This window comes from Actinocorallia sp. B10E7, assembly GCF_039871655.1.
Taxonomy (GTDB): Bacteria; Actinomycetota; Actinomycetes; order Streptosporangiales; family Streptosporangiaceae; genus Actinocorallia.
Genome location: NZ_JBDPLZ010000004.1, coordinates 732,219 through 786,860, shown reverse-complemented (window position 1 = coordinate 786,860; position 54,642 = coordinate 732,219). Strand labels below are relative to the sequence as shown.

Sequence of the window (54,642 nt, the reverse complement as noted above, 5' to 3'; positions counted from 1 at the left end):
ACCGGTCGCTCCATACAGAACCGCGTCGTACTCGCGTTCCATGCGATTTCCTTCCCATTGCCCCCAAGTTCTATTGACACAATATCCATCAAGGCAGCTCGAGGAACATCTCCCTCACCCTCTCCCTCAGCGCAGGACCAGCGGTCGCCACGGGGATGCCGAGGCGTCAGGTTCCGGCCAGGAGCGTGTCGGGTGACGAAAGCGCGGTTACCCTGGAGACGCGGCGGACACCCTCTCGTGCCGTCCTGGTGTGGGGAGACGACAGATGCCGGAGCCTCGGCTGGAGTTCGCGCAGAAGGCCTTCATCGTGGACCACGACCGGGTGCTGCTGGTCCGCAAGTCCTCCTCGGACCCGCACCATCCGGGCTGCTGGGAGGTGCCGGGCGGGCGCCTCAAGGTCTCCCAGGACGACGACCTCGACGACCACATCCGCCGCGAGGTCTACGAGGAGGTCGGGCTGCGGGTCGACCCCGGTCCCCCCTTCCACCTGTGGGACTGGTGGATGCCCGACGGGCCCGGAGAGGACGTGCGGGTGGTCGCCGTGGCCCGCACCTGCCAGCCGGTCGGGGGGCTCTCCGTCACCGACGAGCACCGGGCCCCGGACGACCACCTCGGCGAGGCCGCCTGGGTGCCGGTCCGCGAACTGGGGGACTACGACGTCATCCCCAGTCTCAAACCCGTACTGGAACACTTCCGCGCCGATCTGGCATGACCCCGGCCCGCTGGCTCGGCTCCCCGCCGGAGCCGAGGTTCACGCTGACCGTCCTGGGCGACGTGCGGATCGAGCTGCGCGCCCGGATCCCCGCCCGGTTCACCGGCATGGACACCGACCGGCTGGTGTACGCGCCCCTGCGGCCCCTCGTCGCCGGCACGGCCGTCAACTTCGCCAGGAACGCCCGCGAGCACTTCAAGCACATCGGGATCCTCGGCCGGGTCGGGGACGACTCCTTCACCCCCGTCATCCGCGCGGCCCTGCGCGACCTGGGGGTCACCGACCTGCTGTACGCCGACCCCGAGCAGGAGAACGGCTGCGCGGTCATGCTCCGCGACCCCGGCGCCCGCCTTCTCGTCGCCGGAGAGCGGGCCCCGCGCCTCACCTCCGACGACGTCCGCGCCGGGCGGGCCGCCATCGCCGCCTCGGACCTGCTGGTCGCCGACGGCTACGCGCTCCTGGAGGAACGGTCCCGCGCCGCCCTGCTGGAGGCCATGGCACTGGCCCGCTCCCACGGCACCCCCGTCGCCTTCGACCTGGTCCCGCACGACCTCCCCGACCGGCTCTCCCTCTCCGGCGTCCTGCCCGCCCTGGAGCTCGCCGACGTCGTCATCACCGAGGTGCCCACCCTCGCCGGCCTGCTGGAGGAGGACGCGCCCCTGCCCGGGCGGCTCGACGGCCTCACCGGCCACGACCCCCTGTGGCTGCTGCGCGACGGCCCCACCGCGTTGGAGCACGTGCTGGCCTACCGGCGCGGGCGGCTGCGCCTGGACTACCCCACCGGTTTCCGCTCGGGAGTCACCGAACGCACCGGTTTCGGCGACCGGCTGACCGCCAGCGAGCTCTACTGGTGGCTGTCGAACCGTTAGCGCGGCGCGAGGGCCTCGACCGTGGCCTGGAACCGCTCGCGGCTGTCGGGCAGGCCGAACAGCTCCTGCCAGCGCCAGACGGGCGAGCCGTCGAGCACCGCGCCGCGCAGGAACTGGCCGGGCAGCACGTCGGCCGGATACACCCGCTCGCCGACCAGCACGTAGGAGCGCCCCCGTCCGTGGAGCGCGCTCAGGGTCTCGTGGCTCGCCGTGCTCCCGGTGAGGCCCGCGGCCTCTGCCGCCGCGCGCACCCGGCCGTCCAGCTCCCCGGAGTCGGGCAGCAGATGCAGATGGAAGTGGTCGACGCACGCGCCCCCGCCGCCCGGGACCGCCGGGCCGTGCTCCAGCGCCAGGACGCCGGGATGCCCGTAGGCGCGGGAGTACCAGTCCGAGACCTCGGCCCGCCACCGCGCCACCCGCTCCCACAGTGCGGGCGGCAGCTGCCCGCCGCACTGCCAGTGCCGTTCGCTGACCAGCAGCAGATGCCCCTCGACGAGCGGCGCCAGGTCGGGCGTCAGATAGAAGTCGGAATCGCACGCCAGCACCGCCGGAGGGAGCTCCGCCATGTGGTTGAGCCGGAAGCGCAGCGGCGGGCAGAGCACGCAGTCACGCAAGGTCTTCTCCTCGCACGCCGTTTTTTCCCACTCTTTGAAGCCGTCATGTCACCATGTGCATCCTCATCGTAGGGCGAGACAGCGAAGAGTCATGGATATTTGACCAAACGGCACCGGGGGGAAAGATAATCACTACCCGAGACGATCGACCATCGAGGGCGGTACCGGCCGCCGGAGCGGAGCGCGATGATCCTCGACATTCGCGACCTCCAGCATCATCTGTCCCTCTCCGTCGAGACGCTGCGCGACCACTACCGCCCCCTCGCCGACTCCTCCGGAGGCTGGTACCACGAGCTCGGCGGGGAGCCCGGCGCCACGGCGACCGCGCTGGCGCTCGCCTGCTTCGCCGCCTGCGGGGAACCGCCCGACCACCTGGACCAGGCGCTGCGCTTCCTGCGCGAGCACCAGCAGGAGGACGGCGGATGGCCCACCCGCACCAGCGGGAGCCAGGCGGTCGTGGAGGCGACCGGATGGATCACCTGGGCCCTCGCCCGCGTGCGCTGCGACCTGCGCGAGAGCTCACCCGACCTGTACCGCGCCACCCGCTGGCTGATCGCCCAGCAGAACCCCGACGGCGGCTGGGGCTCGATGCGCGGCGCGCCTTCCCGGGTCTGGCTGACCTGCCTGGCCCTGCGCGCCCTCGGCGAACTCGACCCGCACGCGGAGGCCGTCACGGACGGGGTGCGCTGGCTGCTGGACCGGCGCGTCACCGAGCCGGTGAGCCAGGCCCGGGTGTGGGGCCAGAACAGCGGTGAGCGAGGCCCCACCGTCACCCACACCGCCTTCGCCCTCATCACCCTGGCCGAGCTGCGCCCGAACGATCTGCCCCGGCACCTGCCGGCCTTCGCGTGGCTCACCCGGCGGCTGGCGATGGACCCCGGCAACCAGCACAAATGGATCGAGACCTACACCGTCGTCCCCGAGAACGGCGGCGCGTGGCGGCTCAACCTGTGGCACTACGGCCTGCCGCTGGCGCTGACCGCGCTGCTGCACCACCCCGACGGCCCGCCGGTGGCGCAGGTCGGCCCCGCCCTGGAACGCATCCTGGAAGTCAGCCCCGGCAGCCACATCTGGGGCGACCACACCCAGCCGGGCGGGCTTCCATCCCTGTGGAGCCTGTGGTGGTCGCTCCAGGCCGTCACGCACGTGTACCGTCAGCCGCTCTTCCGCCCCGACGACCTCGTCGTCTGGCTGCGGGACGCCGTCGTCATCCGCCGGGGCCCGGCCCGCCGCAAGCCGCTCTTCTCCCTGGCTCCGGCGCTGTGGACGGCCGGGATCTCCCGCCTCCTGCGGCGCTACTGGGCGTACGCCGCCCTGGTGCTCCTGTGCGCCCTGATCGGCGGAGGCGTCCTGGCCGGCTGGTGGGACGGCGAGGTCTTCTGGGTGGGGCTGGTCATCCCCCTGGCGCTGATCCCCCTTCAGGAGGCCTTCAAGTCCCGGACCTGATCCCCCGGTCGGCGAAGGACCCGGCCGGGAGGCCTCAGGCGGAGTCCGCTTCGCGCAGGCGGCGGGCCAGTTCCGCCTCCCCGGCGGCGCGCATGGCCTCCACCGGGACGTCCGTGCGGCCGGTCATCAGCGTCACCTGGCGGACCGCCTGGTGCAGCAGCATGGCGTAGCCGCTGACGACCGTGCCCCCGCGGGCCAGGACGGCGCGGGCCAGCGAGGTCGGCCACGGCGAGTAGACCACGTCGAAGACGGGGACGCCGGCCTCCGCGACCGGACCGGTGAACGGCAGGGCGCCGTCACCGGGGAGGGTCGAGACCACCAGGTCGGTGTCGAGCAGGCCGGGGAGTTCCTCGAGGGTCGCGATCCGCGTCTTCAGCCCGAAGCGCTCGCCGACCTCGGCCGTCTGGGCCGCCCGCGCGGGCGTCCGGACGGCCAGCGTCGCCCTCGTGGCGCCCAGCTGCGCCGCCGCGGCGAGCATCGACGCGGCCGTGGCTCCGCCGCCGAGCACGACGAGTTCGTCCAGCCCGGTCACGCCGCCCTCCGCGAGAGCGGTGACGATGCCGTAGACGTCGGTGTTGTCGCCCACCCAGCGGCCGTCACGCGGGATGAGCGTGTTCGCTCCCCCGACCTTCACCGCCAGCTCGCTGCACTCGTCCGCCAGCTTCAGCGCCGTGCGCTTCAGCGGCATCGTCAGGGACAGGCCCGCCCACGGCTCGGCGAGGAACCCGGCGAGCCCGTCCTCCCCGCACTCGTGGATCTCGTACGTCCAGTCGTCCAGCCCCAGGGCCGCGTAGGCGGCCCGGTGCAGGACGGGAGAGAGGGAGTGCCGGATCGGCGAGCCGAGGACGGCCGCGCGGCGGGTCACTCGCGATTCTTCTCGAGCCGCTTGTCGAACTTCTTCTGTCTCACTCACTCTTTCCCCTTGACCGGCGTGCCCGGCGGGTTGCCGGTCAGCCGCTCGGAGTCCAACGCCGCCTGCAGCAGGACCGTCGCCGCGGCCTGGTCGATGACGCCGCGTTGGTTCTTGGCCTTGGTACCGCCGGCCCGCAGACCGCTGGCGGCGGTCACGGTCGTGAGACGCTCGTCATAGAGACGCACCGTGCCGAAGGGGAGTTTGAGTGCCAATCTCCTGGCGAAGGCCCGAGCCGCGGAGGCCGCCTGGCCCTCCTTGCCGGACAGGTTCGTCGGCAGGCCGACGATGATCTCCAAGACTTCGTGTTCGGCGGCCAGGGCGAGGATCCGGGCGGCATCGCCCCGGCCCGCACGAACGGTCTCCAAGGGGGTGGCCAGGATGCCGGCCGGATCGCTGCGGGCCACGCCTATCCGGACGCTGCCCACATCGACGGCCAGCCGCACACCCTGTCTCACTCGGCTCCCACCGCGTGTTCCACCACGTTCAACGCTTCGGCGATCTTACCGGCGTCGGCACCGCCGCCCTGGGCGAGATCGTCCTTTCCGCCGCCACCACCGCCGAGCGTCCTGGCGGCCAGCGACACCAGCTTTCCGGCCTTGCGGCCGAGTTCCCTGGCCCTCTCGTCGACCGCGATGACGACGACCGGACGGTCCTTCGGCACACCCGCGATCATGACCACGGAGGGCCGGCCCTGGATCCGGGAGCGCACATCCACGGCGAGCTTGCGCAGGTCGTCCGCGCCGGTGCCGTCGGGCGCGCGATGGCCCACGAAGGCGATGCCGTTCACGTCCCTGGCGCCTTCGGCCAGCCCCGCCGAGGCGGCCAGCACCTGCTCGGCCCGCAGCCGCTCCAGGTCCTTCTCCGCCTCCCGCAGCCGGGTCACCAGGCCCGAGATCCGCTCGGGCAGCTCCTCGCGGCGCGCCTTCATCTGGTCGGACAGCTGGGCCACCAGCACGCTCTCGCGGGCCAGGAAGCGGAAGGCGTCCATGCCCACCAGCGCCTCGATACGGCGCACCCCGGCGCCGATGGAGGACTCGCCCAGCAGCTTGATCAGGCCGAGCTGGCCCGAACGGCCCACGTGGGTGCCGCCGCACAGCTCGCGGGAGTAGTCGCCGACCTCGACGACCCGCACCTCGTCGCCGTACTTCTCGCCGAACAGCGCCATCGCGCCCATCGCCACCGCCTCGGTCTGGCTGGTGGTGAACGCCCTGACCTCGAGGTCGTTGATCAGGACCTCGTTGACCTCGGCCTCGACGTCGCGCAGCACCGACGGCGGGACCGCGCCGGAGGCGGTGAAGTCGAACCGGAAGCGGCCCGGAGAGTTCTCCGAGCCGGCCTGCGCGGCCGACTCGCCCAGCGCCGCCCGGAAGCCCTTGTGGACCATGTGGGTGGCGGTGTGCGAACGGGAGATCGCCCTGCGGCGGTTCACGTCGATCTCGGCCAGCACGGTGTCGCCGGAGCGGGCCAGGCCTGAGCGCACCCTGCCGCGGTGCACGGTGAGCCCGGTCAGCGGCGACTGCACGTCAGTGACCTCGACCTCGGCCCCGCCCAGGAACCTGATCACGCCGTGGTCGGCGAGCTGGCCGCCGCCCTCGGCGTAGAACGGGGTGCGGTCGAGCACGACCTCGACGTCGGTGCCCTGCGCGGCCTCGGCGACGTTCGCGCCGTTGACCAGGATGCCGACGGCCCGCGCCTCGGCGGTGAAGTCCTGGTAGCCCAGGAAGTCGATCGCGCCGCCGACCTGCTCGAGCAGGTCGCCCAGCACCGAGACGTCGGCGTTGCCGGTCTTCTTCTCCTGGGCGTCGCGCTTGGCCCGCTCCCGCTGCTCGGTCATGAGCCGGCGGAAGCCCTCCTCGTCGACGCTCAGGCCCTGCTCGGCCGCCATCTCCAGGGTGAGCTCGATCGGGAAGCCGTAGGTGTCGTGCAGCTTGAAGGCGTCCGCGCCGCCGACGACCTTGCGGCCGGAGCTCCTGGACTCCTGCACGGCCACGTCGAAGATCGACTCGCCGGTGCGCAGGGTCCGGGAGAAGCTCTCCTCCTCGGCGTCGATGACGGTGTGGATGTTGGCGGCGGTGCGGACCAGCTCGGGGTACTGATCGCCCATCGCCGCGATCGCGGTGGCCGTCAGCTCGTGCATCAGCCCGCGCTCCTGGCCGCCCAGCAGCCGCAGCTTGCGGACCGCCCGGCGCAGGATGCGGCGCAGCACGTAGCCGCGGCCCTCGTTGGAGGGCAGGATGCCGTCGGCGACCATCATCATGCCCGAGCGCACGTGGTCGGCCACGACGCGCAGCGACACGTCGTCGCCCGCGTCCGCGCCGTAGCGCGAGTTCGTGAGCTGCGCCGCGCGGTCGAGGACCTTCCACATGGTGTCGGTCTCGTAGATGTTGTCGACGCCCTGCAGCAGCGCGGCCATGCGCTCCAGGCCCATGCCGGTGTCGATGTTCTTGGCCGGGAGGTCGCCCACGATGTCGAAGTCGGTCTTGCTGCGCACCTTGCCGAGCTGGTACTGCATGAAGACCAGGTTCCAGACCTCGAGGTAGCGGTCCTCGTCGGCCTCGGGGCCGCCCTCGCGGCCGTGCTCGGGGCCGCGGTCGTAGTAGATCTCCGAGCAGGGGCCGCCCGGTCCGGGGACGCCCATGTGCCAGAAGTTGTCGGCCAGGCCGCGGCGCTGGATGCGCTCCAGCGGGACGCCGACGTTCTTGTGCCAGATCTCGGCGGACTCGTCGTCGTCGTGCAGGACGGTGACCCAGAGCTTCTCCTCGGGGAAGCCGAAGCCGCCGTCGGCCTGCGAGCGCGTGAGCAGCTCCCAGGCGTAGGGGATCGCCTGCTCCTTGAAGTAGTCGCCGATGGAGAAGTTGCCCAGCATCTGGAAGAAGGTGGCGTGCCGGGTGGTCTTGCCGACCTCCTCGATGTCCGGGGTCCGCACGCACTTCTGGCAGCTGGTCATGCGCTTGGCCGGCGGGGTGCGCTGGGCCAGGAAGTAGGGCTTGAACGGAACCATGCCGGCGGGCACCAGCAGCAGTGTCGGGTCCTCGGCGATGAGGCTCGCCGAGGGCACCACGGTGTGCCCGTTCTGCTCGAAGTACCGCAGGTATCGGCGGGCGATCTCAGCCGACTCCATGTGTTCCGTCCTTGATGTCGTCGATTGCTTTGGTGTCGTGGTCTTGTATGGGCCGCACCTGGAGGATCCGGATCGGCCGGTTCCGGCGGGGATCCACCGGAGGCTCCTGGTCCAACCGGATGGCCTCGTTCAGCTCGGCCTCTCGCTCGGCCATGTTCAGCCGCACCTCCTCGGCGAAGGCGCGCAGCCGGTCGCCGGTGGTGCTCCCGGTCTTCACCGCGTTCTCCACGGCGCGGACCGCGAGGTTCTCCGGGGCCAGGCTGCGGGCGAAGCGCATCGCCCTGCGCTGGGCGTACAGGGCGGTTCCCGCCCCGACGGTGAGCCAGAAGAGCCGTTTCATCTGCGGCCTCCCCTTCGCTGGGACGGCAGCTGCGGCCGGGCCGGAGCCTCGGGACGGCCGAGCGCCTTGCGCACCCCGTAGGAGAACGCCGCGGCCTTCACCAGCGGGCCGCCGACCACCGACGTCACCACGGTGGTGACCGCCGAGACGTTCTGGCTCACCCCCGCCATCTGCTTGGTGATCACGTCGGTGCGGTCGAGCTGTTCGCCCGCCTGCTCCACCGTGCGGGCCAGGTCCTCCAGCAGCGGGGCCGCCTGGTCCCCCAGCTCGGCGACCAGCTCGGTGGTCTCCTTCAGCAGCCGGGACAGCTTCAGCAGCACCAGCGCCAGGAAGGAGACCAGGATCGCCCAGAAGACGGCAATGATGAGACCTGCGAGCTGTCCACCAGTAAGCATCCGGGTCTTCCAATCGGGTTCGGGAGCCCACGCAAGGGGCGACGGGGCGGCGTTTCCGCCGGGTCCGTGTCCACGGACCCTATCGCGAGAGGGCTGCTCAGGCTGCGACCCGAAGGCCGGTCACCGAACCCTCTCCAGCCTAACGGCCCTTGAGGACCATTCTGATGCGCTCCAGCACCTCGCTCCACCGGGTTTCCGCGCCGTGCCTGGTCGGCCGGTAGTAGCGCCGCCCCTCCAGCTCGTCGGGGGCGTACTGCTGCGCGACCACCCCACCAGGATGATCATGCGCGTAGAGGTAGCCCTTGCCGTGGCCCAGCTTCTCGGCCCCCCGGTAGTGGGCGTCCCGCAGGTGGTGGGGGACGTGACCGACGACACCCCGCCGCACGTCCGCCATGGCCTCGTCGATGGCGGTGATCACCGCGTTGGACTTGGGCGCCAGCGACAGGTGGACCACCGCCTGGGCCAGGTTGATCCTGGCCTCGGGCAGGCCGACGTGCTCGACGGCGTGGGCGGCGGCCACGGCCGTCTGCAGGGCCGTCGGGTCCGCCATGCCGATGTCCTCGCTGGCGTGGACGATCAGCCGCCTGGCGATGAACCTGGCGTCCTCACCCGCGACGATCATCCGGGCGAGGTAGTGCAGGGCCGCGTCCACGTCACTGCCCCTGATGCTCTTGATGAACGCGCTGACCACGTCGTAGTGCTGGTCGCCGTCGCGGTCGTAGCGGACGGCGGCACGGTCGACGGCCTTCTCCAGGACGTCCACGGTGATCTCGCCGTCGACCGCGACCAGGGCGGCGGCCTCCAGGTAGGTCAGGGAGCGGCGCGCGTCCCCTCCGGCGAGCCTGACGAGGTGGTCCTCCGCCTCCCCGGTCAGTACCGCCTTGATGCCCCGTTCGTCCGTCAGGGCGCGTTTCAGAACCGCACGGACCTCGTCGTCGCCGAGGGGCTGGAGGGTCAGCAGCAGCGAACGGGACAGCAGGGGGCTGTTGACCGAGAAGAACGGGTTCTCGGTGGTCGCGCCGATGAACGAGACCCAGCGGTTCTCCACCGCGGGGAGCAGGGCGTCCTGCTGCGCCTTGTTGAACCGGTGGACCTCGTCGACGAACAGCAGCGTCTGCCGCCCGGTCATGCCCAGCTCCCGCTTGGCCTGGGCGATGGCCTCCCGGACCTGCTTCACCCCGTCGGAGACCGCGGAGATCTCCACGAAGCGGCGGCGCGAGGCCTGGCTGATCACGGTGGCCAGGGTGGTCTTGCCGGTGCCCGGCGGCCCCCACAGCACCAGGGACATCGGGGCGTCCCGTTCCACGAGCTGCCGGATCGGCGTCCCCGGGCCGGTGAGGTGCTCCTGCCCGACGACCTCCTCCAGGGTCCGGGGGCGCATCCGGACGGCCAGGGGCTCGTTCGCCTTCTGGGCGTCCTCCGCGGGAACGTCGAACAAGCTGTCCATAAGGTGACACTATCCGGCGCAGTCCAGAAGCGGCGTTGTGGTTGACAGAGCGGCCGGAACGGGAGTGACCTTGTCCCTCATGACACGGGAACCCAGCGGATACGAGCGCGCCCTCGACCTGTTCGAGGGCGTCGTCGTCGGCGTGCCCGAGAACGCCTGGAGCCTCCCGTCGCCGTGCGAGGGCTGGACCGCCGGGGACCTGCTCGGCCATGTGATCGGCGGCCAGCTGGAGATCATCGCGCTGGTCGGGCGCGAGGAGCCCCCGGACGCGGCGGACGCCCCCGGACGGCTGGTGGGGCCCGACCCGGTGGCCTCCTGGCGGCGGGCCAGGGCCGCCTGCGCCGCCGCCCTCACCCCCGAGGCCCTGGCCACCCCCATCCCCTTCGGCGGGTTCGGCGAGCTCCCCCTGCGCGACCTGCTCGACACCTACGTGCTGGAGTTGCTGGTCCACGCCTGGGACCTGGCCCGTGCCGCCGGGCTGCCGGTGCGCCTGGACCCCGACCTCGTCCACCGGGCCTCGGCCACCGCCCAGGTCATCGGCACCACCATGCGCAAGGAGGGGCTCCTCGGCCCGGCGCTGACCCCGCCGCGCGGCGCGGGCGAGCTCACCCGGCTGCTGGCCTTCCTGGGCCGGGACGAGGGCTCCTTCCCCGAGCGGGCCTCTGGATGAGGGCCCGGGAAAGCCGGAACCCGCGTGACCTGACGGCCACGCGGGTCCCTTCCATACGTGATGATCAGCCGGTGAACTCCGCGAGGGTCCGCTCGGCCTCCTCCAGCCAGGCGCGGCGGGCGGACAGCGCCTCCTGGGCGTCCTTGACGCCCTTGGCGTTCCCCGCGGCCTCGGCCTTGGCCAGCTTGCCCTCCAGCTGGGCGATGGAGGAGCGCAGCTGGGCGACCGTCGCCTCGGCCCGCGCCCTGGCCTCGGGGTTGCTGCGCCGCCACTCGGCCTCCTCGGCCTGGCGCACCGCCTCCTCGACCTTGCGCAGCCGGCCCTCCAGCCGGTCCCGGTCGGCGCGCGGGACCATGCCCGCGGCCTCCCAGCGTTCCTGGACCGAGCGCAGCTGCTGCTTGGCCTGGCGGAGGTTCTTCACCGGGACGAGGCGCTCGGCCTCCTCCAGCAGCTTCTCCTTGACCTCGGCGTTACCGGCGAACTCCGCGTCCCGCTCGTCGAAGGCCGCCTTGCGGGCGTTGAAGAAGACGTCCTGGGCGCCCTTGAAGCGCGCCCACAGCTCCTCCTCGGCCTCCCGCGAGGCCCGTCCGGCGTTCTTCCAGCGGTGCATCAGGTCGCGGTAGGCCGCGGCGGTGTCGTTCCACTGGGTGGAGCCGGAGATCGCCTCGGCCTCGGCGACCAGGCGCTCCTTCTCCGCCTGCACGGCGGCCCGCTGGTCCTCCAGAGAGGAGAAGTAGGCCTTGCGGCGCTTGGTGAAGGCGTTGCGCGCCGACGACAACCGCTTCCACAGGACGGTCTCGGTGGCGCGGTCGATGCGCTCGGCCGCCTTCCACTCCTCGACGAGCTGCCGCAGCCGCTCGCCGCCGTTCTTCCAGTGGGTCTCCTCGGCGGCGATGCGCTCGGCCTCGGCGACGATGCGCTCCTTGGCCTCCCGGGCCGCGCTGCGGGCGTGGTCGCGCTGGACCTTCAGCTCCTCGCGCTTCTTTCCCGCCATCTCGCCCAGCGCGTCCAGCCGCCGCAGCAGGGAGTCGAGGTCGCCCACCGCGTGGGCGTCCACGACCGACTCCCTGAGCCGCTCGATGCTGCTGGCCGCCTGGGCCGGAGCCAGGTCGGTGGTCTTGATCCGCTGCTCGAGCAGCCCGATCTCGGTGGCGAGGGAGTCGTACTTGCGCTTGAAGTAGGCAAGGGCCTCCTCAGGGGCGCCCGCCTGCCAGGAACCCACGACCCTCTCGCCGTCCGCGGTCTTCACATAGACCGTGCCCTCTTCGTCGACACGGCCCCACGGATCTGTGGCGCTGGACACCCTTGCCTCCTGCGTCATGGCCCGAACTGTCGGTTATGTATTCCGGGCCTATCAAACACTAGCGTCCCGAGTCACTATTTCTTCGCGATCGAGACACTGTCGATTTCGACCTTCTTCTTGGGCTTGCCATCACCCTCGGGCTCGGAGCCCGCGTCGGCGATCTCCTCGACCTTGTCCAGGCCCGAGGAGACCGTACCGAAGACGGTGTAGTTCGCCGGCAGGTCGTCCCAGTCCTTGTACACGATGAAGAACTGGCTGCCGTTGGTGTCGGGCCCCGCGTTCGCCATCGCCAGGACGCCCTTCTTGTACCGGGCGCCCTCGGTGTTCTCGTTGGCGAACTGATACCCCGGACCGCCCGATCCCGACCCTGTCGGATCGCCGCACTGCAGGACGTTGTCGGTCAGGCGGTGGCACTCGGTGCCGTCGAAGTACTTCTCCTTCGCCAGGTGCGCGAAGGAGTTCACGGTGCAGGGGGCCTTCTTCCCGTCCAGCGTGAAGGTGAACTCGCCGGCCGAGGTCTTGACCTTCGCCTCCACGTCGCCGTCGTGGACGGGCTTCGCCGGCGGCGCGCCGACGTCCTTGGCGGCCTCGCCCTCGGAGGAGTAGAGGCACTCCCCCGGCTTGGGCGTCTCGGCGGCGACCGTCGGGTCGTCGGCCTTCTCCTCGTCCCGGGTGAAGGCGTAGGCCGCTCCCGCAACGCCCAGGACCACCACCGCCGTGGCGACGGACGCGCCGATCAAGCTGCGCCTCTTGGCCGCGGCCTCCTCGGCGGCGCGGTGCGCCTGCTGGCGCTCATAGCGCCGACGAGCCAGTTCCTTCTTGCGGTCCTTGCCGGCCACTGCGGCAGCCTCCTCTGATCTCCCGTGCCGTACGCTGATGATGATCAGTGCTGGGCATCGTATCGGTCCCGGATCCCGCCCGCCTCCCCGGCGGGACACGACGAACTCGTTCGCGGAGGAGCCTGACCCCCCGGTAGGCTCGGGATCACCTTCCGTGCATCCAAGCGGCCCCAGCATAAGGGCCGCATACAGAGAGGCAGAACGTGCTCGTCGCCGGGTTTCCCGCAGGCTCCTTCGCCACCAACTGCTATGTGGTGGCTCCCGCCGCGGGCGAGGAGTGCGTGATCATCGACCCCGGACAGGACGCCGCCGACGGGGTCGAGGAGATCCTGCGCGAGCACCGGCTCAAGCCGGTCGCGGTGATCCTCACGCACGGCCATCTCGACCATGTGTGGTCGGTGGCGCCGGTCTGCGGAGCGCGCGACGTCCCGGCGTTCATCCATCCCGACGACCGCGACCTGCTGTCGAACCCGGCCAAGGGCTTCGGGGTGACCTCCGCCCAGCTGTTCGGCGGGCTCACCCTGAGCGAGCCGGACGACGTGCGCGAGCTCTCCGACGGCTCGGTGCTGGAGCTGGCGGGGCTGGAGCTGACCGTCGAGCACGCCCCCGGCCATACGCCCGGGTCGGTGACGTTCCGGACCCCGTTCGAGGACCTCCAGGTGATGTTCTCCGGAGACCTCCTGTTCGCCGGGTCCATCGGCCGCACCGACCTTCCGGGCGGCGACCACCAGGCCATCCTGCGCAGCCTGGCCAAGGTCTGCCTGCCCCTGCCGGACGAGACCGTGGTGCTGCCCGGGCACGGGCCCCAGACGACCATCGGCCGTGAGCGCGTGAGCAATCCGTACCTGTCGGATCTCGCACCCGCCGAAGGCCCCAAACGAGGCTTCTGATCTTTATGAGCACTTTCCAGGCCCCCAAGGGGGTCAGTGAATACGTTCCGCCGCGCTCGGCGGCGTTCCTGGCCGCCCGCGACGCCTTCGCGGCCGCGGCGAGCCGGGCCGGCTACTCCTACCTGGAGCTGCCGGTCTTCGAGGACACCCAGCTGTTCGCCCGCGGCGTCGGCGAGTCCACCGACGTGGTGACCAAGGAGATGTACACCTTCGATGACCGGGGCGGGCGTTCGATCACGCTCCGGCCGGAGATCACCGCCGGGGCGCTGCGCTCGGCGCTGGAGCACAACCTGCACAAGGGCGCGCTGCCGGTGAAGGTCTGGGCCGTCGGCCCCGTCTTCCGCTACGAGCGGCCCCAGTCCGGCCGGTACCGGCAGTTCTACCAGGTCGACCTCGAGGCCCTGGGCTCGGAGGATCCGGCGATCGACGCCGAGACCATCGCCCTGGCCTGGGACTACTACCAGGAGCTGGGCCTGCGGCAGGTCACCCTGCACCTGAACACCCTGGGCGACGCCGAGTGCCGTCCGGCCTACCGGGCCGCCCTGCAGTCCTTCCTGCGGGGCCTGGACCTGGACTCCGACACCCGCAGGAGGGTCGAGCTGAACCCGCTGCGCGTCCTGGACGACAAGCGGCCCGAGGTGATCGCCCAGCTCGGCGACGCCCCGCTGGTCTCCGACCACCTGTGCGCGGGCTGCAAGGCCCACTACGACCGGGTGCGCGAACTGCTGGCCGACCTGTCGATCCCCTGGACCGACAACCCCCGGCTGGTGCGCGGCCTGGACTACTACACCCGCACCCTGTTCGAGTTCGACCACGCCCTGCTGGGCTCCCAGTCGGGCATCGGCGGCGGCGGACGCTACGACGGGCTGTCGGAGACCATCGGCGGCCCGCCCCTGCCCGGCATCGGCTTCGGCCTCGGCCTGGACCGCATCGTCCTGGCGATGGAGGCCGAGCGGGTCCCGGCCGTCGCGGGCACGACCGTCCAGGTCTACGGTGTGGCGCTGGGCGAGCAGGCGGCCCGGGAGGTCTTCAAGCTGGTCACCGCCCTGCGGCGGGCCGGGATCGCCGCCGACCAGGGCTTCGGCGGCCGCAGCATGAAGGCGGGCATGAAGGGCGCCGACCGCTCCGGCGCGGCCTACGCCCTGATCCTCGGGGATCGAGATCTCGCCGCCGGGTCCGCGCAGCTCAAGGACCTGGCCGCCGGCGAGCAGATCGCCGTCCCGCTCACCGAAGTCGTCGACGTTCTCAAAAGAAGGCTCTCATCATGATTCGCACGCACGAGGCCGGCTCGCTCCGGGCGGAGCACGCCGGCACGCAGGTCGTGCTGGCCGGCTGGGTGGCCCGCCGCCGTGACCACGGCGGGGTCACCTTCATCGACCTGCGCGACGCGTCCGGCACCGTCCAGGTGGTGTTCCGCGAGGAGGACGCCGCCCACGACCTGCGCTCGGAGTTCTGCGTCAAGATCACCGGCTCGGTCCGGGTGCGGCCCGAGGGCAACGAGAACCCCGAGCTGCCGACCGGCGCGGTCGAGGTCGTGGCCGACGAGATCGAGGTGCTGTCGGAGTCGGCTCCGCTGCCCTTCCCCATCGAGGGCGACGTCAACGTCAACGAGGAGGTGCGGCTCAAGCACCGCTACCTCGACATCCGCAGGGAGAGCGCGGCCAGGGCGCTGCGGGCCCGGTCGGAGGCCACCTTCCTGATCCGCGAGGTGCTGCGCGAGCAGGGCTTCGTCGACGTGGAGACCCCGACCCTCACCCGCTCCACGCCCGAGGGCGCGCGGGACTTCCTGGTGCCGGTGCGGCTCAAGCCCGGCCACTGGTACGCCCTGCCGCAGTCCCCGCAGCTGTTCAAGCAGCTGCTCATGGTCGCCGGGCTGGAGAAGTACTACCAGATCGCCCGCTGCTACCGGGACGAGGACTTCCGCGCCGACCGGCAGCCGGAGTTCACCCAGGTCGACGTCGAGATGTCCTTCGTCGACCAGGAGGACGTCCTGAAGGTCGGCGAGGCGCTGGTGGCCCGCGTGTGGAAGGAACTGGCCGGCTACGAGGTGCCGCTGCCGCTGCCCCGGATGACCTACGCCGAGGCCATGGCCAAGTACGGCTCCGACAAGCCCGACCTGCGCTTCGGCCAGGAGCTGGTCGACCTCACCGGCTACTTCAGCGGCACCGAGTTCCGGGTCTTCCAGGCCGAGCACGTCGGCGCGGTCGTCATGCCCGGCGGCGCGTCCCAGACCCGCAAGGAGCTCGACGCCTGGCAGGAGTGGGCCAAGGCGCGCGGTGCCAGGGGCCTGGCGTACGTCCTGGTCGAGGCGGACGGCTCGCTGCGCGGCCCGGTCGCCAAGAACCTCTCCGCCGAGCACCTGGAGAACCTCGCCGTCACCGCCGGTGCCGCCCCCGGTGACGCGATCTTCTTCGCGGCCGGCCGCCGCACCCACGCGCTGGAGCTGCTGGGCGCGGCCCGGCTGGAGATCGGCCGCCGCTGCGGCCTGATCGACGAGTCGGCGTGGAAGTTCCTGTGGGTGGTGGACTTCCCGATGTTCGAGCCGATCGAGGACGCGAGCGGCGAGCAGACCGGCTGGCACGCGGTGCACCACCCGTTCACCGCGCCCACCGACGACTGCCTCGACACCTTCGACAAGGACCCGGGCTCGGCCCTGTCCAACGCCTACGACCTGGTGCTCAACGGCACCGAGCTGGGCGGCGGCTCGATCCGCATCCACCGCAAGGACGTCCAGGAGCGGGCGTTCGCCGCGATCGGCCTGCCCGAGGAGGAGGCCCAGTCGCAGTTCGGCTTCCTGCTGGAGGCCTTCAACTACGGCCCGCCCCCGCACGGCGGCATCGCCCTGGGCCTGGACCGCCTGGTCACCCTCCTGATCGGCGCGGAGACCATCCGCGAGGTCATCGCCTTCCCCAAGGCGGCCTCCGGCCTGGACCCGCTCACCGGCGCGCCCACCCCGATCACCGCGCAGCAGCGCAAGGAGGCGGGCATCGACGCCCCGGTCAAGCCCCAGGGCTGACCGCAGATCACGGAAAGCGAGAAGCGGCGGGGAGCGTGTGCGCTCCCCGCCGCTTCGGCGTTCTCTCACCCCTTGCGAGCGACCCCGCAGTAGGCGTCGACCGCCGCGGGCGTGCCCCATCGGTTGGGCTCGGGCCGCCAGCGCGCGACCGAGACCACGCCGGGCTCCAGCAGCTCCAACCCCTCGAAGAAGCGGGCTATCTGCTCGGGGGTGCGCAGCTTGTAGTCGTAGCCGTCCTTCTTCTCCACGACCTTCTCCGCTTCGCCGGCCGCCTCGGAGTCGACGGTGTTCGTGCCGTCCTCCAGCACCAGGTAGCTGCCCGGAGGCAGCGCCTCCAGGAACCGCCTCAGCACGTCCTCGGCCTGCTCGTCGTCCCAGATCGTGCCCAGGACGCCCAGGATGCTCAGGGCGATCGGCTGGTCGAAGTCCAGGGTCTCGGCGGCCTGCTCCAGGATGCGCTCCGGCTCGCGGGCGTCGGCGTCCAGGTAGGCGCAGACGCCCTCGGGCGTGCTGGTCAGCAGTGCCTGGGCGTGGACCAGCACCAGCGGGTCGTTGTCGACGTAGACGACGCGGGATTCGGGTGCGATCCCCTGGGCGATCTCGTGGGTGTTGCCGGCGGTGGGAAGCCCGGTGCCGACGTCCAGGAACTGGCGGATCCCCGCCTCTTCCGCCAAGTGGCTGATCGCGCGGCCGAGGAACGCCCGCGTCTGGCGCGCGACATCCCGCATGCCCGGGTAGGCCTGGAGGATCTGCTCGGCGAACGCCTTGTCGGCCTCGTAGTAGTCCTTGCCGCCCAGGAAGTAGTTCCAGACCCTGGCCTGGTGCGGCACGGTCGCGTCGATCTCGAAACCCTCGGGGGACTTCACGGTCAGGCTCCTGCGGGAAAAGGGTTGGAAGGGATCAGGCCGTCCGAATCCGGCCACTTCTCAAACTACGCCGATATGACCCTCTTCGGAGGAGATTTAATGATCTTTCCTGGTGCCTTCGTCAGCCCGCGCCGTTGTTGACGCGGTAGACGTCGTAGACGCCGTCTATGGAGCGGACCGCCTTGAGGACGTGGCCCAGATGCTTGGGGTCGCCCATCTCGAAGGTGAAACGGCTGGTCGCGACCCGGTCGCGGGTGGTCGCGACGGTGGCCGACAGGATGTTGACGTGGTGGTCCGACAGCACCCTGGTGACGTCCGACAGGAGCCGGGGCCGGTCCAGGGCCTCGACCTGGATGGCGACCAGGAAGACCGAGTCCTCGCCGGGAGACCACTTCACGTCGATCAGGCGGTCGGGCTGGCTCCTGAGCTCCTCGATGTTGACGCAGTTGGTGCGGTGGACCGAGACGCCGCTGCCGCGGGTGACGAACCCGATGATGTCGTCGCCGGGGACGGGCGTGCAGCAGCGGGACAGGCGGACCCAGACATCGGGATCACCCGCCACGACCACGCCCGGGTCGCCGACGGGACCCGCGCGGCGCGCCCTGCGCTTGGTGGGGATGGCGAGCTCGGCCAGGTCCTCCTCGGCGCTCTCCACCCCGCCCAGTGCCTGGACCAGCTTCTGCACCACGGTCTGGGCCGAGATGTGGCCCTCGCCGACCGCGGCGTACAGGGCCGAGACGTCCGGGTAGCGCAGGTCGCGGGACAGGGCCAGCAGCGCCTCCCCCGACATCATGCGCTGCAGCGGCAGGTTCTGCTTGCGCATCGCGCGGGCGATCGAGTCCTTACCGGACTCGATCGCGGTGTCCCGGCGCTCCTTGGAGAACCAGTGCCGGATCTTGTTGCGGGCGCGGGCGCTCTTGACGAAGCCCAGCCAGTCCCGGGACGGTCCGGCGTCCTGCGCCTTGGAGGTGAAGATCTCCACCGAGTCGCCGTTGTCCAGGGTGGACTCCAGCGGCACCAGCCGCCCGTTGACCCGGGCGCCGATCGTGCGGTGGCCGACCTCGGTGTGGATCGCGTAGGCGAAGTCGACCGGGGTGGCTCCCTGGGGCAGCGCCATGACGTCGCCCTTGGGGGTGAAGACGAAGACCTCCGAGACCGACAGGTCGAAGCGCAGCGACTCCAGGAACTCCGCCGGGTCGGCCGTCTCCTTCTGCCAGTCCAGCAACTGGCGCAGCCACTGCATGTCGGCGGCCTTGCGCCCGCCCACGGTCTCTTCCTTGTACTTCCAGTGCGCCGCGACGCCGTACTCCGCCCGCCGGTGCATGCCCCAGGTGCGGATCTGCAGCTCCACCGGCTTGCCCTCGGGGCCGATCACCGTGGTGTGCAACGACTGGTACATGTTGAACTTCGGCATCGCGATGTAGTCCTTGAACCGGCCGGGGACCGGGTTCCATCGCGCGTGGATCGAGCCGAGGGCGGCGTAGCAGTCGCGGACGCTGTCCACCAGCACCCGGATGCCGACGAGGTCGTAGATGTCCTCGAAGGAGCAGTCCCGGGCGATCATCTTCTGGTAGATCGAGTAGTAGTGCTTGGGCCGCCCGGTGACGGTGGCCTTGATCCGCGCCTCGCGCAGGTCGGCCGAGACGTTCTCTATGACCTCCTGCAGGAAGACGTCGCGGCGCGGGGCGCGCTCGGAGACCAGGCGGGCGATCTCGTCGAAGCGCTTGGGGTAGAGGGTGGCGAAGGCCAGGTCCTCCAGCTCCCACTTGAGGGTGTTCATGCCCAGGCGGTGCGCCAGCGGGGCGAAGATCTCCAGCGTCTCGCGGGCCTTCTTCTCCTGCTTGTGGCGGGGCATGTAGCGCAGGGTGCGCATGTTGTGCAGCCGGTCGGCCAGCTTGATCACCAGTACCCGGATGTCCCGGGCCATGGCCACGACCATCTTGCGCACGGTCTCGGCCTCGGCGGCGTCGCCGTACTTGACCTTGTCGAGCTTGGTGACACCGTCGACCAGGGCGGCGATCTCGTCGCCGAAGTCCGCCCGCAGCTCCTCCAGGGTGTAGGCGGTGTCCTCGACGGTGTCGTGCAGCAGCGCCGCGCACAACGTCTCGGTGGACATGCCCAGCTCGGCCAGGATCGTCGTCACGGCCAGCGGATGGGTGATGTACGGGTCGCCGCTCTTGCGCTTCTGGTGGCGGTGGTGGTGCGCCGCCACGTCGTAGGCGCGTTCGATCAGCCGCACGTCCGCCTTCGGATGCGTGTTGCGGACCGTCTTGATCAGTGGTTCCAGCACTGGATTCATGATGGGACCGCGCTGGGCGCCCAGTCTGGCGAGCCGTCGGCGCACCCTGGCCGCGGACGGGGGAATGGCCGACGAGGCCGCGGAGGCGCTCGCTCCCGAGGGCGCCGGACGGCTCGTCTCCTCCGGCGTGGCCTCACCCGGGCCTGGGGTGCCGTGGACGGGCGTGACGCTCACACGCGTTCCCGTCCCAGTCGTCTCACCGGGCACCCAGCCTCCTCGTCGTCGAACGATTCCCTGGTAAAGGCCCAGTGTATCGGGACGCTTTCGGATTCCTGTCCGAAAGCCACTTTAAGGTCAGACCATGACCAGGGAGTGGATGGGAAGATCCGTGAACCGGTCCCGCCCGTTGAGGAAGGTGAGTTCCATCAACACGCTCAGACCCCGGACCTCGGCACCCGCCTGACGGACCAGTGAGACCGCCGCCTGAGCGGTGCCTCCGGTCGCCAGCACGTCGTCCACGATCAGGACGCGGTCCCCGGGCTCGAAGGCGTCCCGGTGAACCTCGATCGTCGCGGTGCCGTACTCCAGATCATAGGTCTCAGCGTACGTCGCCGAAGGCAGCTTTCCCGATTTGCGGACCGGGACGAATCCAACACCCAGTTCCAGCGCCACCGGGGCCGCCAGCAGGAAGCCCCTGGCCTCCAGGCCCGCCACCTTGTCCACCGGCCCCGCCTGTTCGGCGATGGCGGAGATCACCGCCTTGAAGGCGGTGGCGTCGTGCAGCAGGGGGGTGATGTCCTTGAACAGGATGCCCGGCTGAGGGTAGTCGGGAACGTCCCGGATCAACGCGTTGATCGTCTGTTGCAGGGACATGGGGGTCTTTCTTCCTTCCTCATGGCGGGAGGTGCATGATCGTGTCCGGCGACCGATCATGCACCTCCCCAAGTGGGCTCCGTCAGGAGCGCCTGCTGCTGCGGGTGCCCTTCTTGGGCTGCTTGCGGAGTCCGGGAGCGGTCTTGACCGCGACTGACGGGCCCGCCTCGGCGGGCTCATCCGCCTCGTCCGGCTCCTCCTCGTCGAGGTCGGTCTCGGAGCCGTCCTCCGCGACCGCGCCACCGGCCTTCTTCTGGCGCTTGGCGCTGGCCTCCCGCCGCGCGATGTTCTCGCGCAGCTGGATGTACAGGGGCTCGCGCTCCTTGAGCTGCACCAGCATCGGGGTCGCCACGCAGATCGAGGAGTAGGTGCCCACGATCATGCCGACGAACAGTGCCAGCGACAGGTCCTTCAGGGTGCCGGCGCCCAGCAGGGTCGAGCCGATGAACAGGATCGAGGCCACCGGCAGGATCGCCACCAGGGTCGTGTTCAGCGAGCGCACCAGGGTGCTGCTGAGCGCCTGGTTGGCGGCCTGGCTGTAGGTGATCTTCGACCGTTCGTTGAGCGGCTTGGTGACCTCCTTGATCATGTCGAACACGACCACGGCGTCGTAGAGCGAATAACCGAGGATGGTCAGGAAGCCCAGCAGGGTCGCCGGAGTGACGTTGAAGCCCGACCAGGCGTAGATGCCGGCCGTGATGATCAGGTCGTGGAGCAGGGCGACCATCGCCGCCAGCGCCATCCGCCACTCGAAGGCGACCGACAGGTAGGCGACGACCAGGATCAGGAAGACGATCAGCGCCTGCCAGGCCTTCTCGCTGACGTCGCCGCCCCAGGTGGAGCCGACCACCTGGGCGCTGATCTCGTTGACCGGGACGTCCAGCTCCTGGCTGATGTGCCGCTGAACCTGCGCGACCTCGTCGGTCGTCAGCGACTCGGTGGTGACCCGCCAGTTGTCACCGGCCTTCTGCACGATCGACTCACTGCCGGTCTGGCTGTCCACCGCCTCCCGGACCTGCTCGATCGAGGCCTTGGGGGCGCCGACGGTGAACACCGAGCCGCCGGTGAACTCCACGCCGAAGTTCAGGCCACGGATCAGCAGGCCCGCGATCGAGAACAGGATCAGCAGGGCGGAGATGGAGTACCAGAGCTTCGGGCGGCCGACGATGTCGGTCGCGATGTCCCCTCGGACGAACCTCCGGAGAGCGCTTGAGAACGACATCAGGCCTCCTGGGGCTTCGTCGCGCGGAAGTTCGGGGTGGGCTTGTTCAACCGGATGGCGTCGAGCCCGGACCACTTGTGCCCGGTGGCGAAGAACCTGCGCCGGGCCAGCACCGCGACCAGCGGCTTGGTGAAGAAGAAGACCACGATCACGTCGATGATGGTGGTCAGGCCCATCGCGAAGGCGAAGCCGCGGACGCCGCCGACGGCCAGGAAGTACAGCACCATCGCGGCCAGGAAGTTCACCGCGTCGGCCACCAGGATGGTGCGCCGGGCGCGCTTCCAGGACACCTCGACCGAGGGCCGCAGCGGGCGGCCGAGCTTGAGCTCGTCCCGCAGCCGTTCGAAGTAGACGATGAACGAGTCCGCGGTGATGCCGATCGAGACGATCAGACCGATGATGTGCGGCAGCGAGAGCCGGAATCCGAGGTTCTCGCCCAGGATCACCACCGACAGGTAGGTGATCGCCGCGGCGATCCCGAGGCTGAGCACCGCGACCAGGCCGAGCGCCCGGTAGTACAGGAAGCAGTACACCACCACGAGGATCAGGCCGATCGCGCCGGCGATGAGGCCGCCTCGCAGCTGGTCGGCGCCGAGCGAGGAGGAGATCGACTCGACGGTGCGCTTGTCCTCGGGGAACTTCAGCGGCAGCGCGCCGTACTTGAGCACCTGGGCCAGGTTCTCGGCGTACTCCTGGTTGAAGTCGGTCCCGCCGGAGATGCTGGCGGTGCCGCCCAGGATCGCGCCCTGGTTGATCGAGGGGGCCGACATGACCTGGCCGTCCAGCACGATCGCGATCTGCGCCTCGGGCGAGTAGGGGTTGCTCCGGTAGGCCTGGTCGGCCTCCTTGGTGAGCTGGCCGAACTGGTCGGCGCCCTTCTTCTTGAACTGCAGGGCCACCTCCCAGCCGGTCTGGCCCGACTGGGCGTTCGGCGGCTGGGCCGCGGCCTGGTCGACCTCGGTGCCGTGCACCCGGGTCGGGCCCAGGATGTACTTGTAGGAGCCGTCGGTCTCGCAGGCCACCACGTACTTGGCGTTAGCGTCGTCGGCGCCGGGCACCTTGGTGCCGTTGGGGCCGCAGGTCGTCTCCTTGTAGAGCGCGACGACCTTCTTGTCGTCGACCTTCGAGAAGTCCTCGCCTGCGTCGTCCCCCGGCTCGTCCTTCTTCTCGTCGGACTTCTCCGGGGAGGGCGTCTTGCTGGGCGAGGCGCTCGGGCTCGTGGTCGGCTCGGCGACCAGGGCCCCCGAGAGCGCCCGGTTGTTGCCCGACGGCTTCGCGGAGGGCTCGGCCGAGGGGCCGGGCGGCGCGACGGACGGGCTCCTCGTGGGGCTGGTGCTCGGGTCGGCGCTCGGCTCGGCGGTCGGCGCGAGGGAGGTCGAGCCGACCCCGCTCACCAGCACCTGGCGGAACTGCAGCTGGGCCGTGGTGCCGACCAGGTCGATGATCTGCTTCTGGTCGTTCTCGTCTCCGGGGACGGAGACCACGATGACGTTGTCGCCCTGCTTGGTGACTTCGGCGTCGGTGAGGCCCGACCCGTTCACCCGGTCGCGGATGATCTTGATGGCCTGGTCCATCTGCTCCGCGGGAGCGCTCTTGCCGCTCTCGGTCTGCGCCGTCATCGTGACGGTCGTGCCACCCGCGAGGTCAAGGCCGAGTTTGGGAGTCGTCGTACCCTGCAGGAACATCACTCCGGTCAGCAGCCCGAGCACGGCGAAGAGCACCACGAGCGTACGGACCGGATTGGGGACGTTTCGGTTGGACGCCACTGGTCGTCAATTCTTCCGTAGGGAGCCTTCTTCAGGCCTTGTCGACTGCCTGCGAGGACTCGGAGGAGGGTTCACCGTCCTTGGACTTGGACAGCTCGACCTTGCCCTCCTCGCCGGACTCCTCGCCGGCCTCCTCGCCCTCTTCGACGTAGTCGGTCTCCTCGACCACCCGCATGACCGCCTGGGCCAGAAGCCGGATCTCGACGCCCTCGGCGATCTCCAGCAGGAGGTCGCCCTCGTCGTTGTCCAGGACGGTGCCGTAGATGCCGCCGGCCGTCACGATCCGGGTGCCGGGCTGCAGGCTCTGCTGCATCTTCTGCTGTTCCTGCTGACGCTTCTTCTGCGGGCGGATCAGGAAGAAGTAGAACGCCACCGCGATGAGGATCAGCGGGAGGAAGGAGGCGAGCGCATTACCCTGCTGCTCTGCTGCGAGAATCGACATATCGTCCTGTTTCTGGTCTCTTGGTCAGGCTGGTTGCCGGTGACCAAGTCCCGGAGTGTAGAGAGTGGAAGTCCCACCGGCAAAGACGTGACGACTCAACCCGCCGCGAAGTTCCCGGAACTCAGCGGTCAGGCTAGTCGCCTTCCCCGCCCACGTCGAACAGCGTCGAGACGGGCGCGGCGCCCGTGCCCATGGGGGGCCCCGCGGACGGGGGCGGCGTCAGCCCCAGGTGCTCCCAGGCGGCGGGGGTGGCGATCCGGCCCCGGGCGGTGCGGGCCAGCAGCCCCTGGCGCACCAGGAAAGGCTCGGCGACGACCTCCACGGTCTCGGGCTCCTCGCCCACGCTGACCGCCAGGGTCGACAGGCCGACCGGGCCTCCGCCGAACTTGGTCAGCAGCGCCCTCAGCACCGCCCGGTCCAGCCGGTCCAAGCCCTGCTCGTCCACCTCGTACAGGTTCAGCGCCGCCCTGGCCAGCTCCCTGGTGACCAGCCCGTCGGCCCTGACCTCGGCGTAGTCGCGCACCCGGCGCAGCAGCCGGTTGGCGATGCGGGGGGTGCCGCGGGAGCGGAAGGCGACCTCGGCCGCGGCCTCGTCGTCGATCCGCACGCCCAGCAGCCCTGCCGAACGACGGACGATCACCTCGAGCTCGCCCGGCTCGTAGAAGTCCATGTGGGCGACGAAGCCGAACCTGTCGCGCAGCGGCCCGGGCAGCATGCCGGCCCGGGTGGTCGCGCCGACCAGGGTGAAGGGCGCGATGTCCAGCGGGATCGCGGTGGCGCCCGGGCCCTTGCCGACCACCACGTCGACCCGGAAGTCCTCCATCGCCAGGTAGAGCATCTCCTCGGCGGGCCGGGCCATGCGGTGGATCTCGTCGAGGAAGAGCACCTCGCCCTCGCTGAGCGTGGACAGCACCGCGGCGAGGTCTCCGGCGCGCTCGATGGCCGGGCCCGAGGTGATGCGCAGCGGCCTGCCCAGCTCCGCGGCGATGATCATGGCGAGGGTGGTCTTGCCCAGGCCGGGACCGCCCGACAGCAGCACGTGGTCGGGGGTCCTGCCCCGGCGCAGGGCACTGTGCAGGACCAGGGACAGCTGCTCGCGCACCCGCTCCTGGCCGATGAAGTCGTCGAGCTGCTTGGGCCGCAGCGCGGCGTCGATCGCCTGGTCCTCGACGCTCTGCTCGGCGGAGACGAGCCGTTCCTCGTTCACGGGCGGCTCAGCTTCCGCAGGGCGGCCTTGAGCAGGTCGGGGATCGGGGGCACCTGCTCGCCGTCCAGCTCGTCGGCGACCGCGGCGACCGCGGCGTCGGCGTCGCGGGCGGCCCAGCCCAGACTCTGCAGGCCGGCCGCCACCTGCTCGCGCCACGGCTGCACCCGCTGCCGCGGCACCTGCTCGTCGGCGGCGGCGCCGACCGGCATCCCCAGCTTGTCCTTGAGCTCCAGGATGATCTTCTGGGCGCCCTTGGGGCCGATGCCGGGAACCAGGGTCAGCGCGCGAGCGTCGCCCGTGGCCACGGCCCGCCGGATCGCATTCGGGCTGTGCGTGGCCAGCATGGCCAGCGCCACCTTGGGCCCGACGCCGCTGGCCGTCTGCACCAGCTCGAAGACCACCCGCTCGTCGTCGTCGGCGAAGCCGTAGAGGGTCAGCGAGTCCTCGCGCACCACCAGTGAGGTGGCCAGCCGGGCCTGCTCCCCCGGCGTGAGCGCGGCGGCGGTGTGCGGTGTGCACAGGACCGACAGGCCCACCCCGCCGACCTCCACCACGGCGCCCTCGGCGCCGGTGGAGTCCACCCTGCCGCTGATGAAGGCGATCATCGCCTGGCTCCCCTTCCTCGCCGGACGGCGGCGGCGAGCCTGGCCTGGGCGTCGCCCCGCCACACATGACAGATGGCCAGCGCCAGCGCGTCCGCCGCGTCCGCGGGCTTCGGCGCGGCGCTCAGCCGCAGCAGCCTGGTGACCATCAGGGTGACCTGCGCCTTGTCCGCCCGGCCGCTGCCGGTGATCGCGGCCTTGGCCTCACTGGGGGTGTGCGTGGCGACCGGCAGGCCCCGCCGGGCCGCGCAGAGCATCGCCACCCCGGCGGCCTGCGCCGTGCCGATCACGGTGCTGACATTGTGCTGGGCGAAGACCCGCTCGACGGCCACGGCCTCGGGCGAGAACTCCTCGAGGACCCGCTCCAGGCCCTGCTCGATGCGCAGCAGCCGCTCGGCCGGGTCCAGGTCGGCGTCGGTGCGGATGACCCCGACGTGCACCAGGGTCAGCGGCGCTCCGGGGACGCCCTCCACGACGCCCACGCCGCAACGGGTGAGCCCCGGGTCCACTCCCAGCACCCGCAACGGCCCACCCCTGATCATCGTCCGAACACCAGTTCGCAAGAAACCCTACCGCGCCGCACGTACCGGTGGCACGGGCGGCGCGGGGAGGCGATCAGTCCTCTTCGTTCAGCTCGGCGAGGACCTCGTCGCTGACGTCGAAGTTGGCCCAGACGTTCTGCACGTCGTCGCTGTCCTCCAGCGCCTCGATCAGCCGGAAGACCTTGCGGGCGCCCTCGGCGTCCAGCTCGATCTGCATGGTCGGCAGGAAGGAGCTCTCCGCCGACTCGTAGTCGATCCCGGCCTCCTGGATGGCCTTGCGGACGGTCAGCAGGTCGCCCGCCTCGGAGACCACCTCGAAGTTCTCGCCCAGGTCGTTGATCTCCTCGGCGCCCGCGTCCAGCGCGGCCATCATGACGTCGTCCTCGGTGGTGCCCTCCTTGGGCACTACCACGACGCCCTTGCGGTTGAACATGTAGGACACCGAGCCCGGGTCGGCCAGCGAGCCGCCGTTGCGGGTCAGCGCCACGCGCACCTCCGAGGCCGCGCGGTTGCGGTTGTCGGTGAGGCACTCGATGAGGACCGCGACGCCGCCGGGCGCGTAGCCCTCGTACATGATCGTCTGCCAGTCGGCGCCGCCGGCCTCCAGGCCGCCGCCGCGCTTGCGGGCGCGCTCGATGTTGTCGTTGGGGACCGAGTTCTTCTTGGCCTTGTAGATCGCGTCGAACAGGGTCGGGTTGGAGTCGGCGTCGGGACCGCCGACCCTCGCCGCGACCTCGATGTTCTTGATCAGCTTGGCGAAGAGCTTGCCCCGCTTGGCGTCCAGGGCCGCCTTCTTGTGCTTGGTCGTCGCCCATTTGGAGTGGCCGGACATGCTCTCTACCCCTCGTTCTTCGACTGACGCACCAGCTCGGCGAAGTAGCGGTGCACGGTGTGGTCCCCTGTGAGTTCCGGATGGTAGGCCGTCGCCATGAGACGCCCCTGGCGGACCGCGACGATCCTACCGGCGCGATCGCCCGTCTCGACGCGTCCGAGGACTTCGACGCCCTCGCCGACCGACTCGACCCAGGGCGCCCGGATGAAGACGGCCTCCATCGGGAGTCCGTCGAAGTGGATCGTGGACTCGTAGGAGTCCACCTGCCGGCCGAAGGCGTTGCGGCGCACCACCATGTCGATGCCGCCGATGGTCTCCTGGCCGGCCGCGCCGTCCACGATCCGATCGGCCAGCATGATCATGCCGGCGCACGAGCCGTAGGCGGGCAGCCCGGCCTCGATCCGCTTGCGCAGGGGCTCCAGCAGGTCGAAGGCCCGCAGCAGCCGCCACATCGCGGTGGACTCCCCGCCGGGGATCACCAGCCCGTCGCACCGCTCCAGTTCGTCGGCGCGGCGCACGGCCAGGGTCTGCGCCCCGCAGGCCTCCAGGGCGCGGGCGTGCTCGCGGACATCGCCCTGCAGGGCGAGCACACCGATGACGACAGACAAGACAGGGACCTCTCAGGTTGGACTTCAGTGTAGAACGCCGCGACGGGCCCGCGATCTTCCTCCGCCCCCGGTCCCCGGCCCGCTACGCCAGGCGGAACCTGCGGACCGGGAGTTCCAGGGGCAGGAAGCCGTCGCTTCCCCGGGCGGCGAGGTCGTGGCCGAACAGGTCGGCGGCCAGGGCGAGCCCGTACTCCTCGGGATCGAAGGGCAGCGGCACGTCCGCCTCCCGCTCCTCGATCGCCTTGCGGTAGGGGGCCTCGGCCGGCAGCGGCTCGCCCTGGTCGACGACCACGCCGTCCTCCGCGGTCAGGTAGACGTCACGGACGAGGGAGCCGTCGCGGTAGCGGCGGAACCAGCAGCCCCTCGCCTCGCTGTGCAGGACCAGGACCCCGCAGCCGGAGCCGGGCAGGACCGAGGCGATCGTGTCGGCGATGCCCCTGGCCCCCTCGTCCAGGCCGCACAACCGCCGGTCGCAGACGAGCAGGGCGCCGTCGTAGACGCCGATGAACAGCTCGTCGTCGTAGGGCCACAGGGCGAAGTCGAGGACCGTCCTGCCCGCGTCCTCCACCGTGGCGGCCGGGTACAGCCGGCGCGCCAGCTCCAGGGCCGCGCCCTCGTCGTTCTCCAGCCCGGGACGGAAGACCCGTCCCGGCTCGCCGATGCTCGCGCACGCGAGCGCAGCAGACCAGCCCATGCCCGACCCCTCCTGGCCGAGTGCCCGCCCGGCCGTCGCAAGCGTAACGCCTCCGCCACCGTCCGTGGGAGGGGTCACCGCCCGCTCGTCACCAGCCGCGCCCGGCGAACTTGTCCGCCTCCTGCAGGGAGCCCACGTTGATGCCGACCATGGCCTCGCCCAGACCGCGGGAGACCTTGGCGATGACGTCGGGGTCGTCGTGGAAGGTGGTGGCCTTGACGATGGCCTCGGCCCGCTTGACCGGGTCGCCGGACTTGAAGATCCCGGAGCCGACGAACACGCCCTCGGCGCCCAGCTGCATCATCATCGCGGCGTCGGCCGGGGTGGCGATGCCGCCCGCGGTGAACAGCACGACCGGCAGCTTGCCGGTCTGCGCGACCTCCTTGACCAGGTCGTAGGGGGCCTGCAGCTCCTTGGCCGCGACGTACAGCTCGTCCTCGGGCAGGGAGGACAGGCGGCGGATCTCGTCGCGCAGCTGGCGCATGTGGGTGGTGGCGTTGGAGACGTCGCCGGTGCCGGCCTCGCCCTTGGAGCGGATCATGGCCGCGCCCTCGGTGATCCGGCGCAGGGCCTCGCCGAGGTTGGTGGCGCCGCAGACGAAGGGGACGGTGAAGGCCCACTTGTCGATGTGGTTGGTGTAGTCCGCGGGGGTGAGGACCTCGGACTCGTCGATGTAGTCGACGCCGAGGGCCTGCAGCACCTGGGCTTCCACGAAGTGGCCGATCCTGGCCTTGGCCATGACGGGGATGGAGACCGCCTCGATGATCCCGTCGATCATGTCGGGGTCGCTCATCCGGGAGACCCCGCCCTCGACGCGGATGTCGGCGGGGACCCGCTCCAGCGCCATGACCGCGACGGCGCCCGCGTCCTCGGCGATCTTGGCCTGCTCGGGCGTGACCACGTCCATGATCACCCCGCCCTTGAGCATCTCCGCCATACCGCGCTTGACACGTGCGGTGCCGACGGCGGGAGTGTTGTCGGCAGGGGAAGTGGTAGTCACGGGATGTTCCTTCGGAAGGTCGGCGAAACGGTTCGTCGGTCTCTCGGGTTTTCTCGATAAGACGCGACTGCTCTCACCTTCCATGATATTGCCTGGTTCCCACCGAGCTCGACCCTCCCCTGATGGGAAATAAGGATTCCATCATGGAACGATGGGTTTGCCCTGATTGACCAGCACCACCCAGACCTGTCCGGGCGCGAAGGTCATCCGCTCGCCCCCCTCGGTGGTGAAGACGGTGCCCTGGCGCCGAGAGGGGCGCGACCAGGTGCAGTCGTAGGCCTTCCCGTCCCGCAGGACCAGGGCCTTGCCCTTGCCCGTGGTGTGCAGCAGCGGGGTGTAGGAGCCCAGGAAGTCGTGGAACCGCGACCGGGTGGTCCTGACGTACTGGACCACGATCGTCCGGCCGCCCAGGATCCCCCCTTCCGCGGCGGTGTTGACGGTGCCGTTGTGGTAGCTCAGCCAGCGCTTCTGCCGGGCCGACCACTTGAAGGTGAGGCTCTCGGCCGGCCACCGGGCGGTGAACTGCCGGATCGGCCGCCCGCCTTCGGGCGCGGGCCCGAAGCGGAAGCCGATGTCGCGGGCGCGGCCCGCCTTCCGGGCCTGGCGCAGGAGGCTCCGGGGGTCGCCGAAGAGGTTGTAGGGGGCGTAGCGTCCGGACGCGCGCCCGCCGCTGTAGCGGTAGTAGCCCCCGGCCCCGTTGTCCTGGGAGACGTCGATCAGGTCGGCCTCGCGGATCAGGGGCTTCATCTTCGTCTGGACGCCGGAGAAGGCCAGCGCGGGCCGCCGGAACTGGTCGAGCAGGTGCAGGTCGGAGATCCGCGCGCTGCGGACCGGCCCGATCCGCTCGGGCAGCCGGGAGCAGAAGATCGCCATGATCCGGGTCTCGCCGCCCTCGACCTGCTCGACGTAGACGATGTCGGCCGAGCGCAGCCCCTCCTGGGGATGGGCCGGGCCGGTGTTGTCGATCTTGACGGCCAGGACCTTGTTCCGCAGCCCCTTGCTCCCCCCGGTGAAGGGGTGGGTCGGAGCGGGGGTGGCGGTCGGCGTGGGCGTGGGCGTGGGAGAGCCCGCCTGGGGGGTGCTCTCCTTCGGCTTCTCCCCTCCTGAGGAGCAGGCGGAGGCCCCGAAGACCAGCCCGGCCAGCGTGAAGGTGAACCTGCGCCGTGAAACACGATGCACGGTGACTACCTCTCGCCCCGACGACACGTCCGGACGAAGATACCGGAATTACAACACTTCAGGCGGAACGTCGTCGATCTCAAAGAATTCCGGCAGAGGAGCGCGTCCCGCGAGGGGCAGGGCCCGGGCCAGCAGCCTGCGGCGCGCGGTCCTCGTCGTGGCGACGGCGTCGTTGTAGAAGCGGCGGGCGAAGGCGACCTTCTGCGCGGCGGTCTCCAACTCCTCCAGGAGGGCGGCGCCCTCCCCCTCCAGCGCGTCACGGAAGCCCGGCTGCTCCATCACCGCCCGCAGCGCCCGCGACAGGTCGCTCTCGGCGAACTCCCGCTGCTCGGCGTCGGCCGTGCGCGCCTGGTGGGCCGCGGTGGCCAGCACCAGGCTGGTGGCCGGGTCCAGCAGCCTGGAGGCCGCCAGTTCCAGGGAGACCGCGGCCCGGCGCACCAGCGCCGCGTCCAGCCCGGCCCTGGCCAGGTCGACCCGGGCGTGCAGCCGGTCGAGCCGACCGGCCCGCCAGGACAGGTAGGTGCTGAGCAGGAAGAGCACCAGGAGGACGACCAGGAGGTCGAGCAGAGGATTCATCGCGACGCCGACTCCACCACTCCGACCGGGCCGACCACGACCGTCTCATAGACGTGCAGCACGTCGCGGGCGACCGTCGACCAGTCGTAGGCCCGCACCGCGGACCGCGCGGCCTGGGACAGCTCCTTGCGCCGCGCCGGGTCGTCCAGCAGCGCGGCGGCCTGCTCGGCCAGCGCGTCGGCGTCGCCGGTGGTGAACAGCGCCCCGGCCCTGCCGTCCTGCAGCACGCGGCGGAACGCCTCGATGTCGCTGGCCAGGATCGGGGCGCCGGACGACATCGCCTCGGTGAGCACGATGCCGAAGCTCTCGCCGCCCAGGTTCGGCGCGACGAACACGTCCACCGAGTGGTAGGCGCGGATCTTGTCCTCCTCGCTGACCATGCCCAGCACCACGACCCGGTCCCGCAGCTCCGGCGAGACCTTGTCCAGCACGTCCTCGGGTTCCCCCGGACCGGCCACCAGCAGCCGCAGCTCCGGCCGCTCCCTGCCGAGGGTCTCGAAGGCCTTCAGCAGCACCTGCAGGCCCTTGCGCGGCTCGTCCGTGCGGCCGAGGAAGCCCAGGGACCGGCCGCCGTCCTTGCCGTCCCAGCCGGGCAGCGGCTCGGCCGCCGCGTACCGCTCGGTGGACACCCCGTTGGGGATGAGGACGGCGTCGCCGCCCAGATGCTCCACCAGGGTGTTGCGGGCCGCCTCGGACACCGCGATCCGGCCGGTGATCTTCTCCAGCGCGCTCTGCAGGATCGGCGCCGTGACGGTGACCGCGCGGGACTTCTCGTAGGAGGCGTGGAAGGTCGCCACGATCGGGCCGTCCGCGGCCCAGCAGGCCAGCAGGCCCAGGCTCGGCGCGGCGGGCTCGTGGATGTGCAGGACGTCGAAGCCGCCCTCGCGGATCCAGCGGCGCACCCGGCTCGCCGACAGGAAGCCGAAGGCCAGCCGGGCCACCGAGCCGTTGTAGGGCACCGGAACCGCGCGTCCCGCCGGGACGACGTAGTGCTCCAAAGGCGTGTCGTCGTCGGCGGGGGCGATCACCGACACCTCGTGGCCCAGCGCCAGCAGCGCCTCGGCCAGATCGCGGATGTGCTGCTGCACTCCGCCGGGGACGTCCCACGTGTAGGGACAGACGATGCCGATCCTCAAGACAGATCCTCCACCCAGACCTTCTGCAGCATGTGCCAGTCCGCGGGGTGGGCGGCGATGCCCTCGGCGAAGGCGTCGGCCAGCGACTGGGTCATCGCGCGGATCCTGGCCTTGCGGTCGCCCTCCCCGGGATCGGGGATCTCCTCGTGCACGCGCGCGCCCCAGTGCTCCCCTTCGTACCACAGGGTGACCGGAAAGAGCGCGGCCTTCGTCTGGACCGCCAGGGCGGCGGGTCCTCCGGGCAGCCGGGCCGTGCCGCCGAAGAAGTCGACCTCGATCCCGGTGTCGCTCAGGTCGCGGTCGGCCACCAGGCACACCACCCGGCCCTCGCGCAGCCGCCGCGCCAGCACGCCGAAGACCGAGACGTCGCTTCCGGTCAGCGGCAGGATCTCGAAGCCCAGGGACTCGCGGTAGGCGACGAAGCGCTCGAAGAGCGACTCGGGTTTCAACCGCTCGGCGACCGTGGTGAGCGGCTGCCCCCGCAGCACCAGCCACGCCCCGGCGTGGTCGTAGTTGCCCATGTGCGGAAGCGCCAGCACCACTCCCCTGCCCTCGCCGAGCGCCTTGTCGATCCGCTCGTCGCCGGTGATGCGCATCCCCGAGACGATGCGCTCCTTGCCCATGACGGGCAGGCGGAAGCTCTCCAGCCAGTAGCGCAGGTAGGAGCGCATGGCCTGGCGGCTGAGCCGGCGCACCCTCGGGTCCTCCGGAGGGACGCCGAGCACCCGGGCGAGGTTCTTCTCCAGCTGCCGGACGCCCTTGCCGTGTTCGGCCCAGGTGCGGTCGGCGATCCGCCGGAAGACCCGGCGGGCCGCTTTCTCCGGCACGTGCTTGACCGCCGCCCAGCCCAGCCCGTACAAGGCGTCGACGGCCTCGCCCTTGAGCCTGTCCGCCCCGCTCACGAGGCGACCTGACCGGCGGACGACTGCTGGTGGACGGTGTGGAAGCGCTGCGCGACCGTGACGGTGCTGAGCACCGCCAGCAGGCTCAGGCCGACGTGCAGCGCGTACGGGACGCCCAGCCCGTGCAGGCCCGCCGCGACCAGGCTGATGATGAGCCGTTCGGAGCGTTCGGCGATGCCGACGTCGCACTTGAGGCCGAGCCCCTCGGCCCGCGCCTTGGCGTAGGAGATGACCACCCCGGCGACCAGGCAGAACAGCGCGAGCCAGGCCAGCGGCGCGTCGTCGCCCGCACCGGTGAACCACAGGATGAGCCCGGCGAAGATCGCGGCGTCCCCGACCCGGTCCATGGTGGAGTCCAGGAAGGCCCCCCAGGTCCCGGTCTTGCCGGTGACCCGCGCGACGGCGCCGTCGAACATGTCGAAGAAGACGAACGCGGTGATCGCCACGGTGCCCCAGAACAGCTCGCCCCGCGGATAGAACAGCAGCGCCCCGGCGGCGACCCCGGCCGTGCCCGTCACAGTGATCATGTTGGGGGTGACGCCGGTGCGGGCGAGTGTCCTCCCGATCGGGGTCACCACCTTGGCGAGCGCGGGCCGCAAGCGGTTGAGCATCTTCGTCCAAACCATCGATTGCAGGGCTCCGCCATCGTAGTGGCTGCCCCGGGACCCGGGCGTCCGGCGCTCAGTCCTCCGGCCAGGCCTCCGCCAGCAGGGCGCGGGTGTCGCGCAGCAGCTGCGGCAGCACCTTGGTGCGGCCGATAACCGGCATGAAGTTGGTGTCGCCGCCCCAGCGCGGGACGACGTGCTGGTGCAGGTGCGCGGCGATGCCGGCCCCTGCGACCGTGCCGAGGTTCATTCCGACGTTGAAGCCGTGCGCCCCGCTGGCCTTGCGCAGCGCGCCGATCGCCCGCTGGGTGAACCGGGCGAGCTCCAGCGTCTCGGCGTCGTCCAGCTCGGAGTAGTCGGCCACGTGGCGGTAGGGGCAGACCATGAGGTGCCCCGTGTTGTAGGGATAGAGGTTGAGGACCGCGAAGACCGCGGCGCCCCTGCGGATGATCAGGCCGTCCTCGTCGTCGCCCTTGGGGATCTCGCAGAACGGGCAGCCGTCGCCCTCTCCCGGGCCGGTCGGCTTGTTCTCCCCCTTGATGTAGGCCATCCGGTGCGGCGTCCACAACCGCTGGAAACCGTCCGGCGTCCCCGCGCCCTCCTGCTCCTCGAGCTCGAAGGACCTGTCAGACGGCTCCCTCACCACGGCCACGCCCCTTTCTCAGCACCAGGCCCGCTCAGGATAGGCGGGTCGGAGGCGGAGCCGGAAACCGGGCGTACAAACTTAACTTTCAGCAACAAAGAGCAGGAAAAACACACTTGCCTGGCGTATCCCGGCCGCACTCCGCCAAGATGGCAGACACCGTACCCGGCGGCGCCCCAGTGAGGAGACCGCGATGTCCGACCTCGACCCCCTTTACTCCACCAACGGCATCGGAGGCGAGCACCGCTCCGAACCGCGGTCGGCTATGCCCTTCTTCCCCTCGCCTCCCGCCGCGCCGACGACCACCTCCCCGGGCCTCTCCACGGGAACGGTTCCGCCGCCGCTGCGCGGCGAGGTCATGCCCGGCGGCACGGGACCGATCTCGCAGGCCGGGCCGCCCGCGCCCGTCCAGCCGCCCTCCCCCTTCCCGGAGAGCGCCGCGGCGGAGGCGCCCTCCGGCCGCGGCGCCTCGGTCAAGGGACAGATCAGGATCGAGGACGAGGTGGTGGAGAAGATCGCCGCCCTGGCCGCGCTGGAGGTCGCCGGAGTCGCCGCGCTCGGCGGAAGGAAGGCCTCCTCCGAGACCATGGAGGAGGTCCGCCGCCGCATCGGCGGCGGCGACGGGCGTGCCGGGTCCGGCGTGCGGGCCCGGGTCGCCGACGAGGAGATCTCCCTGGAGCTCACCCTGATCGTGGAGTACGGCAGCGTCGTCATCGACGTGGCCCGGACCGTGAAGAACAACGTGGCCAGGAACGTGGGGGTCATGCTGGGCATGAAGGTCTCCTCGGTCGACGTGACCGTGGAGGACGTGCGGATGCGGGGCGAGACCCCCTCCTGAGGAGCGCTCCGCCCGAGCGCTCACCTGCGCTGGAGTTCGCACTCCCGCTCGCCCGCGCTGCTCATCACCGTCAGGCCGACCTTCTTGATCGCCTGGGACGAGACGTCCTCGAACTTGAAGACGTGCGGGGTCGGGTCGCCGGAGGTGGTGTAGCTCTGCGCGGCGGGCTCGCCGTTGACCGGCACCACGATCGCCCGGACCGCGCCGAACCCGGTGTAGACGACGGTCACCTCGATGCCCTTGCCCGCGCGCTTGTAGTACGCCGACTTGGTGCCGCAGGGGCCGTTGCCCTGCGGCTGCTTCTGCTGGCCCGTACCGCTCTGCCCCGGGTTAAGCACGGTGAACGGGTTGTCCCCCTTGTCGCCGGTGTCCTGGGTCGCGCCCGGATCCGTCGGCGCGGACGCCGCGGGCCCGGTCGGCGCGGCCGTCGGAGTGCCGTCGTCCATCAGCGGCCACAGCAGGACTCCGACCGCCGCCAGGACGAACAGCGCCGTGATCGCGTAACCAGAGCTGCGGAGCACCCGGTGGATCAGAGGGCTCTGCGGCATGGGCGTTCCCACAATCGTTACTAGGGGGTAGGGAGTGATAGAGGCTACCGCACCGGGGCTCCCAGGACCCGGGTCGCCATCACGGCGATCCGGCGGGCGGCCTCCTCCGGCGCGCCCTGCGGGGTGACCAGGTAGCTGATGGTGACCCGGCAGACCATGTCGACGGCCAGGTGCACCGACTCGGGGTCCAGATCCGGACGGTGCCGCGCCGCCAGATCGGTCACGGTCCGCACCGCCAGGACCAGCGGCGGGTCCTCTCTGCGGCGCAGCACCTCGATCAGCTCCTCGGCCGACCAGCCGACCCGGGCGCTGGTGAGGATGCTGTAGAGCACCGAGTCCGACTCCGCCTGCCGGAAGGTGTAGAGCACCGCCTCGGCGACCGCGGCCTCCACGTCGTCCTGCTGGTCCAGCAGGCACTCGCTGAGCCCGACCAGGTGCCGCTCGAACTCCCGCATCACCAGGGCCTCGCCGAGCGAGGCCTTGGAGCCGAACTCGTTGTAGGCGCTCTGCCGGCTGACCCCGGCCTCGGCCGCGACGTGGGAGACCCGTAGCCGCGGCCAGCCCCGGATCTCGATCAGCCGGCGGGCGGCGTCCAGCAGGCGCTCCCGTACCGGGGGGCGAGTGTCATGGGTCACGGTCACCCGTGGCATCGTACAAAAACAGATCTTCGAGGACCACCGGAGGGAACCGCCCGGCACGGGCGGTCCCCTCCGGCACCGGTCAGACCTGGATCCGGTCCTCGACCGCCTTCACGATCTCGGCCACCGCCTCGTCCACCGGCACCCCGTTGTTCTGCTCGCCGGAGCGGTAGCGGAACGACACCGCGCCCTTGGACACGTCTTCGTCACCCGCCAGCAGCATGAACGGGACCTTCTGCTTCTGGGCGTTGCGGATCTTCTTCTGCATGCGGTCGGAGGAGGAGTCCACCTCCACCCGGATGCCGCGCGCCTTCAGCTTCGCCGCGACCTCCTCCAGGTAGGGCACGTGCTCGTCGGCGATCGGGATGCCGACGACCTGGACGGGCGAGAGCCACGGAGGCATCGCGCCGGCGTAGTGCTCCAGCAGCACGCCGAAGAACCGCTCGATCGAGCCGAACAGCGCCCGGTGGATCTTGATCGGGCGCTGGCGGGAGCCGTCGGCGGCCTGGTACTCCAGGTTGAACCGCTGCGGCATCTGGAAGTCCAGCTGGATGGTGGACATCTGCCAGGAGCGGCCGATGGCGTCACGCGCCTGCACGGAGATCTTCGGACCGTAGAACGCGGCTCCGGCCGGGTCGGGCACCAGCTCCAGGCCGGAGCGCTCGGCGGCCTCGCGCAGCGCCTCGGTGGCCTCCTCCCATTCGGCGTCGGTGCCGACGTACTTCTCGTCGTTGCGGGTGGACAGCTCCAGGTAGAAGTCGTCCAAGCCGTAGTCGCGCAGCAGGTCCAGGACGAAGCCGAGCAGCGAGTGCAGCTCGTCCTGCATCTGCTCACGGGTGCAGTAGATGTGCGCGTCGTCCTGGGTGAGGCCGCGCACGCGGGTCAGGCCGTGCACCACGCCGGACTTCTCGTACCGGTAGACGGTCCCGAACTCGAACAGCCGCAGCGGCAGCTCCTTGTAGGAGCGGCCCCGCGAGCTGAAGATCAGGTTGTGCATGGGGCAGTTCATGGGCTTGAGGAAGTACTCGGCGCCCTCCACCTCCATGGGCGGGAACATGCCGTCGCGGTACCAGTCGAGGTGGCCGGAGACCTCGTACAGGTGGCCCTTGGTGATGTGCGGGGTGTTGACGAAGGAGTACCCGGCCTGCTCGTGGCGGATGCGCGAGTAGTTCTCCAGTTCGCGCCGGATGATGCCGCCCTTGGGGTGGAACACCGGCAGGCCCGAGCCGATCTCGGACGGGAAGGAGAACAGGTCGAGCTCGGCGCCGAGGCGGCGGTGGTCGCGCTTCTCGGCCTCCTCCAGCATCTTGAGGTACTCGTTCTGCTTGTCGCGGGACTCCCAGGCGGTGCCGTAGATGCGCTGAAGCTGGGGGTTCTTCTCGCTGCCGCGCCAGTACGCGCCGCCGGAGCGCATCAGCTTGAACGCCGGGATGTTGCGGGTGGTCGGCAGGTGCGGGCCCCGGCACAGGTCCTTCCAGCACAGCTCGCCGGACTTGGCGTCGAGGTTGTCGTAGATGGTCAGCTCGGCGCCGCCGACCTCCACCGACTCCTCGTCGGCCGCGCCGCCCTTGAGGCCGATCAGCTCGAGCTTGTAGGGCTCGGCGGCCAGCTCCTCGCGGGCCTCCTCGTCGGAGACGACCCGGCGGGAGAAGCGCTGCCCCTGCTTGACGAGCTCGCGCATGCGCTTCTCGACGCGCTTGAGGTCCTCAGGGGTGAAGGGGTTCTCGACGTCGAAGTCGTAGTAGAAGCCGTTCTCGACCGGCGGGCCGATGCCCAGCTTGGCCTCGGGGAAGATCTCCTGGACCGCCTGGGCCATCACGTGGGCGGTGGAGTGCCGCAGGATGTCGCGGCCGTCCTTGGAGTCGATCTCGACGCCCTCGATGACGTCCCCGTCCCGCACGACGTACTCCAGGTCGCGCAGCTCACCGCCGACCCGGGCCGCGACGATCCGGGAACCTCCGTCCAGCACCTGCCCCGCCGTGGTGCCGGCGTCCACCACTCGCTCGCTTCCGCCGAGGGTGACGCGCAGTTCGGACACGGGAACTCCTTGAATCGTGAATCGATCGGATGATCACAAAAGGCCCTGGGAGAGTTCTCCCAGGGCCCTTCGCATGTCGCAGATGGTCAGCGCGCGTGCTCAGACGGCCGGGGAGAACCCCGGCGTGGTCGTCTCGTAAGCGTGGTGAGCGGCTGCCATGCCCACAGTCTAACCCGATCTCGTCCCGTTTCTCGTCCGGACGCGGTCCCGGCCTTTCGCGGGGGTCGCTTGCCCGGGCCTGCACTAGGGTTCTGCTCCAGTCGACTGAGGGCGGGCGAAGGCTGCGGTGCGGAAGACGGGCGAACGTGCGGCGAGGACGGCGGCGAACCGGGCGCGGATGCTCGGGGCCGCCAAGGAGCTGTTCATCGAGCGCGGCTACACGGCCACCACCATGAAGGCCGTCGCCGAGCGGGCCGGCATGGCGGTGCAGACGCTCTACTTCACCTTCAGCACCAAGCGGGCCATCCTGTCGGAGCTCCTGGACGTCGAGATCGCCGGGGACGCCGAGCCCGTCGCCACCCTGGACCGCCCCTGGGCCGTCGAGGCCCTGGCCGCTCCCCCGGCGGAGCAGATCCGGCTGCAGGCCGCCGGAGCCGGGCGGATCCTGGCACGCGTCGCCCCGCTGCTGGAGGTGGTGCGCTCCGCGGCCTCGACCGACCCGGAGATCGCCGCGCTGTGGCGGGCCAACCTCTCCCAGCGGCACACCGTGCAGTCGCGCTTCGCCGAGGCGCTGGCCGCCAAAGGCGCACTACGCGAAGGCACGGACGCCGCGCGCGCCGCCGACATCATGCTCGCCCTGCTCTCGTCCGAGACCTACCACCTGCTGGTGGAAGAACGCGGCTGGAGCGGCGAGGAGTGGCGGGACTGGGCCGCCGACACGCTCCTCCGGCAGCTCCTGCCGCCCGGGTGGGATCGTTCCTGAGGAGTGGCCGGGGGATCACCCGGCGGAGGCAGGACGCGGAGGCCCTCCGGTGGCTAGCCTCGCCAGTGTGATCGAACAAGCTCCCCGAAGCGTGGTCTCCGCGCTGCTCGAAGCCGCGGCGCTGGCCCCCGTCCGGCCGGAACGGCGCCTGTACTCCACCGACCGGACCTGGGTGAAGGTCACGGTCCTGCTCGTCACGCTGTCCCTCGCCGTCGGGTTCACCGGCGGCAGCATCGCGATCTACATCAACGTGCACGGGCTCGGGACGAGCCAGAGCTGGCTGCTGGGGCTGCTGCAGGGCCTGCCTCTGCTGGCCGCGCCCTACCTTCCGCTGGCGGCCTGGCGGATCATGGCGGCGGGCCTGCTGCTGGCCGAGGTCGCCCTGGGCCACCACGGCGACTTCATGCCCTGGCCGGTCACCTCCCTGCTGGGACTGCTGGTGGTGCTGGCCCTCGTCGCCGCGGTCTCCCCCCGCCTGGTGACCAAAGGTGTGAGCGTGCTGACGATCAGCATCCTGGCGGTCGTGCCGATCCTGTTCAACGGGCTCGAGCCCTGGTTCGGGCTCATCCTCACCGCGCTGGCCGCGCTGGCGTTGATCTTCGGCGACGCGGTCGGCGGGCGGCGCTGGGCCGAGATGAGCCTGGCCGAGCAGGCCGAGCTGCGCCGGCAGGACCTGGCCCGCCAGGCGGTGCTGGAGGAGCGCTCCCGCATCGCGCGGGAGCTGCACGACGTCGTCGCCCACCACATGTCCGTGATCGCGCTGCAGGCCGAGGCCGCCCCCTACAAGATCCCCGAGCTGCCCGAGGCGGCCCGCGCCACCTTCGCGCTGCTGCGGGACGAGGCGCGGGCCGCGCTCACCGAGACCCGGCGGGTGGTCGGGCTGCTGCGGGCCGACGACGAGGCCGCCGAACGGGTGCCGCAGCCGGGCATGGACCGGCTGCCCGAGCTCGTGGCCTCCCATGACGGGCTGCGGGTGACGCTGACCGTGGTCGGCGCCGTGCGGACGCTGCCGGAGGGCCTGGACCTGTCGGCCTACCGGATCATCCAGGAGGCGCTGAGCAACGCCGCGCGCTACGCCCCGGGCTCCGCGGTCTCGGTGGAGGTCCGCTACGACGGGGACCGGCTGAGGCTGGCGGTCAGGGACGACGGGCCGCGCGGCGAGCCCGACACCAGCAACGGCGGGCACGGGCTGGTCGGGATGCGCGAGCGGGTGACGATGCTGGGCGGCGTCCTGACGGCGGGCGAGGACGGCGAAGGGTGGGCCGTGGTCGCCGAGCTTCCCTATGATGACGGGCATGATCCGCGTGGTGATCGCTGACGATCAGGTGATGATCAGGGACGGGCTCGCCACGCTGCTGGCCTCGGCCCCCGACATCGAGGTGGTGGGCCAGGCGGGAGACGGCCAGGAGGCGGTGGAGCTGTGCGCCGAGCTGGCCCCCGACGTCGTCGTCATGGACATCCGGATGCCGCGGCTGGACGGCCTGGCCGCCACCGCCCGCATCGCCGCGGACGACGGGACCGCCAAGCCCAAGGTCCTCATCCTGACCACGTTCGACCTGGACGAGTACGTCTACGAGGCGCTCGGCGCGGGCGCCAGCGGGTTCCTGCTCAAGGACGCCTCGGCCGGCGACCTCATCCACGCGGTCCGGGTGGTGGCCTCCGGCGAGGCGCTGCTGGCCCCCTCGGTGACCCGCAGGCTCATCTCCGACTTCGCCCGGCGGCGGCGGCACGAACGGCCTCGCACCGACCTGGTGGACGTGCTCACCCCCCGGGAGCTGGACGTCCTGCGGCTGATCGCCCGCGGCCTGTCGAACGCCGAGATCGCGGGCGAGCTGTTCCTGTCGGAGCAGACGGTCAAGACCCATGTCGGCCACGTCCTGAGCAAGCTGGGCCTGCGGGACCGCACCCAGGCCGTCGTCTTCTCCTACGAGAACGGCATCGCCGGTTGAGTTCCGGCCACCGCGGCGCCGTCCGGCCGTAGGGTCGGTGTCCGTGCGGACCATGAAGACGGTGAAGGCCTTCGTCGTCAGCTCGGTGTTCTCCCTGGTGACCGGCGGGGGCTCCTGGCTGACCGGCGTCGACCCGCATCCGCCCCTGCCCGCGCTGCGGCCGCTGCCCGGCACGGCGTCCGCCCCGGTCACGGTCCGCACCCCCGGCAGGCTGCTGGCCTACGACCCGCGAGGCGACGGCCGGGCCATCGAGGTCTTCGGTTCGCTGCGCGCCGCCCGCCACATCGCGGTCCTCGTGCCGGGCACCGGCTGGGATCTGAACAAGCTGCTCAAGGGCTCGCGCAACGCCGATCCGGTGCGGGGCGCGCAGGTGCTGCGCGCGCAGATGGCCGCGCTGGACCCGTCGGCGCGGACCGCGGTCGTCGTCTGGCTCGGCTACGACGCCCCCGAGGACATCGACCGGCAGGCCTTCCGGTCCGAACGCGCCGCCGCCGGGGCCCGCGCGCTGGTCTCGTTCGTGCGCGCCCTGCCCGACCGGGCCCGGCTCACCCTGGTCGGGCACAGTTACGGGACCGTCGTGCTGGGCCGGGCCGCGAGCCGTCTGCCGGAGGTCTCCGACCTGGTGGCGCTGGCCTCGCCCGGCATGGACGCCGGTTCCGTCGCCGACCTGGGCACCGGAGCCAGGGTGTGGGCCGCGCGGGCGAGCGGCGACCCGATCCGGCTCAGCCCCGACGTGCGGATGGCCGGCTACGGGCATCTCACCGACCCGGTCTCGCCGGAGTTCGGCGCCGCCGTCTTCCGCACCGGGGGCATCCGGGGGCACAACGGTTACTACCGGCCCGGCTCGGAGTCCGTGCTCAACCTCGCACGGATCATCCTGGGCCGGGCCGGTGAGGTGACCCGCGGCTAACGCGACGGGTCGAGCACCAGCTTGCCGGCCGTCCGCCGGGACCGCAGCGCCTCATGGGCGGCGGCGGCCTCCGACAGCCCGTACTCGCCGCCGGGCAGGACGCGCAGCGCCCCCGTGGCGGCCAGCCCAAACAGCTCGGTCATCGCCCGGCGCATGACGTCGCCGGGCAGGGTGAAGACGTGCGGCAGCCACATGCCGGCCACGGCGGTGGAGTGGCGCAGCAGGGAGGGCGCCTGGATCGGGGACGGCGGCTTGCGGGACGCCATCCCGTAGAAGGCGAGCCTGCCGAACGGGGCGAGCGCGGCCAGCGACCGGTCGGTGACGTCGCCGCCGGTCATCTCCAGCACGACGTCGACGCGTTTTCCGCCGTTGGCCTCGATGAGCGCGGCCTTCAGGTCGGGGACGTCCGGGTCCAGCGCGACGTCCGCGCCGAGGTCCAGCGCCAGCTCGCGTTTCTCCCGGCTGGAGGCGGTGGCGATGACGCGCCCTGCGCCCCAGGCCTTGGCGAGCTGAACGGCCAGGCTGCCGACTCCGCCCGCGGCGGCGTGCACCACGACGGACTCGCCGGGCTCCAGGTGGGTGCTCTTGCGCAGCAGCAGCCAGGCGGTCGCGCCCTGGACGATCAGGCCGAGCGCGGTCAGGTCGTCCACCCCGTCGGGGATGTCGTAGACGGCTCCGGCGTCGGCCACGGCCTGCTCGGCGTAGCCTCCGCCGCCGGAGGTGAGGGCGACCACGCGGCGCCCGTCCGCGGTCCCGGCGACCTCGCCGCCGGGGATCATCGGCAGCTCGGAGGCCGCCAGGTAGCTGTTCTCCGCCTGGTGGGTGTCGGCGTAGTTCACCCCGGCGCGGGTGACGTCGATGAGCACCTGGCCGGGACCGGGCACGGGGGCCGGCACGTCGGCGAGGCGCAGCACCTCGGGACCGCCGAACTCGGTGATCTGGATGGCTCTCATGGTCGGCTCCTGTCAGACTCGGGGTCCGGGGACACCGCGGAAGCGGAACGGCTCGAACTCGCGGCCGGGCACCACCGGCCAGGCCTGGCCGGTGGTGCCGGAGGCCAGGAGCGTCAGGAAGGCGTCGACGACGGTCTCCACGTCCAGGATGGGGAAGTCGCCGAGGAAGTCCCGCAGCCGGGTGAGGATGTCGGTGTCGGCGAAGGACGGGCACAGCGCGTTGACGCGGATGCCCTCCTCCTCGTAGGCCGGGCCCAGCGAGCGGGCCAGGGCGACGACGGCCGCCTTGTTGGCCGCGTAGACCGGTTCGTAGGGCATGGGGGCTAGGCCGCCCATGCTCCCGGTGAGGACGATGTCGCCGCCGCCCCGGGCGCGCAGCGCGGGCAGCGCCGCGTGCACGCCGTAGACGACGCCGTCGAGGTTGATGGCCATCGCGCGCCGGTAGACCTCGGGGTCGAAACCCTCTCCCAGGTCGCAGCCGGTGCTCACGCCGGCGTTGAGGAACGCCACGTCCAGCCCGCCGAAACGCTCGACCGCCGCCTCCACCGCGCGGACGCTGTCGGCGGGTTCGCGCACGTCGCACCGGACGAACAGGGTGTCCAGCTCGGCGGCCAGGGCCTCACCCCTCTCGACGTCCACGTCGCAGAGCACCGGCCGGGCGCCGAGACCGGCCAGGCGGCGGGCCACCGCCGCACCGATGCCGTTGGCGCCGCCGGTGATCCAGACGACCTTTCCCTTGAGTTCCACGGACCCTCCCTTTAACTAACTGACGCGTCAGTTACGATACTGGCATGGACTTCTCACTGAGTGAACGGGCCGCCGACCATCTGGCGCGGCTGCAGGATTTCATGGACGCCCACGTCTACCCCGCCGAAGCCGTCTACGAGACGCAGCGGGCGGAACTGGCCGCGGCCGGACGGCCCCACGACCTGCCCCCGGTCGTCGAGGAACTGAAGACCGAGGCCCGCAAGCGCGGCCTGTGGAACCTCTTCCTACCGGACATCTCCGGTCTGTCCAACACCGACTACGCGACGCTGGCCGAGCTCACCGGCCGCTCCCCCGCGCTCGCCCCCGAGGCGATCAACTGCGCCGCCCCCGACACCGGGAACATGGAGGTGCTGCACATGTTCGGCACCGAGGAGCAGAAGGAGCGCTGGCTCAAGCCGCTGCTGGAGGGCGAGATCCGCTCCTGCTTCGGCATGACCGAGCCGGACGTGGCCTCCTCCGACGCCCGCAACATCTCCACCAGCATCGTCCGCGACGGCGACGAGTACGTCATCAACGGCCGCAAGTGGTGGACGACCGGCGCCGCCGACCCGCGTTGCGCCGTCATGATCCTCATGGGCAAGACCGACCCCGACGCCCACCCCTACATGCAGCAGTCGATGGTGCTGGTGCCGATGGACGCCCCGGGCGTCACCATCGTGCGCGACCTGTCCGTCTTCGGTTACCACGACCAGCACGGGCACTGCGAGGTCCGGCTGGAGGACGTCCGGGTGCCGGTGTCCCACCTCATCGGCCAGGAGGGCGGCGGGTTCCTCATCGCCCAGGCCCGGCTGGGGCCGGGACGCATCCACCACAGCATGCGCGCCATCGGCATGGCCGAGCGCGCGCTGGAGCTGATGTGCCGCAGGGCCGCCTCCCGGGTGGCGTTCGGCAAGGAGATCGCCCGCCAGGGCGTCATCCAGGAGTGGATCGCCGAGTCCCGCATGGCCATCGAGCAGGCCAGGCTGCTCACCCTGAAGACCGCCTGGCTGATCGACACCCAGGGCGTGAAGGCCGCCCGCTCCGAGGTCGCCGCGATCAAGGTGGTGGCGCCGCGCGTCGCGCTGGACGTCATCGACAAGGCCATCCAGGTCCACGGCGGGGCCGGCGTCTCCTCCGACACGCCGCTGGCCGCGATGTGGGCCGGAGCGCGTACGCTACGGATCGCGGACGGCCCCGACGAGGTGCACGTCCGTTCCGTCGCCCGCACCGAACTGGCTCCCTATCTTGGTAAGTAGAAGACTGTCCGCCGCGACGCGGCGGGAGCAGCTGCTGGCCGCCGCGCTGGCCGAGTTCGGCCGGCGCGGCTTCCACCTGACCCAGATGGAGCACGTCGCCGCGGCGGCCGGGGTCTCCAAGGCGCTGCTGTACCAGCACTTCGAGTCCAAGGACCAGCTGTTCTCCGAGATGACCCAGGCGATCGTCGACGACCTGACGACGCGGCTGGCCGAATCCGAAGTGGAGAACGCCTCGTCCCTGGAACGGGTCGGCGGCATGGTCTCCACCCTGTTCGACTACGCCACCGCCGAGCCGGACGCCTGGTCGGTCATCATCCGGCACCTGGACAAACCCGAGGTCGGGGTGGAACTGCGGGAGCTGAGGGAGAGCTTCGGCAAGTCCGCCGCCGACCGGCTGCTGTCACGGCGCAGGCAGCGGCTCGGGCCCCAGGAGCTCGCCGCCAACGAGCGGCGGGCCCGGCTGCTGGTCCCTCTCATCTACGGCTCGCTGTTCTCGCTGATCTCCTGGTGGCTGGAGCACCCCGACGTCGAGCGCGAACGGGCCGAGGCGATGGCGCTGGACTTCATCTGGCTGGGTCTGGAGCGTGTCCGCAACGGCGAGCGCCTGCCCCGGGAGTGACGGGGGCGGTCAGAGCGCCTTGGCCATGCAGATCGACATGAGCTCCGGCACGTCGGCGTAGGGCGGGTACACGGGGATGCGGACGTAGCCTTCGCGTTCGTACACGCGGACGGCGTCGGGCTGGCGGTCTCCCGTCTGGAGGATCACCCGGGTGGCGCCGTCCTTGCGCGCCGTCTGCTCGACCCAGTCGAGCAGGGCGCGGGAGACGCCGCTGCCCCGGGCCTCCGGCGTGACGTACATGCGCTTGAGCTCGAGGTCCGCGCCTCGCCGACGCAACGCGGCGTGCCCCGCGGGAACGCCGTCGCGGGTGGCGACGCCCACGAAGACGACCTCCGAGGGGTCGAGGGCCAGCGCCTCGAACAGGGCCGGAGAGGCGTTCGCGGCCCGGTCCGCGTAACGCTCGTCCATCTCCGCGGTCATCTCGGCCCGCAGCCTCTCACCATCCGGGTCGCTCCAGTCGCATGTCCGTACTTCGATCACTGTGCGAAGATACCTGCGGTTCGCACGGTATCCACAACGGCCTCCGGGCGCACGGCTCAGGGGGAGCGGAGGTCCGAGCGGGCCTCCGCCACGCGGGCCAGCGCGGTCTCGGTCTGCGCCTCGGCGTCCTCCAGCCGGTGGCGAACGGCGGAGTGGTGGAGGCGGAGCTGGTCGAGGCGGTGCCTCAGCCGTTCCTCCTCCTGTTCGACGTGCTCCAGCTCCCGGCGCAGGGCGTCGCGTTCCGCGACCAGCTCGGCCGCCCGGTGCTCGAGCTGCTCCAGGCGCCTGCGCAGCTTCTCCTCCCGGAGGCGTGCGGGGTCCTCCCTCTCCGGAGCCGCCTCCCCCGGAGCCGGCAGTTCGGGGACGGCGAAACCGGCGTGGCTGCGCGGGTGGGTGAGCCTGCCCGAGCGCACCTCCTCGGCGGCCTCCGGGTCCACGATCGCGGCCTGGAGCGTCTCCTCGACCTCGTGTGCGGCCTGCTCTCCCAGCGACCGGCCGGTGGCCTCCACCAGGACGCCGGCCACCCGGACGGCCTCGGCCACCGCCAGGTTGCGCACCCGGTCGAACCGGGTGGGGTCCTCGCCCTCGGCCCAGCCTCTGCGTATCTCGACGCCGAGCTCCAGCAGCTCCCCCACGAGCTCGCTCTGCTCCCGGACCAGCAGGTTGACCGCCCAGGCCGAGACCGTCGGCCGCCGCAGCGCCTTGATCTGCTTGGCCGCCGCCTCGTCCCCCTCGCCGTGCGCCGTCTCGGCGAGCCTCCGCCGGGTCTGGACGAACTCCGAGGGCGGCACGCGGTAGAGCTCTTCGATGACCGCATTAAGATCCACAGTCGGTAACTACCACCGGAGATCTCCCCGGAATCCGGGAGTGATCAGGCTCTCTCTCATCGAGAAGGACATACTCCCCTCAACACCAATAAGTCCCCGAGGAATCCTCACTTTACGAGAGACCTGACTAGCCCTGACGTCGCCCCTTCCTCGCCGGAGCGGCCATGGCCCGGCACCGGAGCCGCTCCTAGCCTCGGAAGGGTGAATGCCGTCCCCTTCTTCGTCACCGCGGTCATCGTCATCGGCGTCCTGGCACCGGAGAAAGGCCTCTCCGCCCCCGACGTCCGGATCGAGCGGGTCCGGTTCGACGCACCCGGCGTCGACGACCGAACGAACCGGAGCCTGAACGGCGAGTGGGTGGAGGTCGCGAACCACTCCGGGAGGACACGGAACCTTCGGGGCTGGCGGCTGCACGGCGCAGACGGCCAGACCTACACGTTCCGGGAGCTCCGCCTCAGGCCGGGGCAGAGCGTCCGCGTCCACACCGGCTCCGGCCGCGACGGCCGCGGCCATCTCTACTGGCGCCGCGGCACCCACGCCTGGAAGAACTCCGGCTCGACGGTCCGGCTGAGGTCCCCGGCGGGCCGCGCCGACTCCTGCACCTGGAGTTCCGGTGGATCGGTCAAGTACTGCCGACCATAAACCGGCCATTCGCATTGCCTTGATGGAAGACATCCGACGACCGCCAGGCCGGCCGACGCCTCCTGGGCGGGGTGAGCCCGCCTCGGCCCCCCCTTTCTGGGTAGGTCTGGAACATGGGGGAGACACGGGATGCCGGGCCGTTCGTGCCCGGGAACGCGGAACTGCCGGAACTGCGCGAGGCATCGGCGGGCTGCCGGGGTTGCGCCCTCTATGAGCGGGCCACCCGGACGGTGTTCGGTGAGGGGCCCGCCGGAGCCCGGCTCGTCCTGGTCGGGGAGCAGCCGGGCGACCAGGAGGACCGGCAGGGCAGACCGTTCGTGGGCCCCGCCGGACGGCTGCTGGGCCGGGCGCTGGAAGAGGCGGAGATCGAGCGGGACGCCGTCTACGTCACCAACGCCGTCAAGCACTTCAAGTTCACGCTGAAGGAGGGGTCCAAGCGGCGGTTCCACCAGAGCCCGGGCACCACCGAGATCAACGCCTGCCGGCCGTGGCTGGTGGCCGAGTTGGAGGCGGTCTCCCCCGAGGTGGTCGTGGCGCTGGGGGCCGTGGCGGGCAAGGCGCTGCTCGGGCCGTCCTTCCGGGTGACCAGGCAGCGGGGCGTCCCCCTGGACTGCCCTCCGTTCGAGGCCATCGGCGCCCCGGCCGCGGCGGCGCAGGGTCCGCCGGCCGGACGGATCGTCGCCACGATCCACCCGTCGGCGGTCCTGCGCGCGCCCGACCGGGACGCCGTCTACGCCGGGCTCGTCAGCGACCTCAGGGTGGCGGCCCGACTGCTGGGCTGAGCTCTCAGACCCGGGTCTGCGGCTCGTAGCCCTCGTCCTCGCCGCCCGGCGCGTCGGCCCGGGCGTTCGGCGGATCGGTGGGCCCCGGCGCGAACTCCTCGGCCAGATCGGGCGCCTCGTCCTCGAGCGGGGCGCCCTGCTCGGCCCTGCGGTCGGCGAAGCTCCGGCTCTCCCGCCTCTTGTCGTCCTTCATCCTGCGCTCCTTCCGGGTCAGCCGGGGTGGATCTCACCGCCGGCGGGGACGAGGGTCTGGCCCGTGTAGTAGGAGGAGTTGCGCCCGGCGGCGAAGAACACGTAGGACGGGGCGATCTCGTCCGGCTGCGCGGCCCGTCCCATCGGGGCCTGCTCGCCGAAGTCCGCCACCTTCTCCGGCGGGAACGTCGCGGGGATGAGCGGGGTCCACACCGGGCCCGGCGCCACGCAGTTCACCCGGATGCCCCGGTCCATCAGGGACTTGGCCAGCGACTGGACGAGGTTCATCGCCCCCGCCTTGGTGGCCGCGTAGTCGATGAGGGTCGGGTTGCCGCGCAGCCCGTTGATCGACCCGGTGACCACGATGGACGAGCCCTCCGACAGGAACTCCAGGGCTTCCTGCACGCACCAGAACAGGCTGAGCAGGTTGACCTCGACGGTACGGCGCAGCTGCGCCGAGCCGATCTTCCGGATGTCGTCGGCCGGCGCCTGGGTGCCGTGGTGCAGGACCAGGACGTCGAGCCCGCCCAGAGCGGTGCCCGCGTCCCGGACGACCTGCCGGCAGTGGCGCTCGTCCCCCATGTCGCCGCCGAAGGTGCGGCACGTCCGGCCCTCGGCCTCCACCAGGCTCGCGGTGTGCCGGGCGTCGGCGTCCTCCTCCAGGTAGGTGAGCGCGACGTCCGCGCCCTCCTTGGCGAAGGCCACGCTCACCGCCCGCCCGATGCCGGAGTCTCCCCCGGTCACCAGGGCGCGGGCGCCGGACAGCAGCCCGCTCCCCCGGTAGCCGCGCATCTCGTCCCGCGGCTCGGGGGTCATCTCCTCCGTCCGGCCGGGATACTCCTGGCTCTGTGCCGGTCGTTCACTCAACGACGTCTCCTTCCACGGGGGGTCAGGTACGGCGTTCCTCATGGCCGATGCCGAGGTCCTTGACGATCTCGGGGAGGCCGTCGTAGGACTTGCCGGGCAGCCGGGACAGCCGGGCGACCACGACGTCGGGCGCGCCTTCGGAGGCGGCGTGGTCGGCCAGCTCGTCGGGGCCCGCCGGGTAGCGCACGCCGGCCAGGACCGAGGCGATGGCGCTGCGCTCCTCGACGTCCCGCGGGGTCATCCCGGGAGGCGCCCCCCTGCGGTCGGCCCGGGTGGCCGTCGGGTCGAGGCCCGTGTCGGTGTCGACCGGCTCCGGGTCGTTCCACGGCTGGGGGTGGGTGGGTCCGCCGCTGCGCAGCAGGCCCTCGCTCTCCCGGTGCATCTCCTCGTCCAGTTTCGGGCCGTGCTTGCCGCTCTTCTCGGTCATACGCCCGCCTTTCACATCTTTGTGGAATCAGGTCTGCAATCTTCTGGAAAAGAAGAATCAGGACGGATGTTTTCGGGTGGCGTCCTGCTCCTCCGACTCCCGCACACCCTCCTCGTCGGGGGGAAGGGAATCCGGATGGGCGTTGCGCACTCCGGGAACCCCGGTTCCGCTCCGCGGCACCCCCCCTTCGTCCTGCATGGCAGAGGGAACGGTGCGCCCGCGCGCGTCGGAGCCCTTGTTGACGGGCGCGAACTCCCTGTCGTGCGTCTCCTCAGGCTCATGACCCAGATCGTTATATTTGGTCATAGTTTATGAACTACCCCCTAGAAGGGAATCACACTCCCTATCACCAAAAAAGCCCAAGAATCTACTCAAATAACACCGAAATGCAGTCGGAAAGGACCGAGGGTGCGCGGCAGCGGGCGATCGGAACGCAACCTCGCCCCGGCCACCTGCCGGAAGTCGTGCTCCCGCAGCAGCCCCGCCAGGAACAGGCTCACCGACAGCAGGACCAGCTGCCGGCCCGGGCATTCGCCGGGACCCGCGCTGAACGGGACGATCGACCAGTTCTCCTCCGCGGTGCCGTCCAGCCAGATGTCCGGGGCGAAGGAGTCGGCGAACGGCAGCAGCTGGTCGTCCCGGTGCAGGAACGGGGTGAAGATGAGCATGCCCGTCCCGGCGGGCATCGTCCTGCCGTGCCAGACCGTCTCCCGAGTGCTCTCCCGCAGGATCGCGGGAGTGGTCGGCCACAACCTCAGCGACTCCTGCACGCAGGCCCGCAGGAACGGCAGTTCCAGCGCGCCGCTCTCGGCCTCGCGGCGTGCCCGACGCATGTGCTCGGGATGGGCGGCCAGCAGCGCCAGCGCGCGGAACGCCGCCATGCCCGCGGGCTCGTAGGCGAACAGCCACTGCGGCACCTGCTGGGCCGGATCGGTGCGCGCCGTCTTCGGCGCCTTGGCGGCGAGCCCGGCCAGGCTCCCCTGCTCGGCCTTGCGCAGGTAGCCCTCCAGGCGGCGCTGGAAGCGGGCGTGCACGGCCCGGCGGCGCGGGCGGGCGAAAGACCAGTTCGCGTCCATGCGCAGCCTGGTGAGAAGGTCGCTGACGCGGTGGTCGTCACGGGCCTCGTCACCCAGCACGATCCTGCGGACGGTCCGCCACCAGGCGGTGCGGAACTCCCCCCACCCCAGCTCGCCGGAGTCCTCGATGACCCCGACCAGCGCGGCGGCCTCCCCCTCGATCTTGCGGGAGATCTCGCCGGACAGGCGGTGCACGGAGTGGTCGGTGTCCAGCACCTCCTCGTTGAAGGCGCGCCGGTCCTCCCGGTCCGCGCCCCTGGAGATGAGGACGCCGTGCGGCTGGAAGCGCGAGAGCGCGGCGTGCTTCTCCCTGCTGTCGAGCGAGAAGGGCTCGGGCGACTCCGTCAGCGCCCGCCGCACGTCCTCGGGGGACAGCAGCAGGGCGTACGACCTGCCGGGCAGGCTCAGCTGAAGCGGCCCCCGCCCGTAGCGGTGGCGCAGTCGCTGCAGCAGACGTCCCGCCCGCAGATCGGCCTGCAGCCCTTCGGCCAGAGCGACGGCCCGGGGACGGCGCGCGATGACGCCGCGCGCGACCGTCGGCGCCATGACGACGGCGCCGACCTTCAGCGTGTCGGCGACCGAAGCCCTGATCAGCGGCACCTTGTCCGAGGCGCGCCTGCGGAGGCGGCTTCTGGTCTCCTCCTTCACCGGGGCGGCCATGACGACTCCTTTCACAGATCGGAAGAATGACGGCGGACACGAACGGCTCGAGCCGGTGTCACGGGGTGCCGCCGACGCCCGAACGGAACTCTCTGAGGCGCAGCGGCCCGCTGGACGCCTTCGACAGGGCGGGCGTGTCCTCGTCCGCGCCGGTCCTGAGGCCGACGAGGAACTCCGACAGGGCGTGGACGGAGGTGTGCTCGGGCGTCCACCCCAGCTCTTGGCGGGCCCTGCCGACGTCCATGAGCGGCAGCCGCATCGCCAGGTCGAACAGGTGCGGAGAGGCCGGGACCAGCCGCAGGCCCCACGCGGCGGCCAAGAGTGTCCGGACGGCCCGCGCCGGCACCTTCACCTTGCGGGCGCGGAACACCGCGGCCACTTCGTCGGCACCGATGACGGGGGCGGCCGCGAGGTTGAAGGCGCCGTGTACGGGCCGTACGACGGCCTGGTGGAACGCCCTCCCCGCGTCCGGCGAGTGCAGCATCTGCATCTTCAGACCGGGGATGTCCGGCACGACCGGCACGATTCCGGGCCGGACGAGCCTGCCCGGCACCAGCGGGCCCGCGAACAGCCGTCGCTGCTCCGTGGCGGTCCTGCGCTCGAAGACGAAACCGGGTCGCATCCTCACCACGCGGCACTGCGGGTACTTCTCCTCGAAGAAGTCCAGCATCCGTTCGACGTAGGACTTCTCCCGGCTGTAGGCGGCCATGGGCCAGCCGTGCGTGGGCCAGTCCTCATCGACGAGGCGGTCCTTGGGCCCGGGCGAGTAGGCGCCGACGGACGACGAGTAGACGAGCGCGGGCACCCCAGCCTCCGCGACGGCGCGGAACACCCGGGCGCTGCCCAGCACGTTCGTCCGCCACGTCGTGTACGGGTCGTGGGTCGGCTGGAAGATCCAGGCCAGGTGCACCACCGCGTCCGCTCCGCGCAGCAGCGGCACCAGGTCGCTGTGGGTGATGTCGGCGCGCACCCACTGGGTGCGGCCTATCTCCAGGCGCGGCCTGCGGCGGGCGATGCCCACGAGTTGCGTGACGGCGGGATCCTCCGCCAGCGACCTCAGGGTGTTCGTGCCGAGGTTCCCCGTGCCGCCGATGACCACTACCCGCATCGTCCCCCGCCCTTCCGGCCCCCCGACCGGGTCGCTCCGCGTTCTCGCCCCGCGACCGGCGTACCATGATCACAAAGCACGCCGTGTTCATCTTCTCCCTCCCCGGGAAGGCATGAAAGAAACGGAGGGAACGAGCGGGATCGGGGGATTCGGCCCGATGAGTCACGTGAGTCCGGCCACCAGGGGCAGGTTGCGGGTCGGCACCTCCGGCTGGCAGTACGCCGACTGGCGCGACGTGCTGTACCCGCCGGGCCTGCCGCAGACCCGCTGGCTGGAGCATTACTCCGCGCGGTTCGACACCGTCGAGAGCAACGCCGCGTTCTACCGGCTCCCCTCCCGCGAGACCTTCGAGCACTGGAGCGAGAAGACCCCGCCGGGCTTCGTGATGGCGGTCAAGGCGAGCCGCTACCTCACCCACATCCGCCGCCTTTCGGCTCCCGAAGAACCCGTCGCACGACTGCTGCGGGCCGCCTCGGGGCTCGGTGACAAACTCGGGCCCGTCCTTCTGCAGCTGCCCCCGACCCTGCGCGCGAACGCCGGGCTGCTCGCCCGCTGCCTGCGGTGCTTCCCCCCGGACGTGCGGGTGGCCGTCGAGCCGCGCCACCCGTCCTGGTGGACCATGGAGATCCGCGATCTGCTGGCCGACCACGCGGCGGCCCTGTGCTGGGCCGACCGGCAGAGCCGCCCGGTGACACCGCTGTGGCGCACCACCGGCTGGATCTACCTGCGCTGCCACGAGGGCGCGGCCCGTCCGTGGCCCCGCTACGGGGAGGCCGCGCTGCACGCGTGGGCGCGCCGCACATCCGAGGTCACCACCGAAGGCGGGGACGCCTACGTCTACTTCAACAACGACCCCGCCGCCGCGGCGGTCCACAACGCGCTGCGGTTCGCCGAAATCGCCGCCCCCGGGCGGACCCCGCCCCTCGCCGGACCCCGGGAACTCGAAAGGGACAGGTGAGTGCGATGTCCGTCCGGTCCGACCGGTCCTTGTGGGCCGGAGTCCTGCTCGGGGTGGGGGCCTCGGCGTTCGCCGACGAGGCCGTCTTCCACCGGTTGCTGCGCTGGCATCGCTTCTACGACGAGTCGGCCTCGGGCATAGGGCTGGTCTCCGACGGGCTGTTCCACGCCTTCGGCTGGTTCGCCACCGTCTTCGGGCTGGCGGCGGTCGCCGACGCGGCCAGGCGAGGCGTCCTGCGCGGACGCGTCCTGGGCGGAGGGGTGCTCCTGGGCGGCGGCGCGTTCCAGCTCTACGACGGCATCGTCCACCACAAGCTGCTGCGCCTGCACCAGAGCCGCTACGGCGTCGACATCTCCCCCTACGACTGGACGTGGAACGCCGTCGCGGCGCTCATGCTCGTCGCGGGCTGCTGGCTGCTCCTGCCGGCGCTGCGGCGGCCGGGCGGTGCGAGCTGATGGGGACCGGCCATCAGGCGGGGCCGGCGCAGTGGGCCGCGGCCATCGCCATGGCGGGCGCCGTCGCCGCCTACCTCGCCGCGGCGGCCCGGCTGCGGCGCCGGGGCGACGCCTGGCCCTGGCTACGCGACCTCTCCTTCACGACGGGGGGCACGGCCGTCGCGACGGCGGCCGCGGCGCAGCTGCCCGGCGGGCAGTTCACCTCGCACATGCTGCAGCATCTGCTCGTCGGGATGGCCGG

General features: G+C 71.2%; 60 protein-coding genes (2 of these 60 running past the window's edge). 19 read left to right on the top strand and 41 right to left on the bottom strand.

From position 1 onward, the window contains the following. On the bottom strand, positions 1-42 hold the start of the coding sequence (locus ABGB12_RS17555) for a saccharopine dehydrogenase NADP-binding domain-containing protein (RefSeq protein WP_347679106.1). It extends 1,056 nt beyond the left edge of the window; the window shows 42 of its 1,098 coding nt (coding positions 1-42); the start codon lies at positions 40-42; its stop codon lies off the left edge, out of view. Positions 43-265: 223 nt separating this feature from the next. On the opposite strand from ABGB12_RS17555, the gene ABGB12_RS17550 reads away from it, so the two are divergent. Beyond that, complete coding sequence (locus tag ABGB12_RS17550; RefSeq protein ID WP_347679104.1) at positions 266-712, top strand: NUDIX domain-containing protein; 447 nt, start codon at positions 266-268, stop codon at positions 710-712. Continuing rightward, complete coding sequence (locus tag ABGB12_RS17545) at positions 709-1,581, top strand: carbohydrate kinase family protein (RefSeq protein ID WP_347679102.1); 873 nt, start codon at positions 709-711, stop codon at positions 1,579-1,581. Before ABGB12_RS17550 ends, ABGB12_RS17545 begins: the two co-directional genes overlap by 4 nt. Here the strand turns inward: ABGB12_RS17545 and ABGB12_RS17540 are convergent. Continuing rightward, on the bottom strand, positions 1,578-2,195 hold the full coding sequence (locus ABGB12_RS17540) for a hypothetical protein (RefSeq protein ID WP_347679100.1): 618 nt from the start codon (positions 2,193-2,195) through the stop codon (positions 1,578-1,580). The genes ABGB12_RS17545 and ABGB12_RS17540 overlap by 4 nt on opposite strands. Before the next feature lie 186 nt (positions 2,196-2,381). Between ABGB12_RS17540 and ABGB12_RS17535 the strand changes: the two genes are divergently transcribed. Then, the gene (locus ABGB12_RS17535; protein ID WP_347679098.1) at positions 2,382-3,641 is read left to right on the top strand and encodes a prenyltransferase/squalene oxidase repeat-containing protein; all 1,260 of its coding nucleotides are present in this window, start codon (positions 2,382-2,384) and stop codon (positions 3,639-3,641) included. Positions 3,642-3,675: 34 nt separating this feature from the next. Here ABGB12_RS17535 and ABGB12_RS17530 read toward each other — a convergent pair whose 3' ends face one another. From ABGB12_RS17530 to ABGB12_RS17505, 6 genes are all read right to left on the bottom strand, one after another. Further along, positions 3,676-4,506 carry a shikimate dehydrogenase gene (locus ABGB12_RS17530; RefSeq protein ID WP_347679096.1) on the bottom strand — a complete coding sequence of 277 codons (831 nt, stop codon included), beginning with the start codon at positions 4,504-4,506 and terminating at the stop codon, positions 3,676-3,678. A gap of 44 nt (positions 4,507-4,550) precedes the next feature. Next, positions 4,551-5,009, bottom strand: coding sequence for a Holliday junction resolvase RuvX (gene ruvX / locus ABGB12_RS17525; RefSeq protein WP_347679094.1), 459 nt, complete (start codon positions 5,007-5,009; stop codon positions 4,551-4,553). Further along, a complete protein-coding gene (alaS, locus tag ABGB12_RS17520; RefSeq protein ID WP_347679092.1) occupies positions 5,006-7,675 on the bottom strand; it encodes an alanine--tRNA ligase in 2,670 nt (889 codons plus the stop codon). The genes ruvX and alaS overlap by 4 nt, the downstream gene beginning before the upstream one ends. Continuing rightward, positions 7,662-8,015 carry a DUF6167 family protein gene (locus tag ABGB12_RS17515; protein WP_347679090.1) on the bottom strand — a complete coding sequence of 118 codons (354 nt, stop codon included), beginning with the start codon at positions 8,013-8,015 and terminating at the stop codon, positions 7,662-7,664. Before ABGB12_RS17515 ends, alaS begins: the two co-directional genes overlap by 14 nt. Then, complete coding sequence (locus tag ABGB12_RS17510; RefSeq protein WP_347679088.1) at positions 8,012-8,410, bottom strand: DUF948 domain-containing protein; 399 nt, start codon at positions 8,408-8,410, stop codon at positions 8,012-8,014. The genes ABGB12_RS17515 and ABGB12_RS17510 overlap by 4 nt, the downstream gene beginning before the upstream one ends. A 139-nt stretch (positions 8,411-8,549) precedes the next feature. Continuing rightward, positions 8,550-9,857 carry a replication-associated recombination protein A gene (locus tag ABGB12_RS17505; RefSeq protein ID WP_347679086.1) on the bottom strand — a complete coding sequence of 436 codons (1,308 nt, stop codon included), beginning with the start codon at positions 9,855-9,857 and terminating at the stop codon, positions 8,550-8,552. Between the two features lie 79 nt (positions 9,858-9,936). On the opposite strand from ABGB12_RS17505, the gene ABGB12_RS17500 reads away from it, so the two are divergent. Next, entirely contained in the window at positions 9,937-10,527 is a 591-nt protein-coding gene (locus ABGB12_RS17500) for a TIGR03086 family metal-binding protein (protein ID WP_347679084.1), read from the top strand. Positions 10,528-10,591: 64 nt separating this feature from the next. Here the strand turns inward: ABGB12_RS17500 and ABGB12_RS17495 are convergent, their stop codons facing one another. Together ABGB12_RS17495 and ABGB12_RS17490 are read right to left on the bottom strand one after the other, a co-directional pair. Continuing rightward, a complete protein-coding gene (locus ABGB12_RS17495) occupies positions 10,592-11,848 on the bottom strand; it encodes a DUF349 domain-containing protein (protein WP_347679082.1) in 1,257 nt (418 codons plus the stop codon). A gap of 56 nt (positions 11,849-11,904) precedes the next feature. Further along, on the bottom strand, positions 11,905-12,669 hold the full coding sequence (locus ABGB12_RS17490; RefSeq protein ID WP_347679080.1) for a peptidylprolyl isomerase: 765 nt from the start codon (positions 12,667-12,669) through the stop codon (positions 11,905-11,907). A 203-nt stretch (positions 12,670-12,872) separates the two neighbouring features. Here ABGB12_RS17490 and ABGB12_RS17485 point away from each other — a divergent pair, with 203 nt between their 5' ends. From ABGB12_RS17485 to aspS, 3 genes are read left to right on the top strand one after another with little or no spacing between them, the layout of a single operon-like run. Continuing rightward, positions 12,873-13,559 carry an MBL fold metallo-hydrolase gene (locus ABGB12_RS17485; protein WP_347679078.1) on the top strand — a complete coding sequence of 229 codons (687 nt, stop codon included), beginning with the start codon at positions 12,873-12,875 and terminating at the stop codon, positions 13,557-13,559. 5 nt (positions 13,560-13,564) lie between these two features. Continuing rightward, positions 13,565-14,827, top strand: a complete 1,263-nt coding sequence (gene hisS / locus ABGB12_RS17480) for a histidine--tRNA ligase (protein WP_347679076.1) — start codon at positions 13,565-13,567, stop codon at positions 14,825-14,827. Further along, positions 14,824-16,575, top strand: coding sequence for an aspartate--tRNA ligase (gene aspS, locus ABGB12_RS17475; RefSeq protein WP_347679074.1), 1,752 nt, complete (start codon positions 14,824-14,826; stop codon positions 16,573-16,575). The genes hisS and aspS overlap by 4 nt, the downstream gene beginning before the upstream one ends. Before the next feature lie 65 nt (positions 16,576-16,640). Here aspS and ABGB12_RS17470 read toward each other — a convergent pair whose 3' ends face one another. The 19 genes from ABGB12_RS17470 to ABGB12_RS17380 form a co-directional block, all read right to left on the bottom strand. Beyond that, positions 16,641-17,441 (bottom strand): SAM-dependent methyltransferase, encoded by an 801-nt coding sequence (locus ABGB12_RS17470; protein WP_347679072.1) that lies wholly within the window; start codon positions 17,439-17,441, stop codon positions 16,641-16,643. Between the two features lie 121 nt (positions 17,442-17,562). Continuing rightward, positions 17,563-19,740, bottom strand: a complete 2,178-nt coding sequence (locus ABGB12_RS17465) for a bifunctional (p)ppGpp synthetase/guanosine-3',5'-bis(diphosphate) 3'-pyrophosphohydrolase (RefSeq protein WP_347679204.1) — start codon at positions 19,738-19,740, stop codon at positions 17,563-17,565. A gap of 294 nt (positions 19,741-20,034) precedes the next feature. Beyond that, positions 20,035-20,553: an adenine phosphoribosyltransferase gene (locus tag ABGB12_RS17460; RefSeq protein ID WP_347679070.1), complete on the bottom strand. Its 519-nt coding sequence runs from the start codon at positions 20,551-20,553 to the stop codon at positions 20,035-20,037. 82 nt (positions 20,554-20,635) lie between these two features. Beyond that, positions 20,636-21,775, bottom strand: a complete 1,140-nt coding sequence (gene secF, locus ABGB12_RS17455; protein WP_347679068.1) for a protein translocase subunit SecF — start codon at positions 21,773-21,775, stop codon at positions 20,636-20,638. Beyond that, complete coding sequence (gene secD / locus ABGB12_RS17450) at positions 21,775-23,541, bottom strand: protein translocase subunit SecD (protein WP_347679066.1); 1,767 nt, start codon at positions 23,539-23,541, stop codon at positions 21,775-21,777. The genes secF and secD overlap by 1 nt, the downstream gene beginning before the upstream one ends. Before the next feature lie 31 nt (positions 23,542-23,572). Beyond that, on the bottom strand, positions 23,573-23,983 hold the full coding sequence (gene yajC, locus ABGB12_RS17445; protein ID WP_347679064.1) for a preprotein translocase subunit YajC: 411 nt from the start codon (positions 23,981-23,983) through the stop codon (positions 23,573-23,575). 133 nt (positions 23,984-24,116) lie between these two features. After that, positions 24,117-25,190 carry a Holliday junction branch migration DNA helicase RuvB gene (gene ruvB, locus ABGB12_RS17440; protein WP_347679062.1) on the bottom strand — a complete coding sequence of 358 codons (1,074 nt, stop codon included), beginning with the start codon at positions 25,188-25,190 and terminating at the stop codon, positions 24,117-24,119. Further along, positions 25,187-25,795 (bottom strand): Holliday junction branch migration protein RuvA, encoded by a 609-nt coding sequence (ruvA, locus tag ABGB12_RS17435; protein WP_347679060.1) that lies wholly within the window; start codon positions 25,793-25,795, stop codon positions 25,187-25,189. Before ruvA ends, ruvB begins: the two co-directional genes overlap by 4 nt. Then, on the bottom strand, positions 25,792-26,316 hold the full coding sequence (gene ruvC / locus ABGB12_RS17430; RefSeq protein ID WP_347679202.1) for a crossover junction endodeoxyribonuclease RuvC: 525 nt from the start codon (positions 26,314-26,316) through the stop codon (positions 25,792-25,794). The genes ruvA and ruvC overlap by 4 nt, the downstream gene beginning before the upstream one ends. Before the next feature lie 91 nt (positions 26,317-26,407). Next, on the bottom strand, positions 26,408-27,166 hold the full coding sequence (locus tag ABGB12_RS17425) for a YebC/PmpR family DNA-binding transcriptional regulator (RefSeq protein WP_347679058.1): 759 nt from the start codon (positions 27,164-27,166) through the stop codon (positions 26,408-26,410). A 5-nt stretch (positions 27,167-27,171) separates the two neighbouring features. Continuing rightward, on the bottom strand, positions 27,172-27,774 hold the full coding sequence (gene pdxT / locus ABGB12_RS17420) for a pyridoxal 5'-phosphate synthase glutaminase subunit PdxT (protein ID WP_347679056.1): 603 nt from the start codon (positions 27,772-27,774) through the stop codon (positions 27,172-27,174). Positions 27,775-27,856: 82 nt separating this feature from the next. Further along, positions 27,857-28,468 carry a hypothetical protein gene (locus ABGB12_RS17415; RefSeq protein ID WP_347679054.1) on the bottom strand — a complete coding sequence of 204 codons (612 nt, stop codon included), beginning with the start codon at positions 28,466-28,468 and terminating at the stop codon, positions 27,857-27,859. Between the two features lie 88 nt (positions 28,469-28,556). Next, entirely contained in the window at positions 28,557-29,468 is a 912-nt protein-coding gene (gene pdxS, locus ABGB12_RS17410) for a pyridoxal 5'-phosphate synthase lyase subunit PdxS (protein WP_347679052.1), read from the bottom strand. A gap of 141 nt (positions 29,469-29,609) precedes the next feature. Next, entirely contained in the window at positions 29,610-30,647 is a 1,038-nt protein-coding gene (locus ABGB12_RS17405) for a DUF3048 domain-containing protein (RefSeq protein WP_347679050.1), read from the bottom strand. A gap of 48 nt (positions 30,648-30,695) precedes the next feature. After that, the gene (locus tag ABGB12_RS17400; RefSeq protein WP_347679048.1) at positions 30,696-31,223 is read right to left on the bottom strand and encodes a hypothetical protein; all 528 of its coding nucleotides are present in this window, start codon (positions 31,221-31,223) and stop codon (positions 30,696-30,698) included. Beyond that, the gene (locus tag ABGB12_RS17395) at positions 31,220-32,359 is read right to left on the bottom strand and encodes a glycosyltransferase family 4 protein (protein WP_347679046.1); all 1,140 of its coding nucleotides are present in this window, start codon (positions 32,357-32,359) and stop codon (positions 31,220-31,222) included. The genes ABGB12_RS17400 and ABGB12_RS17395 overlap by 4 nt, the downstream gene beginning before the upstream one ends. Then, a complete protein-coding gene (locus ABGB12_RS17390; RefSeq protein ID WP_347679044.1) occupies positions 32,356-33,261 on the bottom strand; it encodes a phosphatidylinositol mannoside acyltransferase in 906 nt (301 codons plus the stop codon). The genes ABGB12_RS17395 and ABGB12_RS17390 overlap by 4 nt, the downstream gene beginning before the upstream one ends. Next, positions 33,258-33,872 carry a phosphatidylinositol phosphate synthase gene (pgsA, locus tag ABGB12_RS17385; protein WP_347679200.1) on the bottom strand — a complete coding sequence of 205 codons (615 nt, stop codon included), beginning with the start codon at positions 33,870-33,872 and terminating at the stop codon, positions 33,258-33,260. Before pgsA ends, ABGB12_RS17390 begins: the two co-directional genes overlap by 4 nt. A gap of 70 nt (positions 33,873-33,942) precedes the next feature. Beyond that, on the bottom strand, positions 33,943-34,512 hold the full coding sequence (locus ABGB12_RS17380; RefSeq protein ID WP_347679198.1) for an HIT domain-containing protein: 570 nt from the start codon (positions 34,510-34,512) through the stop codon (positions 33,943-33,945). Positions 34,513-34,702: 190 nt separating this feature from the next. Here ABGB12_RS17380 and ABGB12_RS17375 point away from each other — a divergent pair, with 190 nt between their 5' ends. Further along, positions 34,703-35,347 carry an Asp23/Gls24 family envelope stress response protein gene (locus ABGB12_RS17375; RefSeq protein ID WP_347679042.1) on the top strand — a complete coding sequence of 215 codons (645 nt, stop codon included), beginning with the start codon at positions 34,703-34,705 and terminating at the stop codon, positions 35,345-35,347. A 20-nt stretch (positions 35,348-35,367) separates the two neighbouring features. On the opposite strand, the gene ABGB12_RS17370 is transcribed toward ABGB12_RS17375, so the two are convergent. The 3 genes from ABGB12_RS17370 to thrS form a co-directional block, all read right to left on the bottom strand. Beyond that, positions 35,368-35,895 carry a hypothetical protein gene (locus tag ABGB12_RS17370; protein WP_347679041.1) on the bottom strand — a complete coding sequence of 176 codons (528 nt, stop codon included), beginning with the start codon at positions 35,893-35,895 and terminating at the stop codon, positions 35,368-35,370. A gap of 44 nt (positions 35,896-35,939) precedes the next feature. Next, positions 35,940-36,536: a TetR family transcriptional regulator gene (locus tag ABGB12_RS17365; protein WP_347679040.1), complete on the bottom strand. Its 597-nt coding sequence runs from the start codon at positions 36,534-36,536 to the stop codon at positions 35,940-35,942. Positions 36,537-36,615: 79 nt separating this feature from the next. After that, on the bottom strand, positions 36,616-38,571 hold the full coding sequence (thrS, locus tag ABGB12_RS17360) for a threonine--tRNA ligase (protein ID WP_347679039.1): 1,956 nt from the start codon (positions 38,569-38,571) through the stop codon (positions 36,616-36,618). Between the two features lie 286 nt (positions 38,572-38,857). Between thrS and ABGB12_RS17355 the strand changes: the two genes are divergently transcribed. The 4 genes from ABGB12_RS17355 (at position 38,858) to ABGB12_RS17340 (ending at position 42,352) form a co-directional block, all read left to right on the top strand. Further along, positions 38,858-39,493: a helix-turn-helix domain-containing protein gene (locus tag ABGB12_RS17355; protein WP_347679037.1), complete on the top strand. Its 636-nt coding sequence runs from the start codon at positions 38,858-38,860 to the stop codon at positions 39,491-39,493. Positions 39,494-39,560: 67 nt separating this feature from the next. Next, positions 39,561-40,811: a sensor histidine kinase gene (locus ABGB12_RS17350; RefSeq protein ID WP_347679035.1), complete on the top strand. Its 1,251-nt coding sequence runs from the start codon at positions 39,561-39,563 to the stop codon at positions 40,809-40,811. After that, on the top strand, positions 40,780-41,442 hold the full coding sequence (locus tag ABGB12_RS17345) for a response regulator transcription factor (protein WP_347679033.1): 663 nt from the start codon (positions 40,780-40,782) through the stop codon (positions 41,440-41,442). The genes ABGB12_RS17350 and ABGB12_RS17345 overlap by 32 nt, the downstream gene beginning before the upstream one ends. 52 nt (positions 41,443-41,494) lie before the next feature. After that, entirely contained in the window at positions 41,495-42,352 is an 858-nt protein-coding gene (locus ABGB12_RS17340; RefSeq protein ID WP_347679196.1) for an alpha/beta hydrolase, read from the top strand. On the opposite strand, the gene ABGB12_RS17335 is transcribed toward ABGB12_RS17340, so the two are convergent. Beyond that, the gene (locus ABGB12_RS17335; RefSeq protein WP_347679031.1) at positions 42,349-43,305 is read right to left on the bottom strand and encodes an NADPH:quinone oxidoreductase family protein; all 957 of its coding nucleotides are present in this window, start codon (positions 43,303-43,305) and stop codon (positions 42,349-42,351) included. The two genes, ABGB12_RS17340 and ABGB12_RS17335, sit on opposite strands and share 4 nt — an antisense overlap. A gap of 12 nt (positions 43,306-43,317) precedes the next feature. Next, on the bottom strand, positions 43,318-44,052 hold the full coding sequence (locus ABGB12_RS17330) for an SDR family NAD(P)-dependent oxidoreductase (protein ID WP_347679029.1): 735 nt from the start codon (positions 44,050-44,052) through the stop codon (positions 43,318-43,320). Positions 44,053-44,096: 44 nt separating this feature from the next. On the opposite strand from ABGB12_RS17330, the gene ABGB12_RS17325 reads away from it, so the two are divergent. Further along, positions 44,097-45,308, top strand: coding sequence for an acyl-CoA dehydrogenase family protein (locus ABGB12_RS17325; protein ID WP_347679027.1), 1,212 nt, complete (start codon positions 44,097-44,099; stop codon positions 45,306-45,308). Continuing rightward, positions 45,298-45,927 (top strand): helix-turn-helix domain-containing protein, encoded by a 630-nt coding sequence (locus tag ABGB12_RS17320; RefSeq protein WP_347679025.1) that lies wholly within the window; start codon positions 45,298-45,300, stop codon positions 45,925-45,927. Before ABGB12_RS17325 ends, ABGB12_RS17320 begins: the two co-directional genes overlap by 11 nt. A gap of 9 nt (positions 45,928-45,936) precedes the next feature. Here the strand turns inward: ABGB12_RS17320 and ABGB12_RS17315 are convergent, their stop codons facing one another. After that, positions 45,937-46,407 (bottom strand): GNAT family N-acetyltransferase, encoded by a 471-nt coding sequence (locus tag ABGB12_RS17315; protein WP_347679023.1) that lies wholly within the window; start codon positions 46,405-46,407, stop codon positions 45,937-45,939. Positions 46,408-46,463: 56 nt separating this feature from the next. Then, positions 46,464-47,234, bottom strand: a complete 771-nt coding sequence (locus ABGB12_RS17310; protein ID WP_347679021.1) for a hypothetical protein — start codon at positions 47,232-47,234, stop codon at positions 46,464-46,466. A gap of 201 nt (positions 47,235-47,435) precedes the next feature. Between ABGB12_RS17310 and ABGB12_RS17305 the strand changes: the two genes are divergently transcribed. Both ABGB12_RS17305 and ABGB12_RS17300 read left to right on the top strand, forming a co-directional pair. Further along, on the top strand, positions 47,436-47,876 hold the full coding sequence (locus tag ABGB12_RS17305; RefSeq protein ID WP_347679019.1) for a lamin tail domain-containing protein: 441 nt from the start codon (positions 47,436-47,438) through the stop codon (positions 47,874-47,876). Between the two features lie 113 nt (positions 47,877-47,989). Continuing rightward, on the top strand, positions 47,990-48,658 hold the full coding sequence (locus ABGB12_RS17300; RefSeq protein WP_347679017.1) for a UdgX family uracil-DNA binding protein: 669 nt from the start codon (positions 47,990-47,992) through the stop codon (positions 48,656-48,658). Positions 48,659-48,662: 4 nt separating this feature from the next. Here the strand turns inward: ABGB12_RS17300 and ABGB12_RS17295 are convergent, their stop codons facing one another. The 5 genes from ABGB12_RS17295 to ABGB12_RS17275 form a co-directional block, all read right to left on the bottom strand. Further along, positions 48,663-48,851 (bottom strand): hypothetical protein, encoded by a 189-nt coding sequence (locus ABGB12_RS17295; RefSeq protein ID WP_347679015.1) that lies wholly within the window; start codon positions 48,849-48,851, stop codon positions 48,663-48,665. Positions 48,852-48,868: 17 nt separating this feature from the next. Next, positions 48,869-49,717 carry an SDR family oxidoreductase gene (locus ABGB12_RS17290; protein WP_347679013.1) on the bottom strand — a complete coding sequence of 283 codons (849 nt, stop codon included), beginning with the start codon at positions 49,715-49,717 and terminating at the stop codon, positions 48,869-48,871. 22 nt (positions 49,718-49,739) lie between these two features. Continuing rightward, on the bottom strand, positions 49,740-50,144 hold the full coding sequence (locus tag ABGB12_RS17285; RefSeq protein WP_347679011.1) for a DUF2795 domain-containing protein: 405 nt from the start codon (positions 50,142-50,144) through the stop codon (positions 49,740-49,742). A gap of 371 nt (positions 50,145-50,515) precedes the next feature. Further along, positions 50,516-51,880, bottom strand: a complete 1,365-nt coding sequence (locus ABGB12_RS17280; protein ID WP_347679009.1) for a cytochrome P450 — start codon at positions 51,878-51,880, stop codon at positions 50,516-50,518. A 58-nt stretch (positions 51,881-51,938) separates the two neighbouring features. Beyond that, a complete protein-coding gene (locus tag ABGB12_RS17275; protein WP_347679007.1) occupies positions 51,939-52,988 on the bottom strand; it encodes an NAD-dependent epimerase/dehydratase family protein in 1,050 nt (349 codons plus the stop codon). A 157-nt stretch (positions 52,989-53,145) separates the two neighbouring features. On the opposite strand from ABGB12_RS17275, the gene ABGB12_RS17270 reads away from it, so the two are divergent. The 3 genes in view from ABGB12_RS17270 to ABGB12_RS17260 are tightly spaced (at most 5 nt apart) and all read left to right on the top strand, a layout consistent with a single transcriptional unit that may run on beyond the window. After that, complete coding sequence (locus tag ABGB12_RS17270) at positions 53,146-53,946, top strand: DUF72 domain-containing protein (protein ID WP_347679005.1); 801 nt, start codon at positions 53,146-53,148, stop codon at positions 53,944-53,946. 5 nt (positions 53,947-53,951) lie between these two features. After that, the gene (locus ABGB12_RS17265; RefSeq protein WP_347679003.1) at positions 53,952-54,401 is read left to right on the top strand and encodes a DUF2243 domain-containing protein; all 450 of its coding nucleotides are present in this window, start codon (positions 53,952-53,954) and stop codon (positions 54,399-54,401) included. Continuing rightward, positions 54,401-54,642: the 5' end (the start) of a cytochrome c oxidase assembly protein gene (locus ABGB12_RS17260; protein ID WP_347679001.1), read on the top strand. 553 nt of this gene lie beyond the right edge of the window; only the first 242 of its 795 coding nucleotides appear in the window; the start codon lies at positions 54,401-54,403; its stop codon lies off the right edge, out of view. Before ABGB12_RS17265 ends, ABGB12_RS17260 begins: the two co-directional genes overlap by 1 nt.

Bases quoted from the DNA above. Each gene is read 5' to 3' on its own strand.
- ABGB12_RS17280 (WP_347679009.1), bottom strand. From the start codon at position 51,880: ATGGCCGCCCCGGTGAAGGAGGAGACCAGAAGCCGCCTCCGCAGGCGC.
- ruvA (WP_347679060.1), bottom strand. From the start codon at position 25,795: ATGATCGCCTTCATCAGCGGCAGGGTGGACTCCACCGGCGCCGAGGGC.
- ABGB12_RS17375 (WP_347679042.1), top strand. From the start codon at position 34,703: ATGTCCGACCTCGACCCCCTTTACTCCACCAACGGCATCGGAGGCGAG.
- ABGB12_RS17535 (WP_347679098.1), top strand. From the start codon at position 2,382: ATGATCCTCGACATTCGCGACCTCCAGCATCATCTGTCCCTCTCCGTC.
- ABGB12_RS17335 (WP_347679031.1), bottom strand. From the start codon at position 43,305: ATGAGAGCCATCCAGATCACCGAGTTCGGCGGTCCCGAGGTGCTGCGC.
- alaS (WP_347679092.1), bottom strand. From the start codon at position 7,675: ATGGAGTCGGCTGAGATCGCCCGCCGATACCTGCGGTACTTCGAGCAG.
- yajC (WP_347679064.1), bottom strand. From the start codon at position 23,983: ATGTCGATTCTCGCAGCAGAGCAGCAGGGTAATGCGCTCGCCTCCTTC.
- ABGB12_RS17500 (WP_347679084.1), top strand. From the start codon at position 9,937: ATGACACGGGAACCCAGCGGATACGAGCGCGCCCTCGACCTGTTCGAG.
- ABGB12_RS17495 (WP_347679082.1), bottom strand. From the start codon at position 11,848: ATGACGCAGGAGGCAAGGGTGTCCAGCGCCACAGATCCGTGGGGCCGT.
- ABGB12_RS17425 (WP_347679058.1), bottom strand. From the start codon at position 27,166: ATGTCCGGCCACTCCAAATGGGCGACGACCAAGCACAAGAAGGCGGCC.
- ABGB12_RS17340 (WP_347679196.1), top strand. From the start codon at position 41,495: ATGAAGACGGTGAAGGCCTTCGTCGTCAGCTCGGTGTTCTCCCTGGTG.
- ABGB12_RS17465 (WP_347679204.1), bottom strand. From the start codon at position 19,740: ATGAATCCAGTGCTGGAACCACTGATCAAGACGGTCCGCAACACGCAT.
- ABGB12_RS17415 (WP_347679054.1), bottom strand. From the start codon at position 28,468: ATGGGCTGGTCTGCTGCGCTCGCGTGCGCGAGCATCGGCGAGCCGGGA.
- ABGB12_RS17460 (WP_347679070.1), bottom strand. From the start codon at position 20,553: ATGTCCCTGCAACAGACGATCAACGCGTTGATCCGGGACGTTCCCGAC.
- ABGB12_RS17265 (WP_347679003.1), top strand. From the start codon at position 53,952: ATGTCCGTCCGGTCCGACCGGTCCTTGTGGGCCGGAGTCCTGCTCGGG.
- ABGB12_RS17345 (WP_347679033.1), top strand. From the start codon at position 40,780: ATGACGGGCATGATCCGCGTGGTGATCGCTGACGATCAGGTGATGATC.
- ABGB12_RS17275 (WP_347679007.1), bottom strand. From the start codon at position 52,988: ATGCGGGTAGTGGTCATCGGCGGCACGGGGAACCTCGGCACGAACACC.
- ABGB12_RS17300 (WP_347679017.1), top strand. From the start codon at position 47,990: ATGGGGGAGACACGGGATGCCGGGCCGTTCGTGCCCGGGAACGCGGAA.
- ABGB12_RS17285 (WP_347679011.1), bottom strand. From the start codon at position 50,144: ATGACCGAGAAGAGCGGCAAGCACGGCCCGAAACTGGACGAGGAGATG.
- ABGB12_RS17515 (WP_347679090.1), bottom strand. From the start codon at position 8,015: ATGAAACGGCTCTTCTGGCTCACCGTCGGGGCGGGAACCGCCCTGTAC.
- ABGB12_RS17295 (WP_347679015.1), bottom strand. From the start codon at position 48,851: ATGAAGGACGACAAGAGGCGGGAGAGCCGGAGCTTCGCCGACCGCAGG.
- ABGB12_RS17545 (WP_347679102.1), top strand. From the start codon at position 709: ATGACCCCGGCCCGCTGGCTCGGCTCCCCGCCGGAGCCGAGGTTCACG.
- ABGB12_RS17510 (WP_347679088.1), bottom strand. From the start codon at position 8,410: ATGCTTACTGGTGGACAGCTCGCAGGTCTCATCATTGCCGTCTTCTGG.
- aspS (WP_347679074.1), top strand. From the start codon at position 14,824: ATGATTCGCACGCACGAGGCCGGCTCGCTCCGGGCGGAGCACGCCGGC.
- ABGB12_RS17400 (WP_347679048.1), bottom strand. From the start codon at position 31,223: ATGAATCCTCTGCTCGACCTCCTGGTCGTCCTCCTGGTGCTCTTCCTG.
- ABGB12_RS17370 (WP_347679041.1), bottom strand. From the start codon at position 35,895: ATGCCGCAGAGCCCTCTGATCCACCGGGTGCTCCGCAGCTCTGGTTAC.
- ABGB12_RS17325 (WP_347679027.1), top strand. From the start codon at position 44,097: ATGGACTTCTCACTGAGTGAACGGGCCGCCGACCATCTGGCGCGGCTG.
- pgsA (WP_347679200.1), bottom strand. From the start codon at position 33,872: ATGCTCAACCGCTTGCGGCCCGCGCTCGCCAAGGTGGTGACCCCGATC.
- ABGB12_RS17505 (WP_347679086.1), bottom strand. From the start codon at position 9,857: ATGGACAGCTTGTTCGACGTTCCCGCGGAGGACGCCCAGAAGGCGAAC.
- secF (WP_347679068.1), bottom strand. From the start codon at position 21,775: ATGTCGTTCTCAAGCGCTCTCCGGAGGTTCGTCCGAGGGGACATCGCG.
- ABGB12_RS17550 (WP_347679104.1), top strand. From the start codon at position 266: ATGCCGGAGCCTCGGCTGGAGTTCGCGCAGAAGGCCTTCATCGTGGAC.
- ABGB12_RS17270 (WP_347679005.1), top strand. From the start codon at position 53,146: ATGAGTCACGTGAGTCCGGCCACCAGGGGCAGGTTGCGGGTCGGCACC.
- hisS (WP_347679076.1), top strand. From the start codon at position 13,565: ATGAGCACTTTCCAGGCCCCCAAGGGGGTCAGTGAATACGTTCCGCCG.